The 56,763-nt window shown below is 70.1% G+C and carries 51 protein-coding genes, 2 tRNA genes and 1 riboswitch (1 of these 54 only partly in view); of the genes, 34 read left to right on the top strand and 19 right to left on the bottom strand.

What is annotated here, in order from left to right:
- From QMK30_RS10805 to nudC, 3 genes are all read left to right on the top strand, one after another.
- A partial coding sequence (locus tag QMK30_RS10805; protein WP_283517167.1) for a PD-(D/E)XK nuclease family protein occupies nt 1-786 on the top strand: 786 nt, incomplete at its 5' end.
- A gap of 10 nt (nt 787-796) precedes the next feature.
- A complete protein-coding gene (locus QMK30_RS10810) occupies nt 797-2,197 on the top strand; it encodes a dipeptidase (RefSeq protein WP_283517168.1) in 1,401 nt (466 codons plus the stop codon).
- 112 nt (nt 2,198-2,309) lie between these two features.
- On the top strand, nt 2,310-3,263 hold the full coding sequence (gene nudC, locus QMK30_RS10815; protein ID WP_283517170.1) for an NAD(+) diphosphatase: 954 nt from the start codon (nt 2,310-2,312) through the stop codon (nt 3,261-3,263).
- 138 nt (nt 3,264-3,401) lie between these two features.
- On the opposite strand, the gene QMK30_RS10820 is transcribed toward nudC, so the two are convergent.
- On the bottom strand, nt 3,402-3,656 hold the full coding sequence (locus tag QMK30_RS10820) for a glutaredoxin domain-containing protein (protein ID WP_283517171.1): 255 nt from the start codon (nt 3,654-3,656) through the stop codon (nt 3,402-3,404).
- Nucleotides 3,657-3,829: 173 nt separating this feature from the next.
- On the opposite strand from QMK30_RS10820, the gene QMK30_RS10825 reads away from it, so the two are divergent.
- The 5 genes from QMK30_RS10825 (at nt 3,830) to QMK30_RS10845 (ending at nt 7,738) form a co-directional block, all read left to right on the top strand.
- Nucleotides 3,830-6,031: an ATP-dependent DNA helicase UvrD2 gene (locus tag QMK30_RS10825; protein ID WP_283517174.1), complete on the top strand. Its 2,202-nt coding sequence runs from the start codon at nt 3,830-3,832 to the stop codon at nt 6,029-6,031.
- Nucleotides 6,032-6,210: 179 nt separating this feature from the next.
- On the top strand, nt 6,211-6,525 hold the full coding sequence (locus tag QMK30_RS10830; RefSeq protein WP_283517175.1) for a hypothetical protein: 315 nt from the start codon (nt 6,211-6,213) through the stop codon (nt 6,523-6,525).
- A gap of 158 nt (nt 6,526-6,683) precedes the next feature.
- The gene (locus QMK30_RS10835; protein ID WP_283517177.1) at nt 6,684-7,052 is read left to right on the top strand and encodes a WhiB family transcriptional regulator; all 369 of its coding nucleotides are present in this window, start codon (nt 6,684-6,686) and stop codon (nt 7,050-7,052) included.
- Nucleotides 7,049-7,408: a putative WhiB-interacting protein gene (locus tag QMK30_RS10840; RefSeq protein WP_283517178.1), complete on the top strand. Its 360-nt coding sequence runs from the start codon at nt 7,049-7,051 to the stop codon at nt 7,406-7,408. Before QMK30_RS10835 ends, QMK30_RS10840 begins: the two co-directional genes overlap by 4 nt.
- A 129-nt stretch (nt 7,409-7,537) precedes the next feature.
- Nucleotides 7,538-7,738 (top strand): hypothetical protein, encoded by a 201-nt coding sequence (locus QMK30_RS10845; RefSeq protein WP_283517180.1) that lies wholly within the window; start codon nt 7,538-7,540, stop codon nt 7,736-7,738.
- Nucleotides 7,739-7,784: 46 nt separating this feature from the next.
- On the opposite strand, the gene QMK30_RS10850 is transcribed toward QMK30_RS10845, so the two are convergent.
- Complete coding sequence (locus QMK30_RS10850) at nt 7,785-9,212, bottom strand: ABC1 kinase family protein (RefSeq protein WP_283517182.1); 1,428 nt, start codon at nt 9,210-9,212, stop codon at nt 7,785-7,787.
- 65 nt (nt 9,213-9,277) lie between these two features.
- Nucleotides 9,278-10,423 carry a ThiF family adenylyltransferase gene (locus QMK30_RS10855; RefSeq protein ID WP_283517184.1) on the bottom strand — a complete coding sequence of 382 codons (1,146 nt, stop codon included), beginning with the start codon at nt 10,421-10,423 and terminating at the stop codon, nt 9,278-9,280.
- Between the two features lie 328 nt (nt 10,424-10,751).
- On the opposite strand from QMK30_RS10855, the gene QMK30_RS10860 reads away from it, so the two are divergent.
- From QMK30_RS10860 to QMK30_RS10875, 4 genes are all read left to right on the top strand, one after another.
- The gene (locus tag QMK30_RS10860; protein WP_283517186.1) at nt 10,752-11,375 is read left to right on the top strand and encodes a M48 metallopeptidase family protein; all 624 of its coding nucleotides are present in this window, start codon (nt 10,752-10,754) and stop codon (nt 11,373-11,375) included.
- A 108-nt stretch (nt 11,376-11,483) separates the two neighbouring features.
- A complete protein-coding gene (locus tag QMK30_RS10865) occupies nt 11,484-13,040 on the top strand; it encodes a TerD family protein (RefSeq protein ID WP_283517188.1) in 1,557 nt (518 codons plus the stop codon).
- A gap of 11 nt (nt 13,041-13,051) precedes the next feature.
- Nucleotides 13,052-13,732, top strand: coding sequence for an AIM24 family protein (locus QMK30_RS10870; RefSeq protein ID WP_283517190.1), 681 nt, complete (start codon nt 13,052-13,054; stop codon nt 13,730-13,732).
- Between the two features lie 19 nt (nt 13,733-13,751).
- Complete coding sequence (locus QMK30_RS10875) at nt 13,752-14,507, top strand: AIM24 family protein (RefSeq protein ID WP_283517191.1); 756 nt, start codon at nt 13,752-13,754, stop codon at nt 14,505-14,507.
- Nucleotides 14,508-14,787: 280 nt separating this feature from the next.
- Here QMK30_RS10875 and QMK30_RS10880 read toward each other — a convergent pair whose 3' ends face one another.
- Both QMK30_RS10880 and QMK30_RS10885 read right to left on the bottom strand, forming a co-directional pair.
- Nucleotides 14,788-15,333 carry an NUDIX hydrolase gene (locus QMK30_RS10880; protein WP_283517192.1) on the bottom strand — a complete coding sequence of 182 codons (546 nt, stop codon included), beginning with the start codon at nt 15,331-15,333 and terminating at the stop codon, nt 14,788-14,790.
- A complete protein-coding gene (locus QMK30_RS10885) occupies nt 15,330-16,799 on the bottom strand; it encodes a zinc-dependent metalloprotease (protein WP_283517193.1) in 1,470 nt (489 codons plus the stop codon). Before QMK30_RS10885 ends, QMK30_RS10880 begins: the two co-directional genes overlap by 4 nt.
- Nucleotides 16,800-16,992: 193 nt before the next feature.
- Between QMK30_RS10885 and QMK30_RS10890 the strand changes: the two genes are divergently transcribed.
- The 3 genes from QMK30_RS10890 to QMK30_RS10900 all read left to right on the top strand — a co-directional run bounded on the left by QMK30_RS10890 (nt 16,993) and on the right by QMK30_RS10900 (nt 20,285).
- On the top strand, nt 16,993-18,102 hold the full coding sequence (locus tag QMK30_RS10890; RefSeq protein ID WP_283517194.1) for an SDR family oxidoreductase: 1,110 nt from the start codon (nt 16,993-16,995) through the stop codon (nt 18,100-18,102).
- A gap of 171 nt (nt 18,103-18,273) precedes the next feature.
- Nucleotides 18,274-18,741 carry a molybdenum cofactor biosynthesis protein MoaE gene (locus QMK30_RS10895; RefSeq protein ID WP_283517195.1) on the top strand — a complete coding sequence of 156 codons (468 nt, stop codon included), beginning with the start codon at nt 18,274-18,276 and terminating at the stop codon, nt 18,739-18,741.
- 455 nt (nt 18,742-19,196) lie between these two features.
- Nucleotides 19,197-20,285: a YlbL family protein gene (locus tag QMK30_RS10900; RefSeq protein ID WP_283517197.1), complete on the top strand. Its 1,089-nt coding sequence runs from the start codon at nt 19,197-19,199 to the stop codon at nt 20,283-20,285.
- 48 nt (nt 20,286-20,333) lie between these two features.
- Here the strand turns inward: QMK30_RS10900 and QMK30_RS10905 are convergent, their stop codons facing one another.
- On the bottom strand, nt 20,334-20,906 hold the full coding sequence (locus tag QMK30_RS10905; protein WP_283517199.1) for a PPA1309 family protein: 573 nt from the start codon (nt 20,904-20,906) through the stop codon (nt 20,334-20,336).
- A 127-nt stretch (nt 20,907-21,033) separates the two neighbouring features.
- Here QMK30_RS10905 and QMK30_RS10910 point away from each other — a divergent pair, with 127 nt between their 5' ends.
- The 4 genes from QMK30_RS10910 (at nt 21,034) to QMK30_RS10925 (ending at nt 26,549) form a co-directional block, all read left to right on the top strand.
- On the top strand, nt 21,034-23,958 hold the full coding sequence (locus QMK30_RS10910) for a UPF0182 family membrane protein (RefSeq protein WP_283517457.1): 2,925 nt from the start codon (nt 21,034-21,036) through the stop codon (nt 23,956-23,958).
- 42 nt (nt 23,959-24,000) lie between these two features.
- Nucleotides 24,001-24,074 (top strand) — tRNA-Met (locus tag QMK30_RS10915).
- Between the two features lie 225 nt (nt 24,075-24,299).
- Complete coding sequence (locus tag QMK30_RS10920) at nt 24,300-26,339, top strand: tetratricopeptide repeat protein (RefSeq protein ID WP_283517201.1); 2,040 nt, start codon at nt 24,300-24,302, stop codon at nt 26,337-26,339.
- A 136-nt stretch (nt 26,340-26,475) separates the two neighbouring features.
- A tRNA-Met gene (locus QMK30_RS10925) sits at nt 26,476-26,549 on the top strand.
- A gap of 150 nt (nt 26,550-26,699) precedes the next feature.
- Here QMK30_RS10925 and QMK30_RS10930 read toward each other — a convergent pair.
- Entirely contained in the window at nt 26,700-27,116 is a 417-nt protein-coding gene (locus QMK30_RS10930) for a Fur family transcriptional regulator (RefSeq protein WP_283517203.1), read from the bottom strand.
- A 125-nt stretch (nt 27,117-27,241) separates the two neighbouring features.
- On the opposite strand from QMK30_RS10930, the gene QMK30_RS10935 reads away from it, so the two are divergent.
- Entirely contained in the window at nt 27,242-28,711 is a 1,470-nt protein-coding gene (locus QMK30_RS10935) for a catalase (protein WP_283517205.1), read from the top strand.
- Between the two features lie 222 nt (nt 28,712-28,933).
- Here the strand turns inward: QMK30_RS10935 and QMK30_RS10940 are convergent, their stop codons facing one another.
- Nucleotides 28,934-29,338 carry a CBS domain-containing protein gene (locus tag QMK30_RS10940; RefSeq protein ID WP_283517206.1) on the bottom strand — a complete coding sequence of 135 codons (405 nt, stop codon included), beginning with the start codon at nt 29,336-29,338 and terminating at the stop codon, nt 28,934-28,936.
- A gap of 224 nt (nt 29,339-29,562) precedes the next feature.
- Nucleotides 29,563-30,357 carry a histidinol-phosphatase gene (gene hisN, locus QMK30_RS10945; protein ID WP_283517209.1) on the bottom strand — a complete coding sequence of 265 codons (795 nt, stop codon included), beginning with the start codon at nt 30,355-30,357 and terminating at the stop codon, nt 29,563-29,565.
- 167 nt (nt 30,358-30,524) lie between these two features.
- On the opposite strand from hisN, the gene QMK30_RS10950 reads away from it, so the two are divergent.
- Nucleotides 30,525-31,223: a TetR/AcrR family transcriptional regulator gene (locus QMK30_RS10950; RefSeq protein ID WP_283517210.1), complete on the top strand. Its 699-nt coding sequence runs from the start codon at nt 30,525-30,527 to the stop codon at nt 31,221-31,223.
- Here QMK30_RS10950 and QMK30_RS10955 read toward each other — a convergent pair.
- The 4 genes from QMK30_RS10955 to QMK30_RS10970 all read right to left on the bottom strand — a co-directional run bounded on the left by QMK30_RS10955 (nt 31,189) and on the right by QMK30_RS10970 (nt 34,733).
- Complete coding sequence (locus tag QMK30_RS10955; protein ID WP_283517458.1) at nt 31,189-31,512, bottom strand: DMT family transporter; 324 nt, start codon at nt 31,510-31,512, stop codon at nt 31,189-31,191. The two genes, QMK30_RS10950 and QMK30_RS10955, sit on opposite strands and share 35 nt — an antisense overlap.
- A gap of 99 nt (nt 31,513-31,611) precedes the next feature.
- The gene (gene rsgA / locus QMK30_RS10960; RefSeq protein ID WP_283517212.1) at nt 31,612-32,622 is read right to left on the bottom strand and encodes a ribosome small subunit-dependent GTPase A; all 1,011 of its coding nucleotides are present in this window, start codon (nt 32,620-32,622) and stop codon (nt 31,612-31,614) included.
- A 4-nt stretch (nt 32,623-32,626) separates the two neighbouring features.
- A complete protein-coding gene (gene aroA / locus QMK30_RS10965; RefSeq protein ID WP_283517214.1) occupies nt 32,627-33,943 on the bottom strand; it encodes a 3-phosphoshikimate 1-carboxyvinyltransferase in 1,317 nt (438 codons plus the stop codon).
- 76 nt (nt 33,944-34,019) lie between these two features.
- A complete protein-coding gene (locus QMK30_RS10970) occupies nt 34,020-34,733 on the bottom strand; it encodes a M50 family metallopeptidase (RefSeq protein WP_283517215.1) in 714 nt (237 codons plus the stop codon).
- A gap of 331 nt (nt 34,734-35,064) precedes the next feature.
- Between QMK30_RS10970 and QMK30_RS10975 the strand changes: the two genes are divergently transcribed.
- The 8 genes from QMK30_RS10975 (at nt 35,065) to def (ending at nt 42,856) form a co-directional block, all read left to right on the top strand.
- Nucleotides 35,065-35,880 (top strand): SOS response-associated peptidase, encoded by an 816-nt coding sequence (locus tag QMK30_RS10975; RefSeq protein ID WP_283517216.1) that lies wholly within the window; start codon nt 35,065-35,067, stop codon nt 35,878-35,880.
- A 60-nt stretch (nt 35,881-35,940) separates the two neighbouring features.
- Entirely contained in the window at nt 35,941-36,564 is a 624-nt protein-coding gene (locus QMK30_RS10980) for an alpha/beta hydrolase family protein (protein ID WP_283517217.1), read from the top strand.
- Nucleotides 36,565-36,795: 231 nt separating this feature from the next.
- A complete protein-coding gene (locus QMK30_RS10985) occupies nt 36,796-37,467 on the top strand; it encodes a sigma-70 family RNA polymerase sigma factor (RefSeq protein WP_283517460.1) in 672 nt (223 codons plus the stop codon).
- Nucleotides 37,464-37,787, top strand: coding sequence for a mycothiol system anti-sigma-R factor (gene rsrA / locus QMK30_RS10990; RefSeq protein WP_283517218.1), 324 nt, complete (start codon nt 37,464-37,466; stop codon nt 37,785-37,787). The genes QMK30_RS10985 and rsrA overlap by 4 nt, the downstream gene beginning before the upstream one ends.
- 375 nt (nt 37,788-38,162) lie before the next feature.
- Nucleotides 38,163-39,728, top strand: a complete 1,566-nt coding sequence (locus QMK30_RS10995; RefSeq protein WP_349362059.1) for an HD-GYP domain-containing protein — start codon at nt 38,163-38,165, stop codon at nt 39,726-39,728.
- Nucleotides 39,725-41,056: an HD-GYP domain-containing protein gene (locus QMK30_RS11000; protein ID WP_502963116.1), complete on the top strand. Its 1,332-nt coding sequence runs from the start codon at nt 39,725-39,727 to the stop codon at nt 41,054-41,056. The genes QMK30_RS10995 and QMK30_RS11000 overlap by 4 nt, the downstream gene beginning before the upstream one ends.
- A gap of 106 nt (nt 41,057-41,162) precedes the next feature.
- Nucleotides 41,163-42,143 (top strand): tetratricopeptide repeat protein, encoded by a 981-nt coding sequence (locus QMK30_RS11005; protein WP_283517219.1) that lies wholly within the window; start codon nt 41,163-41,165, stop codon nt 42,141-42,143.
- 83 nt (nt 42,144-42,226) lie between these two features.
- The gene (def, locus tag QMK30_RS11010; protein WP_283517220.1) at nt 42,227-42,856 is read left to right on the top strand and encodes a peptide deformylase; all 630 of its coding nucleotides are present in this window, start codon (nt 42,227-42,229) and stop codon (nt 42,854-42,856) included.
- Between the two features lie 78 nt (nt 42,857-42,934).
- Here the strand turns inward: def and QMK30_RS11015 are convergent, their stop codons facing one another.
- Entirely contained in the window at nt 42,935-43,903 is a 969-nt protein-coding gene (locus tag QMK30_RS11015) for a helix-turn-helix domain-containing protein (protein WP_283517222.1), read from the bottom strand.
- A gap of 92 nt (nt 43,904-43,995) precedes the next feature.
- On the opposite strand from QMK30_RS11015, the gene QMK30_RS11020 reads away from it, so the two are divergent.
- Entirely contained in the window at nt 43,996-44,226 is a 231-nt protein-coding gene (locus QMK30_RS11020) for a hypothetical protein (protein ID WP_283517224.1), read from the top strand.
- Nucleotides 44,227-44,320: 94 nt separating this feature from the next.
- Here QMK30_RS11020 and QMK30_RS11025 read toward each other — a convergent pair whose 3' ends face one another.
- From QMK30_RS11025 to QMK30_RS11045, 5 genes are all read right to left on the bottom strand, one after another.
- Complete coding sequence (locus QMK30_RS11025; RefSeq protein ID WP_283517226.1) at nt 44,321-45,352, bottom strand: ribonucleotide-diphosphate reductase subunit beta; 1,032 nt, start codon at nt 45,350-45,352, stop codon at nt 44,321-44,323.
- Complete coding sequence (locus tag QMK30_RS11030; RefSeq protein ID WP_283517227.1) at nt 45,352-47,736, bottom strand: ribonucleoside-diphosphate reductase subunit alpha; 2,385 nt, start codon at nt 47,734-47,736, stop codon at nt 45,352-45,354. The genes QMK30_RS11025 and QMK30_RS11030 overlap by 1 nt, the downstream gene beginning before the upstream one ends.
- Nucleotides 47,737-47,879: 143 nt before the next feature.
- Nucleotides 47,880-48,002: riboswitch (cobalamin riboswitch) on the bottom strand.
- 134 nt (nt 48,003-48,136) lie between these two features.
- The gene (locus QMK30_RS11035) at nt 48,137-48,340 is read right to left on the bottom strand and encodes a YbdD/YjiX family protein (RefSeq protein ID WP_283517228.1); all 204 of its coding nucleotides are present in this window, start codon (nt 48,338-48,340) and stop codon (nt 48,137-48,139) included.
- Entirely contained in the window at nt 48,337-50,553 is a 2,217-nt protein-coding gene (locus QMK30_RS11040; RefSeq protein ID WP_283517229.1) for a carbon starvation CstA family protein, read from the bottom strand. The genes QMK30_RS11035 and QMK30_RS11040 overlap by 4 nt, the downstream gene beginning before the upstream one ends.
- A 407-nt stretch (nt 50,554-50,960) precedes the next feature.
- Nucleotides 50,961-51,725 (bottom strand): GntR family transcriptional regulator, encoded by a 765-nt coding sequence (locus QMK30_RS11045; RefSeq protein ID WP_283517230.1) that lies wholly within the window; start codon nt 51,723-51,725, stop codon nt 50,961-50,963.
- Nucleotides 51,726-52,009: 284 nt separating this feature from the next.
- Here QMK30_RS11045 and QMK30_RS11050 point away from each other — a divergent pair, with 284 nt between their 5' ends.
- The 4 genes from QMK30_RS11050 to QMK30_RS11065 form a co-directional block, all read left to right on the top strand.
- Nucleotides 52,010-53,290 (top strand): extracellular solute-binding protein, encoded by a 1,281-nt coding sequence (locus QMK30_RS11050; RefSeq protein WP_283517231.1) that lies wholly within the window; start codon nt 52,010-52,012, stop codon nt 53,288-53,290.
- 77 nt (nt 53,291-53,367) lie between these two features.
- Nucleotides 53,368-54,375: a carbohydrate ABC transporter permease gene (locus tag QMK30_RS11055; protein ID WP_283517232.1), complete on the top strand. Its 1,008-nt coding sequence runs from the start codon at nt 53,368-53,370 to the stop codon at nt 54,373-54,375.
- Nucleotides 54,372-55,262, top strand: coding sequence for a carbohydrate ABC transporter permease (locus QMK30_RS11060; RefSeq protein ID WP_502963117.1), 891 nt, complete (start codon nt 54,372-54,374; stop codon nt 55,260-55,262). Before QMK30_RS11055 ends, QMK30_RS11060 begins: the two co-directional genes overlap by 4 nt.
- Nucleotides 55,263-55,269: 7 nt before the next feature.
- On the top strand, nt 55,270-56,763 hold the 5' portion of the coding sequence (locus QMK30_RS11065; RefSeq protein ID WP_283517233.1) for a glycoside hydrolase family 3 protein. Its footprint extends 36 nt past the window's final position; only the first 1,494 of its 1,530 coding nucleotides appear in the window; its start codon is at nt 55,270-55,272; its stop codon lies off the right edge, out of view.

The raw sequence follows: 56,763 nt of genomic DNA on the forward strand, positions 1-56,763 counted from the left end.
GGGCCCCACCCCGCCGACCCGGACGAAGCCGCACACCTGCCGGCCCAGTCGGCCCGCCGGGCGGAAGGAGCCGCCCGGCTCACCCCCGAAGAGGGCCGCGCCGTCGCCTCCTGGGACCGCGACCTCGACGCCCTCGCCGGCGAGCTCCGCCGCGCCCGCGCCACCACCCGTGACGTTCACGTGCCGCCCGCCCTGTCCGCCTCCCAGCTCGTGCGGCTCGCCGCCGACCCCGACGGCTTCGCCCAGGAACTGGCCCGCCCCATGCCACGCCCCCCGCAGCCCGCGGCCCGCCGGGGTACCCGCTTCCACGCCTGGGTGGAGGCCCGCTTCGAAGAGCTGCCCCTGCCCATGCTCGGCCCCGACGAGCTGCCCGGCGGCGACGGGAGCGAGGCGGAGGTCGCGGACGAGCGCGACCTGGCCGCCCTCAAGGAGGCGTTCGAGCACACGGCGTACGCCCACCGCACCCCGCACCGCATCGAGGCCCCCTTCCACCTCACCCTCGCGGGCCGGGTCATCAGGGGCCGCATAGACGCCGTGTACCGCGACGACGACACCGGCGCGTACGAGATCGTCGACTGGAAGACCAGCCGCACCCGCAGCGCCGACCCCCTTCAGCTCGCCCTCTACCGGCTCGCCTGGGCCGAGCAGTACGACCTCCCGCTCGACTCCGTGAGCGCCGCCTTCCTCTACGTGCGCAGCGGCGAAGTCGTCCGACCAGCCCGGCTGCCGGGCCGGGTCGAGCTCGAACGGATCCTGCTGGACGAGCCGGGTCCGGCGGCCGGTTAGGCTCGGCATCATGAGCGAGACCCCGGACAGCGTCGTCCGTACGTACATCGAAAAGCACCGCGCGGCCTTCCTCGGCGACCTCGCCGACTGGCTGCGCATCCCGTCCGTGTCGGCGCAGCCCGACCACGACGCGGACGTACGGCGCAGCGCCGACTGGCTGTCCGTGAAGCTCAAGGAGACCGGCTTCCCGGTTACCGAGATCTGGCCCACGGACGGCGCCCCCGCGGTCTTCGCCGAGTGGCCGAGCGGCGACCCGGCCGCCCCCACCGTGCTCGTCTACGGACACCACGACGTGCAGCCCGCCGCCCGCGAGGACGGCTGGCACACCGACCCCTTCGAGCCGGAGATCATCGAAGGCCGGATGTACGGACGCGGCGCCGCCGACGACAAGGGGCAGGTGTTCTTCCACACCCTGGGCGTACGGGCCCACCTCGCCGCCACCGGCCGCACCGCCCCCGCCGTGAACCTCAAGCTCCTGATCGAGGGCGAGGAGGAGTCCGGCTCCCCGCACTTCCGCGCCCTCGTCGAGCAGCGCGCCGAGCGCCTCACCGCCGACGCGGTGATCGTCTCCGACACCGGCATGTGGTCGGCGGAGACCCCCACCGTCTGCACCGGCATGCGCGGCGTCGCCGACTGCGAGATCGAGCTGTACGGCCCCGAGCAGGACATCCACTCCGGTTCCTTCGGCGGCGCCGTCCCCAACCCGGCCACCGTCGCCGCCCGCCTCGTCGCGGCTCTCCACGACGCCGACGAGCGCGTCACCATCCCCGGCTTTTACGACGGCGTGACGGAGCTCACCGACCGGGAGCGCGAGCTGTTCGCCGCGCTCCCCTTCGACGAGGCCCAGTGGCTCCGTACGGCCAAGTCCCGGGCCTCGCTCGGCGAGGCCGGCTACTCCACCCTGGAGCGCGTCTGGGCCCGCCCGACCGCCGAGCTGAACGGCATCGGCGGTGGCTATCAGGGCCCCGGCGGGAAGACGATCGTCCCGTCGTCCGCCCAGCTGAAGCTGTCTTTCCGGCTGGTCGCGGGCCAGGACCCGAACAAGATCGAGCAGTCCGTACGGGACTGGATCGCCTCCCGCGTCCCGGCCGGCATCCGCCACGAGATCACCTTCGGCGCCGCCACCCGGCCGTGCCTGACGCCGCTGGACCACCCCGCCCTGCAGTCCGTCGTACGGGCCATGGGCCGCGCCTTCGGCCAGGAGATCCTGTTCACCCGGGAGGGCGGCTCGGGCCCCGCCGCCGACCTCCAGGACGTACTCGGTGCACCCGTGCTCTTCCTGGGTATCTCCGTACCGTCCGACGGCTGGCACGCGCCCAACGAGAAGGTCGAGCTCGACCTTCTTCTCAAGGGCGTCGAGACCACCGCGCACCTGTGGGCCGACCTCGCGGCGAACTGGCGCCCCTCCTGAAGCCGGGAAGCCCTCTACCCGTGCGGTCTCGTGCCGATGGAGTGGTGAAGCCGCGCATCGACCAGCCTGCCTGCCGAACCACCCAATCCATCCGGGGGAGTTGGAAACACCTGTGAGCACTTCGAACGACCAGACGGGCCCGACCGGGGAGCGGTCGATCGGCCTCGCCGCCCCGAGCGGTCTCGACCGCGCCGCACACCACCGCCTCGACGAGGCCTGGCTGGCCGCGGCCTGGAGCCATCCCACGACCCGCGTCTTCGTCGTCTCCGGCGGTCAGGTCCTGATCGACGACACACCGGACGGGCACACCGAGCTGGTCATGACCCCGGCCTTCGAAGCGCCGGTCACCGAGACGCACCGCTATTTCCTGGGTACGGACGAGGGGGGTGTCAGCTACTTCGCCCTGCAGAAGGACACTCTGCCGGGGCGCATGGACCAGTCCGCGCGCCCCGCGGGCCTGCGCGAGGCCGGGCTGCTGCTGTCCCCCCGCGACGCGGCCCTGATGGTCCACGCCGTCGCCCTGGAGAACTGGCAGCGCCTGCACCGCTTCTGTTCACGCTGTGGCGAGCGCACGGTCATCGCGGCGGCGGGCCACATCCGCCGCTGCCAGGCCTGCGGCGCGGAGCACTACCCGCGCACCGACCCCGCTGTGATCATGCTCGTCACCGATGAGCACGACCGCGCGCTCCTCGGTCGTCAGGTGCACTGGCCGGAAGGCCGGTTCTCGACCCTCGCGGGCTTCGTCGAGCCCGGCGAGTCGATCGAGCAGTCCGTGGCCCGTGAGGTCTTCGAGGAGGCGGGCGTCACGGTCGGCCGGGTCGAGTACATCGCCAGCCAGCCGTGGCCGTTCCCGTCCAGCCTGATGCTGGGCTTCATGGCCCGCGCGACGTCCTCGGAGATCACCGTGGACGGCGAGGAGATCCAGGAGGCGCGCTGGTTCTCCCGGGACGACCTGCGGACCGCGATCGAGTCCGGGGAACTCCTGCCCCTGCTCGGTATCTCGATTGCCGCCCGCCTGGTCGAGATCTGGTACGGCAAGCCCCTGCCGAAGCCGCTCAACGGGTAGCCGCACGCAGGCCCGTACGCGGGACTCGCACGAAGGGCTCGTGCACAGGGCGTCGGCGCATGCGAAACGCCCCCCGCGATGTGCGTCGCGGGGGGCGCCCTTCGTGCGTACGGCTATGGGTATGGGTATCAGGGGTCGTCAGACGCCCAGCGCCTGCTTGACCTGCGCGAGGCTCGGGTTGCTCATGACCGACTCCGCTCCGGAGGTGGGAACCACGAGGACCGTCGGGACGGTCTGGTTTCCACCGTTCGCCTTCTCGACGAAGGCCGCGGACTCCGGGTCGTGCTCGATGTTGATCTCGTTGTACGCGATGCCCTCGCGGTCCATCTGGCTCTTCAGCCGACGGCAGTAGCCGCACCACGTGGTGCTGTACATCGTCACAGTGCCCGGCATGTCTTTGGCGCTCCTCTGGTTCGCTGGGGGATCCGTGCTCCCAGTGACTCGAACGTACGCGACCCGGTCACCATTCCCGTATGGCTACGACTACCGCGTGATTAGTACGACCACTGCTCGTCCCCTGTGGACAACTGCCGCGTCCACCTCTCGCGACCTGGCAGCATGGCGGGGTGACAGCAGCAACGCACTCCTCCCTTTTCCCGCAGGCCCCCGAGTCGGCGGACGCGGTGCTCGAAGGACTCGACCCCGAGCAGCGCGCGGTCGCGACGGCCCTGCACGGCCCGGTGTGCGTGCTGGCCGGAGCCGGTACGGGCAAGACCCGCGCGATCACCCACCGCATCGCGTACGGCGTGCGCGCCGGAATCATCCAGCCCAACAGTGTGCTGGCCGTCACCTTTACCAACCGCGCCGCCGGCGAGATGCGCGGGCGGCTGCGCCAGCTCGGCGCGGGCGGTGTCCAGGCCCGGACATTCCACTCCGCCGCGCTGCGCCAGCTCCAGTACTTCTGGCCGAAAGCAGTCGGCGGCGACATGCCGCGGCTGGTCGAGCGCAAGGTCCAACTGGTCGCCGAGGCCGCCGCGCGCTGCCGCATCCGGCTCGACCGCAACGAGCTGCGGGACGTGACGGGCGAGATCGAGTGGGCCAAGGTCACCCAGACCGTCCCCAGCGACTATCCCGCCGCGGTAGCCAAGTCCAGCCGCGACGCCCCCAGGAACCCGGCCGAGATCTCCCAGATCTACGGACTGTACGAGCAGCTCAAGCGCGACCGGAGCATGATCGACTTCGAGGATGTGCTGCTGCTGACCGTCGGCATCCTCCAGGACCGGCAGGACATCGCCGACCATGTGCGCAGTCAGTACCAGCACTTCGTGGTGGACGAGTACCAGGACGTGAGTCCGCTCCAGCAGCGGCTGCTGGAGCTGTGGCTCGGCGACCGCGACAGCCTGTGCGTCGTCGGCGACGCCAGCCAGACGATCTACTCTTTCACCGGCGCCACCCCCGACCACCTGCTGAACTTCCGCACCCACCACCCGAACGCCACCGTGGTGAAGCTGGTCCGCGACTACCGCTCGACCCCGCAGGTCGTCCACCTGGCCAACGGCCTGCTGAACCAGGCCCGCGGCCGGGCCGCCGAGCACCGTCTGGAGCTCATCTCCCAGCGCGAGGCGGGCCCCAACCCGGTCTACCCGGAGTACGCGGACGAGCCCGCCGAGGCCGAGGGCACCGCCCGCCGCATCCGTGACCTCGTCAACGCGGGCGTCCCGGCCGGCGAGATCGCCGTGCTCTACCGCATCAACGCCCAGTCGGAGGTGTACGAGCAGGCTCTGGCCGACGCGGGTGTGCCGTACCAGCTGCGGGGCGCGGAGCGGTTCTTCGAGCGCCAGGAGGTTAGGGAGGCGGGCATCGCGCTGCGCGGCGCGGCGCGCGCCGGTGGCAACGACTCGCTGCTCGACGACGCCGACGACCTGCCCTCCCAGGTCCGGGCGGTGCTGAGCACCAAGGGCTGGACGACCGAACCCCCGGCGGGCTCCGGCGCCGTCCGGGACCGCTGGGAGTCGCTGGCCGCCCTGGTGCGGCTCGCGGAGGACTACACCAAGGCCAAGCAGACCGCGACCCTCTCCGACCTCGTCACGGAGCTCGACGAGCGCGCGGCAGCCCAGCACGCACCCACCATCCAGGGCGTCACCCTGGCCTCGCTGCACTCGGCGAAGGGCCTGGAGTGGGACGCCGTGTTCCTGGTCGGCCTCACCGAGGGCATGATGCCGATCACCTACGCGAAGACCGACGAGCAGGTCGAGGAGGAACGACGGCTGCTGTACGTCGGTGTCACGCGTGCCAGGGTGCACCTGAGCTTGTCCTGGGCGCTGTCCCGCTCGCCCGGCGGCCGGGCCTCCCGCCGCCCGAGCAGGTTCCTGAGCGGCCTGCGCCCCGGCTCCGGGGCTCCGGCCGGCCGCGGCGCGGGGGGCGCCGGAGGCGTCGAGCACGGTGCCGCAGCAGGCAGCACGGGCACCGGCGCCGGTGCCAAGCGGAGGCGGCGGGGGCAGGTCAGGTGCCGGGTGTGTGCGAAGACACTCACCGAGGCCGGCGAGGTGAAGCTGATGCGCTGCGAGGACTGCCCGTCGGACATCGACGAGGCGCTGCATGAGCGGCTCCGCGACTGGCGCGCGGGCCAGGCCGAGGAGCTGGGGCAGCCCGCCTTCTGTGTCTTCACCGACAAGACGCTGATGGCGATCGCCGAGGCGGTGCCGGGCGACGACGGAGCACTGGCCATGATCTCCGGAGTCGGCGCCCGGAAACTGGAGCGGTTCGGAGCCGATGTGCTGGCTCTCTGCGCAGGTCAGGAGCTTGGAGGAGCACACGAGGAGGATTGATCAAAATTCGTCGAGAAAATAGTTTGCGCATGCCCCAGGAATCCCCATAGGTTCTTAACCACGGAAACAAGGGCTTCTCCGAAGCCCTGTGCCCGTGCTGTACTTATCCACACACATGGGATCCGGCTCCGGCCGAGGTCCCCGAGACGCCGAGGGAGGCGAGCCCAGTGACCAGCTTCATGACTTCCACCAAAGTGACCGATCACTCGGTCGTCGCCACCTGCCCGCTCGGCTCCTCGCTCCGTGGTACGGGTCTGTCCGGCATTGCTGCCTTCAGCCCCGCGGTCCTCAGCCCGGCCGTTCTGGTCCTGGCTGATCTCCCCGTCCGGGAGCGCAATGAGCGACCGACCGAGGCACCGGAAGCAGCAGTAGCAGTCGCGCAGGCGCATGCCTATGCCTCTGCGGCGGCCGGTGCCGGATTCAAGAAGCAGACGACGCAGCACCACACGATGTGGGCCTTCCGTGGGCCTGAACCCTGGAGTGATCCAGCCTGATTCACCATCAGGCAGGCGCCTTCAGGGCCGCGGAACCCCACCCGGGATCCGCGGCCCTTTTGTTTTGCCCGAACGGGCGAGACGAAGCGAAGGGGCCCCGGGACAGCAGACGCCATCCGGCCAACAGGCCGGAACAACCAGACGAGGAAAAAACCACCGTGCAACTCGAAGCGCACGCCCCGTCCGTACCGCCTTCCCAAACGATCTCCCCGCCCGGTCTCACGGAGGACCCCGCCTTGACTCCCCTCACTGCGCTCACCGCGCTCGACGACGCCATCGAGAACCTCGGCGTACCAGTCCCCTGCCGTTCCTTCGACCCGGAGGTCTTCTTCGCCGAGTCCCCGGCCGACGTCGAGTACGCCAAGTCGCTCTGCCGCACCTGCCCGCTGGTCGAGGCCTGCCTCGCCGGTGCCAAGGAGCGCCGCGAGCCCTGGGGTGTCTGGGGTGGCGAGCTCTTCGTCCAGGGCGTCGTGGTCGCCCGCAAGCGTCCGCGTGGCCGTCCGCGCAAGAACCCGGTCGCAGCATGACCAACATTTCTTGGGGGACTGCGCTGAAGCCCCTGAACCGCACCGGCACCATCGACCGACCCCATACGCACGATCCCAAGAAGCAGGCCCCGATGACCTCTCTCACCAGCGAGCCCTTCGGGTCCGCGACCCCCGCCGTCACCACCATTGGCGCGAACGACTCAAGCCAGAACAGGACCCGCGAAATGCAACTCATCCCAGAAGCCCTGGCTCGTGCTCATATGCACGAACTGCTGCGTGAAGCCGAGGCGGAACGCCGGGCCGTGCGCCTGGTCGCCGCCCAGCGGATGCAGCGCCGTGCCGAGCGCACCGCACTGCGCGCCCGCCGCGCTCTGGCCATGGCGGTCATGCAGTAGAAGCCCGGCACCGAAAGCAGCCAGCAGGCACCAGCAGCAATCAGCTCTTTGTGGGGGCCGGTCCGAACGGACCGGCCCCCACGGTGCGTTGTCCCCGCAACCGCCCCGGGACGGGGATATCGTCACGGGGTGGACCAGCAGACCTCTCGCCCCGCAGCACAGCCTGGTGCCGAGCACCTGGTGTGCTCCCGCTGCGGCGCGGTCTCCCAGGGCATCCCACCGACCTGGACCTGCTCCGTGGAGAACGGCAGCCGTCACTACTTCTGCGACGACTGCTCGCGCGCCAACCTCAGAGCCATCGAGGGGCGGCTCGATTCGCCCTGGTGGTGACCATCGCCCCTAGCACCTGTCCGGCCCCGATCCGCCGGACAGGCCCCTAGGTCCCGGCCGCCGCCACCCCGTCTTCCTCACCCTCCGCGCTCTCGGCACCCACTTCAGTGCCTCCGCTGTCCTCCGGTCGGGGGAGGAACCCGGGCAGCCACTCCTCCAGCTCGTCCCGCAGCCGCACCGTCGCACCCAGCTGGCAGAGCACCCCGATCGTGCTCAAAGTCACCCGGTGTATCAGCAGGTAGGCGGGCGGCAGATTGAGCTGCTTGCCCAACTGGTGTGCGGGGGAGCGGATATCGGCCACCCGCGCCGCCTGACTGCGCATCCATCCCCGGCTGAATGTGAACTCCGAGGCCTGCGCCGGCTCGATGATCGGCAGCAGATAGTCCAGCACCGCATCCGGGTCGAGATCGATCGACTCCTTGACGAACCCCTCCTCGCGCAGCAGCTCATACACCGCCTCGGCCTCGCCGTCGATCGTCATGCGCAGTGACTTGCCGACCGTGTCGGGCAGTCCGCCGGGCAGCCGGTCCACGGTCCCGAAGTCCAGCACCCCGAGCCGCCATTTCTCGGCCTCGCCCTCCTCGCCGTCGTCGTCCTCCACGGGCAGCAGACGGAAGTTGCCCGGATGCGGGTCCGCGTGCAGCAGTCCGGTGCGGGCCGGACCGGAGAAGAGGAAGCGGGCCAGCAACTGCCCGGCCCTGTCGCGCTGCTCGGTCGTACCGTCTGTGATCACGTCGGCCAGCGGAATGCCGTCGATCCACTCGGTCACCAGCACCTGGTCGCTCTGGTGCACCACATCGGGCACCACCACGTCCGGGTCGGTCGCGAACTCCAGGGCGTGTTCCCGCTGGGCCTGCGCCTCCAGCTCGTAGTCCAGCTCTTCCGACACCCGGTCACGCAGCTCGGAGATCAGCGGCTTGATGTCCATGCCCGGGATCATCGGACCCAGCAGCCAGGCGAAACGGCTCAGTTGATTCAGGTCGGAGAGCAAGGCCTCGCCGGCTCCCGGATACTGCACCTTGACCGCGACCTCACGCCCGTCGTGCCACACCGCCCGGTGCACCTGGCCGATCGAGGCGGCGGCCGACGGCTTGTTCTCGAATTCCTGGAACAGATCGAGCCAGTCCTCTCCGAGCCGCTCGGCCAGCACCGCGTGGACGGTGCGGGTCGGCATCGGCGGGGCGGCTTCCTGGAGCTTGGTCAGCGCTGCCCGGTAGGGGCCGGCGACCTCCTCGGGCAGTGCGGACTCGAAGACGGACAGCGCCTGCCCGAACTTCATGGCACCGCCCTTGAGCTCACCGAGCACCTTGAACAGCTGGTCGGCCGTACGCTGCTGGAGCTCACGCCCCACGATCTCGGCGGATCTGCCGCCGATCCGCTTGCCGAGCCCCCAGGTGGCCCGGCCCGCGAAGCCCAGCGGCAGTGCTGCCAGCTTGGCGGTACGGGTGACCGCCTTCCGGGGAAGATCAGACATGCGCCCCTCCAAAACCCAGACACCCGCGCCGTGTGTGCCTTGCGGCGTTGCCTGCACGGTCGCGGTTATCCGGCCATTGTGTCCTGTCGCTCGGCGGCCCCCGAGGTGTACTCCCCCTCAGTGTGCCCACTCGCACCGCAGGAACAGTCGGAGTGCGGCAACATCCGCTCCCGTCTCCAGTCCAGCAACGGCAGCGCGGCCTCCCACCGCACCCCCGTGGTCGCCGGCAGTTCACCGTCCAGGAAGGACAGGGCGTGGGCCGCGGCCAGCCCCGCCACCGAGGTCGCCAGGGCGATGTCGCACGCCGGTACGGGCCCGGGGCGTCCGGAGCCCCACTGCGCCAGCATCCGGAGCCATCCGGGATCGCGCTCCGCCCGCCCCAGCGCCATGCAGCCCGCGCACGCACTCCCGCCCGGCAGCACGAGCGGCCCCACCACGCCTGTCCCCTCGACCACCCCCGCATACAGGTGGGGAGTCCCCGAACGCAGCCAGGGCTCGGCGGCGACCGGATCGGGGGCGTATGCCGCGGAGCCGTCCCTCGGAGCGACGATCACGAGCGAGAGCCCCGGCTCGCCCCCGGCGCTGGACCCGCCGGACTCCGTCGCCCGCGGCGGCCGGTCGGGCGCCGACCGGCGCACCAGTTGCCGGGCAGCCACGTCCCGCCGGTCGCCGACGGACTGGGCAGGCAGCCCGCCCGGCGCCACGTCCCACGGCTCAACACACCCGCCGTCCAGCACCTCGACACGCCCGACACCCCCGGCGGCCAGTACCGAGGCGATCGTCGCGCCGACCCGCCCGGCGCCCCTCACCTGAACCCGTATGGCCCGCCGCGCCGCCAGCCGCTGCGCTCCACCGCCCGGCGCCGGATGGATCACCGAGAGCGATGCCAGATCGGGACGGAGCCGGTCGCGCACCTCGGTGCGCGACCGCAGCGCGTCCGCCCCGGGGCCACCGCCCGTGGCGTCGTCGATCAGCCCCGCCGCCGACAGCCGCGCCACCAGCTCGTCCACCCGCCCGTCCGGCAGGCCCATCGCCCGGGCCTCCTCGCGCAGCAGCGGGAGGCCCCGTGTCCCGTCCAGCAGCGCGAGGAAACTCCCCGTCGCCGTGTCCACCGGCCCCACTGTCACCGCGTGCGCGGATGTCATCCCGAATTGCACGGTCTGCCGGTCCCGCCATGCGCGCCGCAGCGCGGGCTTCACCACCGGATGCATATCTGCCGCCCCCCGTCGGTCTTCCAAGATCGATTACGCGAATCCCCCCACGAGCTGTCGCCCGAGCCACGAGAGCCGTCAGCAGATCCACCAGGAGATCCACCAGAGATCCCCTACGAGATCGGTCCCGAGCCCGTCCCCAGTCCGTCACTGGATCCGTCGCGAGATCCGTTCTCGGATCCAGAATGCACGGGGCGGTCGAACCGTGCGGAAAGTTGTCCACAGGCCCGGGATGTTTGTCGTTCAAATGGTGCACTTCAGGGAGCGGATCGCGTTCGACTCATCCTGAGGCGGGACTTCCGCCGCTGACAGCGGGTAACGTCGGGGCGTGTCCGCCGACCCGTCCCCTCGCTTCGCGGGGGAGACCCCACTGCAGAGCGCCGGTAGTCCGCAGCGCGGCGCGCCGAATCAGCCACCCACCGGCTTGCGGCCGAGCGCGGTCGAGGTGCGCAGGAGCGCGAGACGTAGCAGAACGGTCTCCGCGTACCGGGAGGGCGATCGCACGATCGTGCTCATTCCCGCCCGGATGTCGGAGGCGGAAGAGCAACGTTGGGTGACGGTCATGCTCGACAAACTCGCTGCCCAGGAGAACAAACGCGTGTTCGGGGACGCCGAACTCGCCGAGCGCGCGCAGCGCTTGTCGGGCCTGTACTTCGACGGCAGGGCGCTTCCCAGCTCCGTACGCTGGGTGACCAATCAGAACACCCGATGGGGATCGTGCACCCCGGCAGAGGGCAGCATCCGGCTCTCGCACCGCCTGCAGGGCATGCCGGAGTACGTCGTCGACTATGTGCTCGTCCATGAGCTGGCCCACCTGCTCGTACCGGGCCACGGCCCGCGCTTCTGGCGGCTCCTGGAGGCGTATCCGCGTACCGAGCGGGCCCGTGGATATCTTGAAGGGGTGGTGGCCGCCGACCGGTTGCCGCACTTGCCGGGCGCACGCGGTGAGTGACACCCGGTGATTCTGTACCGAGTGTGTACCGGCTTGGCCGGATGTCGGCGTTTGCGGTTAGCCTGACGCGACGCATTTACATTCGGGACTGGGGGACGGTCGTTACGCATGGCCAGGGAATTCCAAAGCGGCCACAAGGCCAAGATCAGTGACCTCACAGCGGGAACGGATCTGTACGTAGGTGTGCAGATCGCTGGGCCCGGACTGACCTTCGACATCAGCTGCTTCGGCCTCGACGTCAACGAGCAGCTCTCGGACGACCGGTACTTCATCTTCTTCAACCAGCCGAAGTCGCCCGAGGAATCCATCCAGCAGCTCGGCCCGCAGTCCGGTGACACCGAGTCCTTCCGCGTCACTCTCGACCGCATTCCGGCGAACATCCACAAGCTCTCCTTCACCGCCACGATCGACGGCGCGGGTCAGATGTCGCAGGTCGGGCCGGGGTATATCCGGATCGTCGCGGGCGGCGAAGAGGTCGTCAGGTACGCCTTCACCGGCTCGCAGTTCAGCACCGAGCGTGCGGTGATGCTGGGCGACTTCTACCTCAAGGACGTCTGGCGGTTCGCCGCTGTCGGCCAGGGATTCGACGGCGGGCTCGACGCCCTCCTGAAGAACTTCGGCGGCGAGGTGGCCGAGGAAGAGCCGGCCGCGCAGCCACCGGCCGGGGCTCCGTCCTTCGCCCCGCCGCCCCAGGCACAGCAGCCCGCACCGTCCTTCGGCGCGCCCCCGGCACGGGCCCCCGCTCCTGCCCAGGCGCAGAGCTTCGCCCCGCCGCAGGCTCCGGCACCCGCCGCCCCGCAGATGCATTCCGCGCCGATGCACCCGCAAGGTGGCGCCGTGCCGCCGGCCGCTCCGGACGGACAGCCGCCCCAGCAGCCGCAGTTCGGCCAGATCCCGGGCCAGGCCCAGCCGCCGGGCGCGCCAGCCCCCTACGGCCAGAGCGCGCCCCTCGGACAGCCGCAAGGCGCGCCCCAGGGCGTGCCCCAAGGTGTCCCGCAGGGCGGAGCCGGTCTCGCGGCCGCCCTCCAGCCGTACCGCGAGGCACCCACGGGCCAGCGCTGGACCCCGCAGAACCAGCAGCTCATCCGGGTCGAGCTCGGCATGGGCGGTACACCGATCCTGGCCCGCCAGGGCAGCATGGTGATGTACCAGGGCAAGGTCGACTTCAGCCACAAGGGCGCGGGCTTCGCGGGCCGGCTCGCCGGTAACGCGACCGGCCAGGAAATGCAGCTGATGCGCTGCTCCGGCCGCGGCCAGGTCTTCCTCGCCGAAGAGGGCGCGAATCTGCACCCCATCGAGCTCCAGGGCGACGGTATCTGCGTCTCCGCGGAGAACGTCCTCGCCTTCGACGAGTCGCTGCAGTACGAGATCCGACGCATCGAGGGTCACGGCCTTCCCGGCGGAGCCCTGTTCACCATGCAGTTCCAGGGCTCGGGCACGGTCGTCGTCAAGACGCACGGCGTTCCGGTGGTCCTGCCCGTCACACCGACCACCTTCGCCGACGCCAACGCCGTCGTCGCGTGGTCCTCCGCGTCCCAGGTGATCCTCTCCAGCCAGGTGCGCCTGCGCCGCAACGCCTATCCCGGCCACAGCGGAGAGACCATCAATCTCCAGTTCCGGGGCGCCCCCGGAAACTTCATCGTCGTCCAGCCCTACGAGGTCTGAGGGAGCCCGTCATGAACCAGCAACTCGCGGGCTTCGCCCCGACACCGATCGCGGCCCGGATGGAAAATCACGGTCGTGCGATGCTCAAGGTCGCCATGGCCGGCGGCCAGGACCTTTACGCGCGCACCGGCTCCATGGTGGCGTACGAGGGCTTCATCCAGTACGAGCCGAACCCGCCCGGCGTACGCCAGGCCGCCTCCCAGTGGGTCTCCGGCGAAGGCGCGCCGATCATGAAGTGCGCCGGTGACGGCCTGCTCTACCTCGCCGACTACGGCGCGGACGTCGTTGTGATCAACCTCAACAACGACTCGCTGTCGGTCAACGGCACCAACCTGCTGGCCTTCGACGCCCACCTCCAGTGGGGCGTGGAGCGGGTCAAGGGCCTGGCCAAGTTCGCCGGACAGGGCCTGTGGAACGTTCAGATCGCGGGCACCGGCTGGGTCGCGGTGACCTCGCGCGGTACCCCGATCGTCGTGGACTGCGGCAGTGGTGAGGACGAGACCTATGTCGACCCGGACGCCCTCGTCGCCTGGTCGCCGAACCTCAAGGTGAAGGGGAAGCGCAGCTTCAAGGCCTCCTCCCTGATCGGCCGAGGGAGCGGTGAGGCGTACCAGATGGCCTTCTCCGGCCAGGGCATGGTCGTCGTACAGCCGAGTGAGGACAGCACCGACCGCCTACGGGTCCGGGGCTGAGGGGGAGCGGGAACACACCATGCAGAGTCCACTTTTCAGCCACACGGAACAGCAGTCCCAGGACCGGTACACCGTGCAGAATCCGCAGCTTCTGCGGGTCTCGCTCACCGGTCAGGACGATGTCCTCGCTCGCAAGGGCTCCATGGTCGCGTACCAGGGGCTGATGGATTTCGACGGCGAGTACCAGTCGAACAACCAGCGCCAGGCCCGCGTCCGCACGGGTGAGGGCCTCGACCTGATGCGCTGCTCGGGTCAGGGCACCGTCTACTTCGCCAACCTCGCGCAGTACGTCCACGTGGTGGACGTCGACCGCGACGGCATGACGGTGGACAGCAGCTATGTCCTCGCCCTGGACTCGGCGCTGCACACCGAAGTCATCGCCGTGGACAGTCAGTACGGCATCTCGGGCTCGGGCAAGTACCAGCTCAACATCTCCGGGCAGGGCAAGGTCGCGCTGATGACCTCAGGCCAGCCCCTGATGCTGCAGGTCACGCCCGACAAGTACGTCAACGCCGACGCCGACGCGATCGTCGCCTGGTCCAGCTCGCTGCGGGTGCAGATGCAGGCCCAGACGCACTCCTCGGGTATCCGGCGCAGGCGCGGCAACACCGGCGAGGGCTGGGAGCTCAGCTTCCTCGGGCAGGGCTTCGCGCTCGTGCAGCCCAGCGAGGTGATGCCGCCGCAGAACGCGCAGATCGGCGAGGGCGTCGCGGCGCAGTTCGGCGTGGGCCAGCAGGGCGCGCACAGTCAGAACCAGAACAACGCCTGGAACTGACAGCACGGCAGATCATCGTGAGCCGACGTGAGTAAGGGGCGACCTCCAGGGAGGTCGCCCCTTACGACCTCGGGGGCGATGGCGCGCGGGCTCCCGACGCCCTGCGCCTCCGACTCCGCCTCCGACTTCGGCGTTGTCGTCGGTCGACGACGCTCCGCGTCGCCTCCCTCCTCCGCCTTGGACGCGAAGCCGCAGGACGCCGCTCGCTGATCCACGCTCCATTGCTCCCGAGGTCGTTACTCACGTCGGCTCACGTACGCACGGTCTGCTCAAGATCCGTTCACGACGTCGGCCGGAGCGCCGCGAGCGTGCTCTTCACCAGGCGTACGACCGAGTCATCGGCCACGCCGGCCACCTCGTCGTAGGTGAACCAGCGCAGGTCCAGCGACTCCTCGCTGACCGCCTCCACCGCGCCATCGGGCGCCAGTGCGGCGTACTGCACATCCAGATGCCAGTTGCAGGGCGCCGGAATCGGGTGCCGGTCCAGCCGCACCGGGCCCACCGGCAGCAGCGTCAGTCCGGCGATCCCCGACTCCTCGGTGGCCTCCCGCAGCGCGGCTTCGGCGAGGGCCGGGTCGCCCGGCTCGCAGTGCCCGCCCATCTGGAGCCACATCCGCAGCTTCCTGTGCAGCGTCAGCAGGACCCGCCCGCGCGACGGGTCGACGACCAGCGCGCTCGCCGTGACGTGCCCGGCCCCGCAGGTCTTCCACATCCCGTCCGGATGCGCCGCCAAGTGCTCCAGATAGGCCTGGCGCAGCTGCTCCTGACCCTGCTGCCGGTCCTCGTAGCCCGTCAGCACGAGGACCGCGTCGTCGTACAGGCTCACTTGTCGGTGTCGCCCTCTTCTTCGGCCGCTCCGGCTGCGCCGCCCGGCTTGGCATCGCCAGGCTCGGCGTCGCCCGTGGCGGCTTCGCCGTCCTTCTTCAAGGTCGGCTTTCCGCCTGCCGCATCGCCGAGCATCTTGTCGAGCTCGGAGAAGTCCAGCTGCTCGCGGTGCACGAACCCGTCCGGGTCGTCCAGGTCGTCTCCCGTCGGCAGCATGTCCGGGTGCTCCCACAGTGCGTCGCGACCGTCGAGGCCGCGCGCGTCGGTGAGCGAGGCCCACAGCCGCGAGGCGTCCCGCAGCCGGCGCGGCCGCAGCTGAAGGCCGATGAGCGTCGCGAAGGTCTGCTCGGCGGGACCACCGGAGGCCCGGCGCCTGCGCAGCGTCTCGCGCAGCGCGTCCGCCGAGGTGAGCCGGGGCTTGGCGGCCTCGTGCACCACCGCGTCCACCCAACCCTCCACCAGCGCCAGGGCCGTCTCCAGACGGGCCAGCGCCGCCTTCTGCGCCGGGGTGTCCTCCGGCTGGAACATGCCCTGCTGGAGCGCCTCCTGCAGCTGCTCGGGGTGCTCCGGGTCCAGCCGGCCGACGACGTCCTCCAGCTTCGAGGTGTCGACCGTGATCCCGCGTGCGTACCCCTCGACCGCGCCGAACAGATGAGAGCGCAGCCACGGCACATGCGCGAAGAGACGCTGGTGGGCGGCCTCGCGCAGGGCGAGATACAGCCGCACCTCGTCCTTGCCGACGCCAAGGTCCTTGCCGAAGGCCTCGATGTTCACCGGGAGCAGCGCGGCCTTGCCCGCCGGGCCGAGCGGCAGCCCGATGTCGGTCGACCCGACCACCTCGCCCGCCAGCACACCCACGGCCTGCCCGATCTGCTGGCCGAACATCGCCCCGCCCATGGAGCGCATCATCCCGAGCAGCGGGCCGGCCATGGCCTGCATCTCCTCGGGCAGTACGTCGCCCATCGCGGCGCCGACGCGCTCGGCGACCGGGTCCACCAGCTGCTTCCACGCGGGCAGGGTCGCCTCGACCCACTCGGCGCGGCTCCACGCCACCGACGTGCTCGCGCCGGACGGCAGGGACGTCACACCGTCCAGCCACAGGTCGGCCAGCCGCACGGCCTCCTCGACCGCGGACCGCTCGCCGGGGCTCACGCTGGCGTCCTTGGTGCCGTCGGCGGTGCCCTGCGCGACGGTCTGGCGTGCGATGTCCTTGGCCATGTCCCAGTTCACGGGACCGCCCTCGTAGCTGAGCATCTGGCCCAGCTGCTGGAACGCCGCACCGAGATCATTCGGGTTGAGCGAGCCGAACATCGCCGCGAACGGATTTTCGCCGCCCGCGCCGCCTGTCAGCGAGCCGAATGGATCCGCTGGATTCCGGCCACCCTCGCCACTGCCCTCGCTGCCCTTCTTCTTGCCATCGTCGCCGTCCTCCGGCGGAAGGCCGAATCCGAATGGGGAGTCACTCACGGGTTTCCTCGGCTCATTGGGCCGCCGGCTCCGGCCGACGGCGACTGCCCGACATCACCACCCAGCGTAGACACCAGAGCCAGTGATGTGGGCTCGATGCTCCGCCGACGCATGGCCTGCGGCAGGATGGACGCCACCTGGTACGTACGCGCTACCGCGTGTACGTACTGAAGACAACCGCTGGAGACGCCCCGTGAGTTCCCCAGATCGTCAGGTTCGCGCAGCGCGAAACCGCTCAACCCCGGCTGCCCGCGGTCCCGTGGTCGCGGTCACGGGTGCCGCTTCGGGCATCGGTGCGCTGCTCACCCGGCGGCTGGCCGCGTCGGAAGAGATCAAGCAGGTCATCGCCATCGACGAGCGCCGGGGCGAGGTGACCGAGGCGCAGTGGCACATCCTGGATGTGCGCGACCCGGCCATCGCGGAGAAACTGCGCGGCGCCGATGTCGTCGTGCACCTCGCGCTCGATCTCGACCTGGAATCCGACCCGGCCGCCCGTACGGCGTACAACGTGCGGGGGACCCAGACCGTCCTCACCGCAGCGGCGGCCGCCGGTGTCCACCGGGTCGTGCTGTGCACGTCCGCGATGGTCTACGGCGCCCTGCCCGACAATGACGTCCCGCTTTCCGAGGACGCCGAACTGCGCGCCACCGCGGAGGCCACCGGTGTGGGCGATCTCCTGGAGATCGAACGCCTCGGCCGCCGCGCGCCCCGTGCGCACCCCGGTCTGAACGTCACGGTGGTGCGGCCCGCCGTCCTGGTGGGCGGCACCGACACCGCGCTCACCCGCTACTTCGAGTCGCCCCGCCTGCTCGTCGTCGCGAAATCCCGCCCCACCTGGCAGTTCTGCCACGTCGACGACCTGGTCAGCGCCCTGGAGTACGCCGCTCTGGAGAAGGTCGAGGGCGAGCTGGCTGTCGGCTGCGACGGCTGGCTGGAGCAGGAGGAGGTCGAGGAGCTGAGCGGCATCCGCCGCATGGAGCTGCCGTCCGCGGTCGCCCTGGGCGCCGCGGCCCGGCTGCACCGGATCGGCCTCACGCCCTCTCCCGCGGGCGATCTGGCGTACACGATGTACCCCTGGGTGGTGAGCGTCAGCAGGCTCCACGAAGCGGGCTGGCGGCCCCGGTGGACCAATGAGGAGGTCCTCACCGAGCTGCTGGCGGAGGTCGCGGGACGGCACACCGTCGCGGGCCGCCGACTCGGCCGCAAGGACGCCACCGCGGCCGGCGCGGCCGGTGCCACGGTCGCGCTGCTGGGCACGGCGGCCCTGGTGCGCCGCGCCCGCAAGGCACGGCGCCGCATCTAGGGCCCGCCGGCCGCGCCCTGGACACGGCAAGCGGTATCCAGCGGTATCCAGGGCCCCGCAGCCGTGTCCGGGTTCCTCCTGCGGCCTGTAGGACCCTCCATACGGGGGACCCGTACCGCAGGTCGAAAGCGCTATTCCGCATTGTCGGCGCGGTACGGCACGATGGGCGCCATGGCAGGCACCACAGGTACTCAGTCCCACCCGGGCGAGCAGGCGGCCCAGGACCCCATCCGGCTGCTGGCGGTTCGCGACACCCCGCTGTCCGTCGACGAGATCTTCAGGGCGGTGGGGGACGAGGCCGCAGGCGGCACGGCGCTCTTCGTCGGCACCGTGCGCAACCACGACTCCGGCGCCGACGTCGACAAGCTCGGCTATTCCTGTCATCCCACGGCCGAGGCGGAAATGCGCCGGGTGGCCGAGAAGGTCGTCGCGGACTTCCCGGTGAGGGCGCTGGCCGCCGTCCACCGTGTGGGCGATCTGGCGGTGGGGGATCTCGCGGTGGTCGTCGCGGTGTCCTGCCCGCACCGTGGTGAGGCCTTCGACGCCTGCCGGCAGCTGATCGACGACCTCAAGCACGAGGTGCCGATCTGGAAACACCAGACTTTCTCGGACGGTACGGACGAGTGGGTCGGCGCGTAACGCCGTCGTCCGAGGCGGCGGTCGGGCGACGCCGGGGCGGGTGAAGGCCCGCTGAAACCCTGTGACCACCCATCCGCCCCGATTTGCGTAACTCGACCCCTGCCGTGAGCGTTGGAGCAGCGGATGGTTAATCTGCTGATCGGTCGGTTTTCGCTGATCGGTCGGTTGCGGTCGCTCTTGGGGTCGGGAGGTCGGGATGGCAGCACTCGCGTGGTTGCTGATTCCGCTTTTCGCTGCCGTCGGTGCTGCGATATGGGGCAGTTGGGCAGCGCGTAATCGTACGACCGGCGATATCTCCGAGCTCGCCGGTTACACCCGGTTCCGTGAGGCGATGGAGAGATCCCACTCCGGTTCCGACGCACTCTGACGCGGCTCCCGCCGTCTGCCCGAGCCCGGTGCCCCGTACGGACCGGCCCCAGCGGTGTACTGACAGACCCGTCCCGTACTGTCGTTCCATGCCACGCCGCACTGCGACGATGCTCGCCTCCACGCTCATCCTGATCGCGCTCCTGTGCGTGGGGGTATTCATCAAAGTCCCCTACTCGGAGATGTCGCCCGGCCCCACGGTGAACACGCTCGGAGACGTCGGAGGCGAGCCCGTCCTGCAGATCTCCGGGCGCAAGACATATGAGACGACCGGCCATCTCAATATGACGACGGTCAGGGTCACCGGCGCCGACTACAAAATGAATCTCGTCGAGGCGGTCTACGGCTGGCTGGCGCACGACAGTGTCGTGGTGCCGCACAACACGCTCTATCCGGACGGCAAGACCGAAGAGCAGTCCACTCAGGAGAACGCCGAGGAATTCAGCCAGTCCCAGGAGAGCGCCAAAACGGCGGCCCTGCGGGAACTGAGCATCCCGGTGCAGACCCGCGTGGTCGTCGCCACCGTCCTGAAGGACACCCCGGCCGAGGGCAAGCTGCACGCGGGCGATGTCATCAAGTCGGTGGACGGCACGGCCGTCAAGGATCCCAAGGACGTGGCCGGGCTCGTCACCCAGCACAAGCCCGGCGAGAAGGTCGTCTTCACGATCGTCCCGGCCAAGGAGGCCGCCGCCGCCGAGAAGGCCGGCAAGCAGCCCGAGGGCAGCGAGGACATCACCATCACCACGGAGAAGGCACCCGGCGAAGACCGCGCGATCGTCGGCATCAAGGCCGGTCCCGACCACGCGTTCCCGTTCACCATCGACATCAAGTTGGCGGACGTGGGCGGCCCGAGCGCGGGCCTGATGTTTTCCCTCGGCATTGTCGACAAGCTCACGCCCAAGGATCTGACCGGCGGAAAGTTCGTGGCGGGCACCGGCACGATCGACGAGACGGGCAAGGTCGGCCCGATCGGCGGCATCGAGATGAAGACCGTCGGCGCACGACAGGCCGGCGCCGAATTCTTCCTGACGCCCGACGAGAACTGCGCCTCGGCCGCCGCGGACATCCCCGAGGGCCTCACGCTGGTGAGGGTCAAGACGATCGACGACGCGAAGAAGTCGCTGGAGAAGATCGGCAGGGGGAACACGGCCGGCCTGCCGCAGTGCACGACGGGCTGATCGGCCGTGTCCCCCGATGGAGCAGGGAGCGCAGGAGAGCCGGCGGAGTTACGCCTCGAAGGTGGCGGCCAGGGCCTCGGCGAGACCCGGGACCAGGGTGGAGCCGGTGAGGACCTCGGTCGCGGAGTCCTTCTCGCGCAGCCGCAGCGCCGACTCGCGTGCCCCGTCACGCAGCACGGCGACGGTCATCCGGACCTCCTGGCGGTCGGGGTGCTCGGCGACCCACTTGGCCAGTTGGGACTCGTTCAGCCCCTTCGGCACGGCGGTCTCCGCGGACGGCGGCAGCATCAGCCGCTCCACCGTCAGCGCGCAGCCGACCACCGCGTCGGGCCAGGCGACCGTGCCGAGGAACTCGTCGAGGGGGGTCGTCGCGGGAATCTCGTCCTGCTCGACAGGGGTGAGGGTGGCCGTCGACTCGCTGTCGTCGAGGCCGAGCTGGGCCGCGAGGCCCGGCTCCTGGGCGCGCAGCCGGGCCGTGTCGACCAGAGCGAAGAGCCTGGCCGGCTGGTCCCAGCCGAGTCCGGCGGAGTAGTCGTCGATTTCGAGTACGGCGCGGGTGAGGGGGCTCGCGGCCATCGGAGTACCGGAGGCGGAGGGGGAAACATTGGACATGCCCAACATCCTGCCTCCTTCGGCCCCCAAAGCGGGAACTGAGTAAAGCTTCAGTAAGTTGCATAAGGGGGCTCTACGATCGCGGAGCCCTAATACCACAACAGCGAACTTCGAGGTGCGCACCTTGGCTTTCCAGATGCCGGACCGCGGCGGAGGCCCGACAGGGCCACGGATGAGAGTCGGCCGGCCGTCCAGGCGTGTCCGGACCCTGCTCATGACACTGGGCGTACTGGCCGTCCTGGCCATGGCCTTTGTCATGTTCGCCGGGTTCTGGACGGACTGGCTCTGGTACCGCTCCGTCAAATATTCGTCCGTCTTCACCACCACCCTGTGGACGAAGGTCGGGCTGTTCGCCGTCTTCGGCCTGCTGATGGCCGCGGCCGTGGGTGTGAACGTCTGGCTCGCGCACCGGCTCCGGCCGCCGCTGAGCGCGATGTCGCTGGAGCAGCAGAACCTCGACCGCTACCGGATGGGCATCGCCCCGTACAAGAAGTGGGTGCTCCTGGGGATCACCGCACTGGTCGGGCTGATCGCCGGAGCCTCCGCCTCGGGGCAGTGGCGCACCTGGCTCATGTGGGTGAACGGGGTTCCCTTCGGTCAGAAGGACCCGCAGTTCAAGATGGACGTGGCGTTCTACGCGTTCGACCTTCCCTGGTACCGCTTCCTGCTGGGCTTCGGCTTCGCGGCCGCGGTCCTCTCGCTGATCGCCGCCGCCCTGGTGCACTACCTGTACGGCGGCCTGCGGATCACCAGTCCCGGCGCGCGTGCGACGGCCGCGGCCACCGGCCATCTGTCGGTGCTGCTCGGCATCTTCGTCTCGCTCAAGGCCGTGGCGTACTGGCTCGACCGGTACGGCCTGGCGGTGAAGTCCAGTGACTTCAAGGCCACCGGCAACTGGGCGGGGCTGCGTTATGTCGACGCGAACGCCTACCTCCCGGCGAAGACGATCCTCTTCTGCATCGCCGCGATCTGTGCCCTGCTGTTCTTCGCGACGCTGTGGCGCCGCACCTGGCAGCTGCCGGTCATCGGCTTCGGCCTGATGGTGCTCTCGGCGATCCTCATCGGCGGGCTCTACCCGGCGATCGTGCAGAAGTTCCAGGTCCAGCCGAACGAGCAGGCCAAGGAAGCGCCGTACATCAAGAAGAACATCGACGCGACGCGCAAGGCGTACGACATCGATGACGCCCAGGTCGACGACTATCGCGGCGTGGGCGAGGGCCAGGACAACGCCAAGCTGCGTGACGACGCCGATTCGGCGGCCAGCTACCGGCTGATCGACCCGAACGTCGTGCCGCCGACCTTCGACCAGCTCCAGCAGGAGCGCAAGTACTACCAGTTCCCCTCGACGCTGGACGTGGACCGCTACAACGGTCAGGACACCGTCGTCGGTCTGCGCGAGCTCGACCTCAGGGGCATCGACAAGCGCAACTGGATCAACGACCACTTTACCTACACCCACGGCTACGGCATGGTCGCGGCCAAGGGCACGGCCGTGAAGCCGGACACCGAGGGCGCACCGGACTTCACCGAGTCCGGCCTGCCCTCCAAGGGTTCGCTCCCCAAGTACGAGCAGCGGATCTACTACGGCGAGAAGACCGATCAGTACTCGATCGTCGGTGGCCCGCAGAAGGAGCTCGACTACGAGAAGAACGGCGAGCCCACCACGACCACCAGCTACAAGGGCAAGAGCGGGGTCAGCCTGTCGAACCCGCTGAACCGCGCCGCGTACGCGGTGGCCTTCAGTGAGCCGCAGATGCTCTACTCGGGCGCCATCGGTGAGGGCTCGCGGATTCTGTACAACCGCACGCCCAAGGAGCGCGTCGAGGCGGTCGCACCCTGGCTGTCCATCGACGGCGACGCCTATCCGGCGGTGGTCGGCAATCGCATCCAGTGGATCGTCGACGCGTACACCACCACCAACGGCTACCCCTACGCGTCGCGTACGACGCTGGGGGACACCACGGCGGACTCGCTCTCGCAGACGGACGACCAGCGTGCGGTGGTCGCCCAGCAGAACCAGGTCAACTACATCCGCAACTCGGTGAAGGCCACCGTCGACGCGTACGACGGCACGGTCAAGCTGTACCAGTGGGACACCGAGGACCCGGTGCTCAAGACCTGGATGAAGGCATTCCCCGGGACGGTGCAGCCCAAGGGCGACATCGAAGCGGGTCTGATGTCCCATCTGCGTTACCCGCAGGACCTGTTCAAGGTCCAGCGGGAGCTGCTCACCCGCTACCACGTCACCAGCCCGTCGCAGTTCTACAGCGGCAGTGACGCGTGGCAGGTGCCGGACGACCCGACGACCGGCGACAAGAGCTCGGTCCCGCCCTACTACCTGAGTCTGAAGATGCCCACGGTCAAGGGCGCGGAGGTCGATCCGGACGCGAAACAGAAGTTCTCGCTGACGACGACCTTCACGCCCAACGGACGTCCCAATCTGGGGGCGTTCATGGCGGTCGACGCCGACGCCTCCAGCAAGGACTACGGGACCATAAGACTGCTGAGAGTCACGGGCGACGTGCCGGGTCCGCAACAGGTGCAGAACCGGCTCAACAGCAATAGCGAGGTCGCCGAGTTCGTCAGGAACATGAAGGGCGCCAACTCGGACATCGAGTACGGCAACCTGCTGACGATCCCGCTCAACGACGGCTTCCTGTATGTCGAACCGGTCTACGCCCAGGGCAACAACGCCTATCCGCTCCTGAAGAAGGTCGCCGTCTCGTACGGCAAGGAGACCGTCTTCAAGAACAACCTGGCGGAAGCGCTCACGGCGGTCTTCGGCGAGGAGGGCGCGCCACCGCCGCCGGCGGCGGACGACGGCGATCCCAGCAAGCCGAAGCCACCGGCCGGTGACGGGACGCTGCAGCAGGCCATCGAGGACGCTCAGAAGGCGTACACCGATGGTGAGGAGGCCCTGAAGAAGCAGGACTGGGTCGCCTACGGCAAGGCGCAGGAGAACCTTCAGGACGCGCTTCAGCGCGCAGCCGACGCTGAGGCGAAGGCCAAGCCGGCCGGAGGCGCCAAGCCGGACGGGAAGGGCGACCCGAAGGGCGACTGAGCTGGGAGCATCCCGCGTCGTGCTAGTCTTTGGACACAACGACGCGGGGTGGAGCAGCTCGGTAGCTCGCTGGGCTCATAACCCAGAGGTCGCAGGTTCAAATCCTGTCCCCGCTACTGAAGTAGAAGACGAGGGCCCGGATCTCGAAAGAGATCCGGGCCCTCGTTGTGTGTCATCCGTGTCCGTCCTGTAACCAGGTGTCTATACGAACCACCGTTCTGGTGGGTGGAGTTGGCGCCAAAGCGTTTGGAGAGTCTCTCTGTGGGCATGTCGACAAAACGCTGAAGTGACCTCACTGGCTGCGGTATACCAGGTGTACGCGGGTTGCGGGTGGTGCGACGATGGTTTTTATGGGGGACAGGGCAACTCTGTTGGAGACAGGGCGGTTTGTGCAGCGACATCATGAGAACGCTGTGGACGCCGCGGACACCGCCGAGTCCGAGGCGCGGTACCGGCAAGCCGCCGAGCGCGGCGACACCGATTCCCTGAGCGTGCTCGGATCCCTGCTGCTGCGCCGCGGCGACCTCGACGCGGCCGAGCCCCACCTGCGGGCCGCGACCGCCGACGGCGATCGCGCCGCCGCCAACAATCTGGGCGTTCTCCTCCACCAGCGCGGGTACGCCGACGAGGCGGCCGGCTGGTGGCGCATCGCCGCCGTGGCGGGCTCCGCGGCCGCCGCGCACGCCCTCGGCCGTCACTACCGCGAGCGTGGCGACGAGCCTGCAGCCGAGTACTGGCTGCGCCAGTCCGCCGAGCAGGGCCACGCGCTGGGGGCGTACGCCCTTGCCGACCTCCTTGAGCACCGCAGCGACGTCGGCGCCGAGCGCTGGCTGCGCGCAGCCGCCGAGCAGGGCCACCGCGAGGCGGCGTACCGCCTCGCCCGCACCCTCGACCGCCGGGCCGTCGCGGAGGCGCACGCCGTGACATCGGCCTCCGGCGCCCCGCGGGACTCCGGCGTGCGCGGAGGGCGCCGCGGGGGCCGCCAGACCGGCGGCGCGGGCGCGGGGGCGGGCAACGGAGTCAACACCGGTACGGGAAACGGCACCAGCACCGGCCGTACCACGACCAACACGGGCACCACCCACACACGCCCCGGTACAGGCGTCGGCCGCACCACCGCCACCGGCATCGGCCGCATCACCCGCACTGGGCGTGACACCGCCGAGGTCGGCGCCGCCGTCGAGGCCGAGCAGTGGTATCGCCAGGCCGCCGCCCGCGGGCACCGCCGCGCCGCCCTGCACCTCGGCGCGATCCTGGAGGAGCGCGGCGAGCTCAGGGAGGCCGGCCGCTGGTACCTGACCTCCGCCAAGGACGGCGAGGCCCGCGCCGCCTGCGCCCTGGGCTTCCTGCTGCGCGACGCCGGCGACGACGGGAGCGCCGCCGTCTGGTGGCTGCGCGCCGCCCAGGACGGCGACGGCAACGCTGCCAACGCGCTGGGCGCCCTGCACGCCGCCCGCGGCGAGCAGCAGACCGCCGAGCGCTGGTACCGCGCCGCGCTGGACGCCGGGGACGTCAACGGCGCGTACAACCTGGGTCTGCTGTGCGCCGCCCAGAACCGCACCGCGCAGGCCGACCAGTGGTACCGCCGCGCCGCCTACGCGGGCCACCGTGAGGCCGCCAACGCGCTCGCCATCCTGCTGCTCCAGGGCGGCGACGCGGCCGGAGCCGAGCCTTGGTTCTCCAAGGCGGCCGAGGCGGGCAGCGTCGACGCCGCGTTCAACCTCGGCATCCTCCACGCGGGCCGCGACGACGACAGCGCGGCCTTCGTCTGGTATGAGCGCGCCGCCGCCGCCGGGCACACGGAGGCCGCGCTCCAGGTCGGCATCGCCCTGCTCAGGGACGGCGAGGAGCAGGACGCCGAGCGGCATCTGCGGTGCGCCGCGGGCAGCGGCAGCGCGGAGGCCGCCTTCCGCCTCGCCACGCTGCTCGACTCCCGCCAGCCCCCCGCGGGGCCGCCCGAGCTCGGTGAGGTGCTGGACGAGAAGACGGAGTGCGAGGAGTGGTACGAGCGCGCCGCCGAGCAGGGCCACCGCCGCGCCCAGGTGCGGGTCGGCATGCTCGCGGCCCGGCGCGGCGACCTGGAGGCCGCCGCGCGCTGGTACCGCGAGGCCGCCGAGGCGGGCAGCCGCAACGGCGCGTTCAACCTGGGACTGCTGCTCGCCCGCGAGGGAAGCGAGCCGGAGGCCGCCCTGTGGTGGTCCCGCGCAGCCAAGGCCGGGCACGGCCGCGCCGCGCTGCGGCTCGCGCTGCTCGCAGCCCGCCGCGGCGAGCTCGACGAGGGCCAGCGGTGGTGCGCGCGGGCGGTGGAGCTCGGCCCCGCCGAGGTGACCGAGCGGGCCGCGCGACTGCGCGAGGCGCTGCACCAGGAGCTCACGGCGTAGGAGCGCCTCGGACGATCAGGAGGCGGCCGGGAACAGCCGGGAACCGCCAGGTCGCAGCCCTGCCGGGGCCCTGTCGGGGCCGGTGCGAAAGGGATTTGCACTGGCCGACACCGCGACGTACAGTCAGGTTTACCGACGCGGGGTGGAGCAGCTCGGTAGCTCGCTGGGCTCATAACCCAGAGGTCGCAGGTTCAAATCCTGTCCCCGCTACTGAAGAAGAAAACGAAGGCCCGGGACTCGCAAGAGTCCCGGGCCTTCGTCGTACGCCGTGGTCGCACCGGCGGCATCGCCGACCGGCCCGACGAACCGTCGTCGGGCCGACTTGCTGTCCGGTGTGTCAGGTATCCGGTGTCTCAGGGATCAGGCCGAGGCGCAGTTCGGGCAGACGCCGCGGTACGTCATCTCGACGTCCGAGATCGTGAAGCCGAACCGCTCGGCGTCCGGCAGGTCCGCGAGCGGATTGCCCGACGGGTGTACGTCGCGGATGGCGCCGCACCGCGCGCACACCAGGTGCTGGTGCGGGTGGTGGGCGTTCGGGTCGTAGCGCTTGGCCCGGCGGTCCGTCGAGACTTCGAGCACCTCGCCCAGGGAAACCATCTCGCCCAGCGTGTTGTACACCGTTGCCCGGGAGATCTCGGGCAGCTTGGCCACGGCGCGTGCGTGCACCTCGTCGGCCGTCAGGTGGACGTGGTCCCCGTCCAGGACTTCGGCCACGACACGCCGCTGCGCGGTCATGCGCCAGCCGCGTCCGCGCAGGCGTTCCAACAGGTCACTCATGGGGACCAGCCTAACAGTGGAGGGACCAGGTCCCGAACGGGTGTGACTTTGGATAGTTGCTTGACTTAGACAGAGTCCATCGTAGGATCGGGTTAGGCAAACGCCAAGGGACAGGACTTGCAGGTATGACGCAGGAGGCGCACGTGACGCAGGGACCGCTTACGACGGAGGCCGGTGCGCCGGTCGCCGACAACCAGAACAGTGAGACCGCGGGCGTCGGCGGTCCGGTTCTGGTTCAGGACCAGGCGCTGCTCGAGAAGCTCGCCCACTTCAACCGTGAGCGCATCCCGGAGCGCATCGTGCACGCGCGCGGCGCCGGTGCGTACGGCACCTTCACGCTGACCCGCGACGTCTCGCAGTGGACGCGTGCGAAGTTCCTCTCCGAGGTCGGCAAGCAGACCGAGACGTTCCTGCGCTTCTCGACCGTCGCGGGCAACCTCGGCTCTGCGGACGCGGTGCGTGACCCGCGCGGCTTCGCGCTGAAGTTCTACACCGAAGAGGGCAACTACGACCTCGTCGGCAACAACACCCCCGTGTTCTTCATCAAGGACGCCATCAAGTTCCCCGACTTCATCCACACCCAGAAGCGCGACCCGTACACCGGCTCGCAGGAGGCGGACAACGTCTGGGACTTCTGGGGTCTGTCGCCCGAGTCGACGCACCAGGTGACCTGGCTCTTCGGTGACCGCGGCATCCCCGCGACGCTGCGCCACATGAACGGGTACGGCTCGCACACGTACCAGTGGAACAACGAGGCCGGCGAGGCCTTCTGGGTCAAGTACCACTTCAAGACCGACCAGGGCATCAAGAACCTCACCACCGAGGACGCCAACCAGCTCTCCGGCATGGATCCGGACAGCCACCAGCGCGACCTGCGCGAGTCCATCGAGCGCGGCGATTTCCCGTCCTGGACGGTGCAGGTGCAGATCATGCCGGCGGCCGACGCGGCGAGCTACCGCTTCAACCCGTTCGACCTGACCAAGGTCTGGCCGCACGCGGACTACCCGCCGGTCGAGATCGGCAAGCTGGAGCTCAACCGCAACCCGGAGAACATCTTCGCCGAGGTCGAGCAGTCGATCTTCAGCCCCGCGCACTTCGTGCCGGGCATCGGCCCGTCCCCGGACAAGATGCTCCAGGGCCGTCTCTTCGCGTACGGCGACGCCCACCGCTACCGCGTCGGCATCAACGCCGACCACCTCCCGGTGAACCGTCCGCACGCCACCGAGGCGCGCACCAACAGCCGCGACGGCTTCCTTTACGACGGCCGCCACGCGGGCGCCAAGAACTACGAGCCCAACAGCTTCGGTGGTCCGTTCCAGACGGACAAGCCGATGTGGCAGCCCACCCCGGTCGCCGGCGCCACCGGCAACCACGAGGCCCCCAGCCACGCCGAGGACAACGACTTCGTCCAGGCGGGCAACCTCTACCGGATGCTGTCGGAGGACGAGAAGGGCCGTCTGATCGACAACCTCGCGGGCTTCATCTCCAAGGTGTCGCGCGACGACATCGCGGAGCGCGCGGTCAACAACTTCCGTCAGGCCGACGGCGACTTCGGTAAGCGCCTGGACACCGCGGTCCAGGCCCTGCGCGGCTAGGGGGGTGTCCTGAAGATCTTGAAATCACGCCCGTATTACACCATTTCGACGGGATTGGCATTTACTGGCAATCCGGGGTGATCCGGGCGGCCGGAGCAAGATCTTTATCGGCCTTCTGGCTGGTCGGATCGCTTGTCGTGGGAAGAGGGCCGGGTTCCCCCAGGGGAGCCCGGCCCTTCTGTGCCGTGTGAGGCCGTGGCGCTTCGGGGTTGCCCGGTCGCCTCAGCCCGCGAGCACGGTCGTCGGGTGGCTGCGGGCCGGTGACCAGCAGCGGATGATGTCGCGGACGGATACGACGCCGACCGGGCCGTTGCCGTCGAGGACGACGAGATGGCGGAAGCCGCCGTGCGTCATGGCCTCCGCGGCCTTTTCGAGGGTCCAGGACGGCGCGGCGAAGACGACATCGGTGGTGGTGTGCGTGCCGGCGGTCTCGAAGTCGGGGTTCTGGCCGGTCCCGATCGCGATGAGGATGTCACGTTCGGTCAGGATGCCGAGTCCACCGGCGTCGGTGTCGAAGACGACGGCCGCCCCGACATGGCGCTCCGCCATCAGCCGGGCGGCCTGGCGGAGTGTGTGGGTGGGGCCGATGGTGAGGACCATCGTGCTCATGGCGTCACGGACGAGCATGGGCGGAGCCACCTCCTTGGTGAACGGCCTACGAGAAGCAATTCACAAGTTCACAAGTGGGGGGACTCCCAGAGTGACAGCCGCAAGCTGGGTCAACAAGGGGGCGCGGGGGGACGGGCGGCCGAGAAGATGCTCCCGTGCGCCGGTTTCGCCGGGCCCTCGCCCACGCGGCACGGTCATTTCGCCGTCGTGCCGCGCCGTCCCGCTGCCGTACCGCCTTCGAATCAGCCGCGCAGATAGCCCAGCATCTCCGAATGCAGCAGCCCGTTGGACGCCGCCGCATTGCCGCCGTGCGGTCCCGTCACCCCGTCGAGGCTGGTGAAGACCCCGCCGGCCTCCTGAACGATGATCGTCGTCGCCGCCATGTCCCAGAGCGACAGTTCGGGCTCAGCGCAGATGTCCACCGCACCCTCGGCGACCATCATGTACGGCCAGAAGTCGCCGTACCCGCGGGTACGCCAGCAGTCACGGGTCAGATCCAGGAAGCCGTCGAGCCGCCCCTGCTCCTCCCAGCCGCTGAGCGAGGAGTACGCGAACGACGCGCTCGCGATCTCGTCGACCTTGGAGACACGCAGCCGGGTCGCGGAGGTGAGACTGCGGCCGGTGTACGCGCCGCCGCCCTTCGCCGCCCACCAGCGCCGGCCCAGCGCGGGCGCGGACACCACGCCCATCACGGGCTGGAAGCCGTTCTCGCCCGCCTCCATGAGCGCGATCAGCGTCGCCCAGACCGGCACGCCGCGCACATAGTTCTTGGTGCCGTCGATCGGGTCGATGACCCAGCGCCGCGGGCCGGTGCCCTGCAGCCCGTACTCCTCGCCCAGCACCGCGTCCCGCGGCCTGCCGCGGTGGAGGTGGCTGCGGATGAGCTCCTCGGCGGCCTTGTCGGCCTCGGTCACCGGCGTCATGTCCGGTTTGGTCTCGACCTTCAGATCCAGAGCCTTGAAGCGCTCCATCGTCGTGGCGTCGGCGGCGTCCGCGAGGACATGGGCAAAGCGCAGATCATCGTGATAGTCGGGCATGACCGAACAGTATCGACCGCCCTCCGCGCGAACCACAGCGTCCCGTGGCCGAGCCTCGTCGTCCCGTTGCCGGGCTCTTGACAGTGCCCGGCAGCGAGTCAACTCTGACACTGGAGCAAGCCGTGCGATCCGTACGGCCCGGGACCCCCGACCCGGGAGGCGATGCGATGCCCACAGCGCGAGATGCCTTACTTGACGCGGCCTTCATCGCGCTCGCCGACCGGCCCTGGTCCGGGGTGCGCATGGTCGATGTGGCCTCCTCTGCCGGGGTGTCCCGGCAGACCCTCTACAACGAGTTCGGCAGCAAGGACGGCCTGGCCCGCGCGCTGGTGCTGCGGGAGGCCGACGCGTATCTGGCGGGCGTGGAGCGGGCGCTGGCCGAGCGGTCGGGCGATCTCCGGGACCGGCTGCTGTCCGTCGCCGAGTGGACCGCGGGGGCGGCCCGCGCCAATCCGCTCGTACGCGCCCTCCTCACCGGCTGCTGGGGCGAGCGGCTGCCCGCACCCCACCCGGCCGGCCTCGGGGCGGGCACCCGCGGACCGCCGTCGCCCGGGCCCGCCCAGCGGCGTGCCGACATAGGCACGCCCGCGCCCGCAGAGCTGATCGCGGCGGTGCGGGACAAGACGGTGGCGGCGGAGGAGCGGGGGCGTTCGGACCGGAAGGATCCGAGGCCTTCGGGGGATTCGAGGGCCGCGAAGGATGAGGCCGGGGAACTCGCGTACCGCTGCGAGCTGACCGTGCGGCTCGCACTCTCGTACGTCGTCGCTCCCGCGAGCTCCCGGGAGGAGTTCGGGCGGCTGATCGGGGCCGCCCTCGCGGGCGGCGCCGGGGTCAGTGGGCCGAGCCCGAGAGCTGCAGGCCGATGACCCCGATGACCACCAGGGAGATCGAGACGAGCTTGAGCGTGGAGACCACGTCGCCGAGGAAGACCATGCCGTAGATCGCGGTGCCCGCCGCGCCGATGCCCGTCCACACGGCGTACGCGGGACCCACGTCGAGCTTCCTCAGCGCGAGCGTGAGGAGGCCGAAACTGCCCAGCGCGAACGCGCAGAAGGCAACTGTCGGCCAGAGCCTCGTGAAGCCGTGCGAGAGCTTCAGGCACACCGCGAAACCCGTTTCGAGGAGTCCCGCCACCACTACCAGCAGCCACGCCATGGTCTGTGCCTCCCGCATCGGTGACTGCTTCGTCGCTCGTGGTGCGAGTATGCACTTACCAGCGGCGGTGGGCGGCAAACGTGCCGGACACCCTCCGGATCAGTCGCCTTCCCGCCGTTCCCGCGTGGCGAGCAGCCGCCGCAGCGAGTCGAGACGGATCGGGTCGGCGTGCCCGTCGGCCACCCACCGGTCCAGCGCGCACTCCGGCTCGTCGTGGGTGCACCCGCGCGGACAGTCGGCCGTGCCCGGCTCCAGGTCGGGGAAGGCCAGGATGACGCGCGACGGGTCCACATGATGCAGCCCGAAGGAACGCACGCCCGGAGTGTCGATCACCCAGCCGTGGCCGCCCGACAGGGGCAACGCGAGCACCGAAGTGGTGGTGTGCCGGCCGCGGCCGGTGACCGCGTTGACATGACCGGTCGTACGCCACTGATCCTCCGGCACCAGCGCGTTGACCAGGGTCGTCTTTCCGACACCCGAGTGCCCGACGAAGGCCGTGACGTGGTCGTCCAGATGCTTGCGGACCAGCTCGGTCGCCGCGCCGCTCTGCAACTCCTCGCGGCTGGTCACCAGATACGGGATGCCGAGCGGGCGGTAGGTGTCGAGCAGCTGCTCCGCGGAGGCCAGGTCCGACTTGGTCAGCACCAGGAGCGGGGAGAGCCCGGCGTCGTACGCCGCGACCAGACAGCGGTCGATCATGCGCGGGCGCGGTTCGGGGTCCGCGAGCGCGGTGACGATCGCCAGCTGATCGGCGTTGGCGACGACCACACGCTCGTACGGATCGTCGTCGTCGGCGGTACGGCGCAGCACCGAGACGCGCGGCTTGACCCGGATGATGCGGGCCAGGGTGTCCTTGTCGCCCGATAGGTCGCCGACGATACCGACGCGGTCACCCACCACCACGGACTTGCGGCCCAGCTCGCGGGCCTTCATCGCGATCACGGTGCGATGCTCGACGAGGCAGGTGACGCGGCCCCGGTCGACCGTCAGGACGAAGCCCTCGACGGCGTCCTCGTGCGCGGGACGGGTGTGCGTGCGCGGCCGGTTGCCCTTGCGGTTGGGGCGGATCCGGATGTCGTCCTCGTCGGGGTTCTTCCCGTAGCGACGCATGTCCTCAGGCCCCGAGCATTCCGGTCCACATCTGCGGAAAGTCCGGCAGCGTCTTGGCGGTCGTGCCGACGTTCTCGATCTGTACGTCCTTCACGGCGAGGCCGATGATCGCGCCCGCGGTCGCCATCCGGTGGTCGTCGTAGGTGTGGAAGATCCCGCCGTGCAGCCGGCGCGGCCTGATGCGCAGGCCGTCCTCGGTCTCGGTGACATCGCCGCCGAGCCCGTTGATCTCCTTGGTGAGAGCGGCGAGCCGGTCGGTCTCGTGCAGCCGAAGATGCGCGACGCCGCGCAGTACGGACTCGGAGTCGGCCAGGGCCGCGACCGCCGCGATGCCGGGGGTGAGCTCGCCGACGTCACCCAGATCGACGTCGATGCCCCGGACGGTCCCGGTGCCGGTGAAGGTCAGCCCCAGCTCGGTCAGCTCGTACGAGCCACCCATCGCGGTGAAGATCTCGCGCAGCGCGTCGCCCGGCTGGGTGGTGTGCTCGGGCCAGTCCGGGATGGTCACGCGACCGCCGGTGATCAGGGCGGCGGCGAGGAACGGCTGGGCGTTGGACAGGTCGGGCTCGACGGTGAGGTCGCGGCCGAGCATGGCGCTGGGGGCGACCCGCCAGACGTTCGGCTCGCCGCCGGACTCCGGGCTGTCCACCTGGGCGCCGACCGCGCGCAGCATGTCGACGGTCATCAGGATGTGCGGCAGGGAGGGAAGGCTGGCGCCGGTGTGACGCACCTCCACGCCCTGGTTGAAGCGCGGGGCGGAGAGCAGCAGCGCGCTGACGAACTGCGAGGAGGAGGACGCGTCGATGGACACCGGGCCACCGTCGAGCGCGCCGGCGCCGTGCACGGTCAGCGGGAGCGCGCCGCGGCCGTCGTCGTCGATGCGGGCACCGAGGGTGCGCAGCGCTTCGATGACGGCGCCGAGCGGGCGCTCGTACGACCTGGGGTCGCCGTCGAAGCGGATGGGGCCGTCGGCGAGCGCCGCGACGGGGGGCAGGAAGCGCATCACCGTGCCGGCGTTGCCGACATCGACCGTGGCCGGGCCGTGCAGGCCCGCCGGGATGACCCGCCAGGCCTCGCCGGAGCCGTCGGGGCCGATGCCCTCCTCGATGCCGACGCCGGTGGCGCGCAGCGCCTCGGCCATCAGCAGAGTGTCGCGGGAGCGCAGCGGGCGGCGCAGCCAGCCCGGCTCGGCGGCGAGGGCGGCCAGGACCAGACCACGGTTGGTGACCGATTTCGAGCCGGGCACGGTGACGGTCGCGTCGACGGCTTCGCCCGCGCGCGGCGCGGGCCAGAGGGCGGGGTGCACGGGGCTTTCGGTCATGGCCCCTACTTTAATGGCTCCCGGCGGACCCAGATCTTGATCAAATATGCTGAAACCGGGGCGTAACCGGGGCGTGCTAGAGGCCGAGAAGCCAACGGCCGCCGCCGAGGAGCGCGCAGATCGACACGACGTGGAAGAGAAGCAGCCACATCAGGGGCGGGACATGCGTCAGCCGCGACAGCTGATCGGCGTCCGAATCGGGGGCTCCGCCGTGGCGCCGCTTGGACTGGAGCTCGAAGGCGGGTCGTACGCCCCCGAGGAGCAGGAACCAGACCGAGGCGTACGCGAAGGCGGCCTGCACCTCCGGGGTCGTCAGCCAGGAGATCAGCAGGAACGCGGCGCCCGTGACGATCACGGTGAGCGCGCCGTACGCGTTGCGGACCATCACCAGCATGGCGATGAGCAGGGCGGTCGCGACCCACAGGAAGAGCGTGATGTGGTTCGCGGCGAGCAGCCAGGCTCCGCCCAGGCCGAGCAGCGACGGCGCGGTGTAGCCGGCGGCGGCGGTGAGGATCATCCCGATGCCGGTCGGCTTGCCGCGGCTGACGGTGAGCCCGGAGGTGTCCGAGTGCAACCGGATCCCGTCGAGGCTGCGCCCGGTCAGCAGAGCGACAAGACCGTGACCGCCCTCATGGGCGATGGTGACGGCGTTGCGGGTCAGCCGCCAGAGGGGGCGCGGGGTGACGGCGACGAGCGCGACCAGCGCGGTCACGATCACGAGCCACTGGTCAGGGTCGGGCTGGGTGCCGAAGACGCGGTTCCACAGGTCGCCGAGATTGGTGCTGTCCATGATGCGGGCGGCTCCTTGGGGCTTGGCGGTCTTGCCTGTCCGGGCGGCTCGGCCGGTCCGGGGCTGTCGGCTCGGCCGGCCCCGCGGTCGGGGCAGTCTGGCACCTCGGTGCGGATGGTCGGTAAGACGCCGGATTCTCGCGCATCGTTCCTGACGGAGCATGGGTGGGGCGCATGTCATACGTCCGCGATCGTTTCCGGCCGACCGGTCACCCGGCGCGGGGCGGCTCCACGCGGGGCCGTCCTCTGCCCGGAGCTCGCTCCCGGTGGGTGGGGTTTGGCAGCATGGGTGGTGCGTGGAAGTGGAGTGGCGGTCGGGAGGGGGCGGAAGCATGTGTGGACGGTTTGCGGCGAGTCGGGGGCCCGAGGATCTTGTCGGGCTCTTCGGGGTGGAGATGTGGGAGCCCACCGAGGCGCTCGCGTCCGACTGGAACGTGGCTCCCACCAAAGAGGTCCAGGTGGTGCTGGAGCGGCCGGTCAAGGCGTCGGACGAGCAGCGTCCGGTGCGGCAGCTGCGGAAGCTGAAGTGGGGGCTCGTGCCGTCCTGGGCGAAGTCGCCCGAAGGCGGCGCGCGGATGATCAACGCGCGAGCCGAGACAGTGCACGAGAAGCCGTCGTTCCGACGGCCGTTCGCCGCGCGGCGCTGCATCGTTCCCGCCGACGGGTACTACGAGTGGGTCACCGGCACGCAGGAGCGCGAGCTGGAGGTGGAGGGGAAGAAGAAGCGGGCCCGGAAGCAGCCGTACTTTGTGACGCCCGCGGACGGGTCGGTGATGGCCATGGCGGGGCTGTACGAGTTCTGGCGGGACCGGACCCTGCCCGACGACCATCCGCAGGCCTGGTGGGCGACCTGCTCGGTGATCACCACGGAGGCGGAGACGTCCCCGCTGGGGGTGGCGCCGGCCGAGGGCCCGGGGTCGCTGGCCGACATCCATCCCCGGATGCCGCTGATGCTGCTGCCGGACCGGTGGGACGCGTGGCTGGACCCCGCGAGGACGGACGCGGAGGACGTACGGGCGCTGCTGGCGCCGCCGCCGGGCGGGCTGATGCGGGCGTACCCGGTGGGGACGGCCGTGAGCAACGTACGCAACAACGGGCCGGAGCTGCTCGACGAGCTGGCCGGGCCGGAAGTGGGCACGTTGTTCTGAGAGGCGCGGCACAGAGGTGCGGGCCGCGCGCGGCAGGATGTCCGTGTGACAGCGAGTGAGATGGTTCAGACCTCAGCGGGCGACGCCCGCATCACCTGGGTGGCCGCCGAGCAGGCACGGCTCGTGCTGGCCGTCAGCCATGGCGCCGGCGGAGGGATCGAGGCCCGGGACCTTGTCGCCCTGGCGGGTGCGCTGCCCGACCACGGCGTGACGGTGGCTCTGGTGGAGCAGCCCTGGCGGGTGGCCGGCAAGCGGGTGGCTCCCGCGCCCAAGACCCTGGACGCCGGGTGGCGAGGGGTGTGGCCGGCGCTGGAGAAGGCCGGGCTGCCGGTCGTCGCGGGCGGGCGCAGCGCGGGGGCGCGCGTCGCCTGTCGGACGGCGCGCGAGCTGGGGGCGTGCGCCGTGCTGGCGCTCAGCTTTCCGCTGCACCCTCCGGGCAGGCCGGAGAAGTCCCGGGCGGCCGAGCTCCTGGGCGCCGGGGTACCCACGTTGGTCGTACAGGGCGGGAACGATCCTTTCGGGAAGCCGGCCGAGTTCCCGGAGGGCGACCACCGGCTCCTGGAGGTGCCGTACGGGGATCACGGATTCGCCGTACCGAAGAAGGCCGAGGGGGGTCAGGAGCGGGCCCTGGAGGTGCTGACCGAAGGTGTGGTGAGCTGGATCGACGGGCTTCGGGAATGTTGACCCGGGGCCCGCTGTTGTTCGGTTCGTCGACATACGCAGCACTTACGTGGAGAGGAAGTCCGTCGCATGGGTTCGACCATCTGCCCTAGCCGCTCGCACGCCGCTGACCTGGAGTGGACGGTGCTGACCGCGGCCAAGACCGTCCCTCTTCGGGCGGCGGACGGGACGGATCGTCGTCTATCCTCCGATTCGAGTGGGTCCGCATTCGGGCTCGCCACGGCGTTGGAGGAGGTGGGTCCGGTCACTGGGACCGACACAGGGACCGACGACGGCCAGGCGGCTGAGGACAGCGCGCAGGAGAGCACCACCGAGCGCAACGCGCGCTTCGAGCGGGACGCTCTGGGTTTCCTCGACCAGATGTACTCGGCCGCCCTGCGTATGACACGTAATCCGGCCGACGCGGAGGACCTGGTGCAGGAGACGTACGCGAAGGCGTACGGGTCCTTCCACCAGTTCCGTGAGGGCACGAATCTGAAGGCGTGGCTGTACCGCATTCTGACGAACACCTTCATCAACGCGTACCGCAAGAAGCAGCGGGAGCCGCAGCGCAGTGGCGCCGAGGAGATCGAGGACTGGCAGCTCGCGCGCGCCGAGTCGCACATGTCGACGGGCCTGCGTTCCGCGGAGTCCCAGGCGCTCGACCACCTGCCCGACTCGGACGTCAAGTCCGCGCTGCAGGCGATCCCCGAGGAGTTCCGCATCGCGGTCTATCTCGCGGACGTAGAGGGCTTTGCGTACAAGGAGATCGCGGACATCATGGGAACACCCATCGGTACGGTGATGTCCCGGCTGCACCGGGGCCGCCGTCAACTGCGCGGCATGCTTGAGGACTACGCGCGTGACCGCGGGCTGGTCCCGGCGGGCGCCGGGGACTCGCACGATCGGAAAGGCTCGGGCTCATGAGCTGCGGAGAGCCGCACGAGACTGATTGCTCCGAGGTCCTGGACCATCTCTATGAGTTCCTCGACCACGAGATGCCCGACAGTGACTGCACCAAGTTCGAGGTGCACTTCGAGGAGTGCTCCCCGTGCTTGGAGAAGTACGGCCTGGAGCAGGCCGTGAAGAAGCTGGTGAAGCGCTGCTGCGGCAGTGACGACGTACCCTCCGACCTGCGGTCGAAGGTCCTGGGGCGGATCGATCTGATCCGCTCCGGCCAGGCGGTGCCCGAGCAGGACGTGACGCTCACGAACGCCGCGGACCAGCCGGTCGCCAAGGAGGCGTAGGGCTCGCTCCCCGGGGTGCCCGACGGGTGCCGCGCATGCCTCCCGTACATCCCTTTACGACCTCGGGGGCAATAGCGCGCGGGCTCCCGGCGTCCTGTGACTCCGCCTCCGGCGTTGTCGTCGGTCGACGACGCTCCGCGTCGCCTCCCTCCTCCGCCTCGCCTGCGAAGCCGCATGACGCCGCTCGCTGATCCACGCTCCCTTGCCCCCGAGGTCGTTAGCTCCTCCTGGCCCCTCGGGGCGAGAAGTCGGCCGGTTGTCACTCAATGGTGCTAATCGGCCGCTTCCTTCTCTCCGGCCCCCCTCAACTCGCTAGCCTGACGCACGGATTGGCGGGCGCGGCGGGTCGAGCTGCGGGACACAGGAGCGAGGCTGGTGATAGCCCTTTCACGGGTGGCGCGCGCGTACATTCTGGGGGCGCTGCTCGCGGCGGCCTGCTGCGCGCTCCCCGCGCTGCGCCCGGACGCCGGTACGCCGTGGACCGCCGTCGCCCTGCTCTCCGCCCTGTACGCCGCGGGTGAGCTGCTGGGCCGCCGGCCCTTCATCGGCGGCGCGGTACGCATCGGCGCGGGCTCCTTCTTCCCCGTCCTGCTGGCCGCCGTCCTGCTGCTGCCGCCCCCGGCCGCCGCGCTCGTCGCCGTGCCCGGCGCCCTCGTCGGTCATGTCGAGCGGAGACCGCGTGCCGTGCGCCGCGCCTGGCGGGCGGCCCAGCTCGCGCTCGCGGCCCGGGCCGCGGCCGAGGTCTACACCCTCCTCGACGGCCGGGCCTCGCTCGGCGGAGCCGGCAGCGGGCCGGGCGGGGCCCTCGCCCCTGATTTCCCGTACGCCCTGCTGCCCGCCGGCGCGGCCGTCCTCGTCTTCTGCCTGGCCCTGACGGCCCTCGACGGCGGCATCCTCGCCACCGCCGAACCGCTGCCCGTACGCACCGCCTGGCGCGGCCTGCTGCTGCGTTCGCTGGCCCCGCACTGTGTGCAGGGCCTCGCCGGGCTGATGATGGCCGTCCTGTGGCGCAGCCCGTACGGGCCGCTCGCCGCGCTCCTCGTCCTGCTGCCCATGTACATCTCCTGCTGGGTCTTCGCGCAGTACCACCGCGAGCGCGCCGCCCACCAGGCCACCATCCGCGCCCTCGTGCAGGCCGTCGACATCAAGGACGAGTACACGCGCGGGCACAGCGAGCGGGTCGGCCAGGCGTCCGTGATGATCGCCCGCGAGCTGGCCATGGACGAGGAACGCATCGAGGTCCTGCGCTTCGCCGGGATCCTGCACGACGTCGGCAAGCTCGGCGTCCCGACCCGCCTCCTGCGCAAGGACGGGCCGCTGACCCCCCAGGAGCGCCGCATCATCGAACTGCACCCCGAGTACGGGCACGAAATGGTCCGCGGCATCGGCTTCCTCGGGGAGGCGCGGTCCGCGATCCTGCACCACCACGAGCGGCTCGACGGGAGCGGCTACCCGTACGGGCTCAGCGGTCGTCAGATCCCCGAGTTCGCCCGGGTCGTAGCCGTCGCCGACGCTTTCGACGCGATGACGTCGACCCGCTCCTACCGAAGGGCCCGGCCGCTCGGCAGGGCGGTGGAGGAACTCGACAGATGCGCCGGGACGCACTTCGACCCGGAGATGGTGGCCGCGCTGATCCGGGCGCTCGACCGGCACGGCTGGCACCACTCGGTCACGGCGGACGAGCGCGACCCGGCGGACGAGCGCGACCCGGCGGACGAACGCGGCCCGGCACACGCCCCGTCGGCCGCCACCGACGCACCGGGGACGCCCGGCACACCGGGTGCGGCCCGCCCGCCCGACCTCGGAGGAAACGTCCCGCCTCCGCGCCCCGGAGCCCCGGCGACACATGCGGGCGGGCCCGGCGACGCCCCCGCCACGGCCCCCGCCACGGCCCCCGTCGCCGCCCCCGGTCCTCCCGCGTCCCCGGAGCACGGCGCGTGAGCAGGGGCGCGCCACGCGCGCGTGACGCGAAGCGGGAGCAGCAGAAGCCGCCGTTCGCCGTGGCACTCGTGTACGCCGCCGCCACCGCGCTCACCGTGTGCGCCTTCGGTGACACCCTCTGGCACGGCATCACCCAGCCAGGCGTCGCCCTCGCCTTCGGGGTCCTCATCGCTGTCGGCGAACTCGCCCGCTGGGGCGCCGGCCGAGGCCCCTCGCCGCTGCCCGGCGAACGCGACCCCGCGCCGCTCGGCACCGCCGGAGCCCTCGCCTACGCCCTGCTCGGGCAGAACGCCGGGCACGCCACCAGCCACGGCGTCCTCCAGGTCGTCGCCGTCGTCGTCGCGGCCGCCCTCGCAGGCGCCGTGCCGCACGTCGCCAACGGCCACGGGCCCGCCATCGACCACGTCGCCCGCCGCGTCCTCACCGTCGCCTTCGCGGCGGTCTGCTTCCAGCCGCTCTACAACTCCGGCACGCTGGGGCGCTGGGTCGGCCACGGACCGTACTTCGCCCTCTTCCTGCTGCTCGTGCTCGTCCTCACCGCCCTGTGCGACGCCGTGATCGCCGCCACCATGGCCCGCGCGCGCACCGGCTATCCGTACGGCTCCCTGCTCCGCGACGAGCTGCGCGCCCTGATCGGCATCGGTTCCGCCGTCTGCGCCACCGGCGCCGTGATGGCGCTCGCGGTCGCCGTGGCCGGACTGTGGGCGCTGCCCGTCTTCTGCGTACCGCTGCTGCTCACCCAGCTGTCCTTCCGGCGCTACGCCGAGGTCCGTACGACGTACCGCCAGACCATCACCTCGCTGGCCCGCGCCACCGAGATCGCCGGATACACCCCACCCGGCCACGCCCACCGGGTCGCCCAGCTCAGCCGCGCCGTCGGCCGCGAGCTGGGCCTGTCCGAGCCCGAGCTGACCGTCCTGGAGTACGCGGCCCTGATGCACGACATCGGCCAGCTCTCGCTCCTCGACCCGGTCCCCGCCGGCGCCACCGCCCGCCTTTCGCCCGCCGAGCAGCGCAGGATCGCCCTCCTCGGCGGAGCGGTCGTACGGCAGACCGGGGTGCGGGCCGAGGTCGCCGTGGTCGTGGAGCGGCAGGCCGACCCCTACCGTGAGCAGCCGCTTTCCGCCCGGATCGTGCGCGCCGTCAACGCATACGACGATCTCTCGGGGGAAAGCGGGCCGGGGGAGAACGGCAGCCGTCTCGGCGGCAGGCTGAACGCCCTGGAGCACCTTCGCCTCGGTACCGGCCACGACTACCAGAGCGAGGTCGTGGAATCCCTCGCACGTGTCCTGTCCCGCGGCGGTCTGACCCCGTCCTCACCTGGGTAACCCATGGGTAATGAGCGGCCCTCCGACGGGGCATGGTTGGATGCGAAGAAGAGCAAGAAATGGGTGTCCGGGGGCACGGGCCTTCAGCGACCGGCAGGCGGGAATCGTGAGGATCTTCGGGAAGGTACGGCATCGACCCTCCGCTTCGTGGCGGCAGGCCACCGACCGCGCGTTCACGCTGATCGGCGACGGTCGGTACGAGGACGCGGGGGCGCTGCTGACGCGCGCGGCCGACCTCGAACCCTGGCTGTCCGAGTCATGGTTCAACCTGGCACTGCTGCACAAGTTCCGGCACGACTGGGAGCAGGCGCGGTCGGCCGGACTGCGCGCCGTCGCCCTCCTCGACCGGGAGACCGGCGCCCCCGACTGGTGGAACGTCGGGATCGCGGCCACCGCCCTGCAGGACTGGCCGCTGGCGCGCCGCGCCTGGCAGGCGTACGGGCTGAAGGTGCCCGGGGGGCCCACCGAGAGCGGCGAGCCCGTGGGCATGGAGCTCGGCAGCGCAGCGGTCCGGCTCTCGCCCGAGGGCGAGGCCGAGGTGGTATGGGGCCGCAGGCTCGACCCGGCGCGCATCGAGGTGCTGTCGATCCCGCTGCCGTCGTCCGGGCGGCGCTGGGGCGAGGTCGTCCTGCACGACGGCGTACCGCACGGCGCGCGGGTCACCTCCGCGGGGCCCTCCTTCCCCGTATTCGACGAGATCGAGCTGTGGGCGCCCTCGCCGGTCCCCACCTGGGTGGTTCTCCTGGAGGCCGCAACCGAGGCGGACCGGGACGCCCTGGAGCGGCTGGCGGCCGACGCGGGGTTCGCCGCCGAGGACTGGTCCTCGTCCGTACGGCTGCTGTGCCGGGCCTGTTCCGAATCGCAGATGCCCAGCGACGAGGGCGACGGCGAGCACCTTGACCCGCACGATCACAGCGAGCCCGGCCACCCCGGGCCGCTCGGCCACCGCACGGCGGGCGAGCTGTGGGTGCCGGAGCGCGAGTGCGGTCTGGCGGCGCCGGACGGGCTGGTCCGCGGGCTGCTCGACGGGTGGGTCGCGGACAGACCCGACAGCCGTGAGTGGCGGGACCTCGAAGAGGTCTGCTGAAGTCTGGCCGTAGGCTGTACGCGCAGCGGATTCGGGTATGCGGATTCGGGTATTTCTGGGTTTGAGGAAGGCGTACGGCGGACATGTCGCAGCAGGAGACGGACCAGCAGGTCGACGACGGGTTCGTCGTGGACACCGAAGAGACGGCAGAGCGCGAGGAGGCGTACCGCGAGCGCGGTACCGCCCGCCCCATCACCGTCGTCGGGAACCCGGTCCTCCACAAGGAGTGCAAGGACGTCACCGAGTTCGACGACAAGCTCGCCGCGCTGATCGACGACATGTTCGCCAGCCAGCGGGCGGCCGAGGGCGTCGGCCTGGCCGCCAACCAGATCGGCGTCGACCTCAAGGTCTTCGTGTACGACTGCCCGGACGACGACGGCGACCGGCACGTCGGCGTGGTCGTCAACCCGGTCCTCGAAGAGCTCCCGCAGGACCAGCGCCGGCTCGAAGAGGCCAACGAGGGCTGCCTGTCCGTCCCCACCGCCTACGCCGAGCTGGCCCGCCCCGACTATGCGGTGGTGCACGGCCAGGACGCCCAGGGCAACGCGATCAAGGTGCGCGGCACCGGTTACTTCGCCCGCTGCCTCCAGCATGAGACGGACCACCTCTACGGCTACCTGTACATCGACCGGCTGTCGAAGCGGGACCGCAAGGACGCGCTGCGGCAGATGGAAGAGGGCACGGCGCGCTACCCGATCGTCGAGAACGCCTGACGCGTGACGTGACCGATGAGGGCCCCGTGTCACCGGTCGCACCGGTGGTGGCGGGGCCCTTCGTGTACGTACGGGAGCTCAGGCGGCCCGTACGGGCCCCCGGAAGGTACGCCGGTACGCGTTCGGGGTCGTCCCCAGCGAACGCATGAACTGGTGGCGCAGCGCGGCGGCGTTGCCGAAGCCCGTGCGGCCCGCGATGGCGTCCACCGTGTCGTCAGTGGCCTCCAGCAGCTCCTGGGCCCGCAGCACCCGCTGGCGCAGCAGCCAGCGGTACGGCGTGGTCCCGGTCTCCTGGAGGAAGCGCCGCGCGAAGGTCCTGGGGGACATGTGGGCGCGCTCGGCCAACCGCTCGACGGTCATCTCCACGTCGAGGTGCCGCTCCATCCAGGCCAGCACCTCACCCACCGTGTCGCACCGCGCGTGCGTCAGCGGACGCTCGATGTACTGCGCCTGCCCGCCGTCGCGGTGCGGCGGCACCACCATGCGGCGGGCGACGGTGTTGGCGACCTCCGGGCCGTGCTCCCGGCGCAGGAGATGGAGGCAGGCGTCAATGCCCGCCGCCGTGCCCGCCGAGGTGATGACGGCCCCGTCGTCGATGTACAGCACATCGGGCTCGACCCGGGCCAGCGGATGGCGCCGGGCCAGCTCGGCGGTGTGCCGCCAGTGGGTGGTGCAGCGGCGCCCGTCCAGCAGCCCGGCAGCCCCGAGCACGAACGCGCCCGAGCACACACTGAGCACCCGCGCCCCCCGGTCGACGGCCCGGCGCAGCGCGTCGAGCATCGGCTCGGGGTAGACACCGGCCTCGCAGTGCTGGTCGGCCGGGATGGCGATGAGATCGGCGCTGTCCAGCCGGTCGAGGCCGTGCGGCACGGAAATGGTGAAGGCGCCGGAACGGGTGGACAGCGGTCCCGGTTCCGCGGCGCACACCGCGAAATCGTAGACCGGAAGCCCTTGATCGCTCCGGTCGATTCCGAACACCTCGCACACCACGCCCAGTTCGAACGGGTTGGCTCCGTCGATCAGCGCCACGGCCACGTTTTTCAGCATGCCTCCAGTGTGCCCCCGTCGTGGCAGTAATGCGAGGTTCTATGGCAGTCCTGCCACTGACTTTTTTCTGCGGGGAGGACCACAGTGGAGGCATGGAAACAGTCCTGAGCTACCTCGTGGTCCTCGCAATCTTCGTGCTCCTGACCTTTCCGCCCTTCGTTGGTCATGCGCGGGACCGTCGCATCGACCGTCAGCTCCGCCGGGCGGAAGGCCCCACCCGCGACCGGGCGCCGACGGCCCTGCGGACCGTCCCCGGGTCCGCTTCCCGGTCGCCGGCCGACTGGGAACTGGCGGGAGGCTCCGCCGCTCGTGACGCCGAGTGACGGGCGTGAAACGCACCCAGGGCTGCCTTCGGTTCACACCGGGGGCAGCCCTGAAGCATGTGGAGCGTATGAAGGCCCAGTGGACCCAGAGGGTCTAGAAGTCGTCGTCGAAGCCGACCGAGCCCTCGACCGCGGTCTGGTACGCCGACGGGCGGCGCTCGAAGAAGTTCGTCAGCTCCTGCACACCTTGCAGCTCCATGAAGGAGAACGGGTTCTCCGAGCCGTACACCGGGGCCAGGCCCAGGCGCTGGAGGCGCTGGTCGGCGACGCACTGGAGGTACTCGCGCATCGACTCGGTGTTCATGCCCGGCAGACCCTCGCCGCACAAATCCTGGCCGAACTGGAGCTCCGCCTCGACGGCCTCCTTGATCATGTCGGTGATCTGCCGGCCCAGCTCGTCGTCGAAGAGGTCCGGCTCCTCCTTGCGCACGGTGTCGACGAACGCGAACGCGGCATCCATGTGGCAGGTCTCGTCCCGGAACACCCAGTTGGTGCCGGTCGCCAGACCATGCAGCAGACCCCGTGACCGGAACCAGTACACGTACGCGAAGGCGCCGTAGAAGAACAGCCCCTCGATGCAGGCCGCGAAGCAGATCAGGTTGAGCAGGAAGCGACGGCGGTCCGACTTCGACTCCAGCCGGTCGATCTTCTCGACCGAGTCCATCCACTTGAAGCAGAACTGCGCCTTCTCGCGGATGGAGGGGATCTCCTCGACCGCGTCGAAAGCGGCGGCCCGGTCGTCCGGGTCGGGCAGATAGGTGTCCAGGAGCGTCAGATAGAACTGAACGTGCACGGCCTCCTCGAAGAGCTGACGGCTCAAGTACAGCCGCGCCTCGGGGGAGTTGATGTGCTTGTAGAGCGTCAGCACCAGGTTGTTGGAGACGATCGAGTCGCCCGTCGCGAAGAACGCGACCAGCCGGCCGATCATGTGCTGCTCACCCGGGGAGAGCTTCGCGAGGTCGCTGACGTCCGAGTGGAGGTCGACCTCCTCGACCGACCAGGTGTTCTTGATCGCGTCGCGGTAGCGCTCGTAGAAGTCCGGGTAGCGCATGGGGCGCAGGGTCAGTTCGAAGCCCGGGTCGAGAAGGTTCTTGGTCTTGGTCTCGGTCTCGGTCTCGGTGGACATTACTGGCAGGCCTCGCAGGACTCGGGGTTTTCCAGGGAGCAGGCGATGGCGTCCTCGTCGGGAGCCGTCGCGGTGGTCACTTGCTGAACGGGGATGGGGGCGGCGACGGTCGCGCCGGCGCCGGCTGCCCGCGCGATGCGCGTCGCCGGGCGCGAGCGCAGGTAGTACGTCGTCTTCAGCCCCTTCTTCCAGGCGTACGCGTACATCGAGCTGAGCTTCCCGATGGTCGGCGTCTCCAGGAAGAGATTCAGCGACTGGCTCTGGTCGAGGTACGGCGTACGGGCCGCTGCCATGTCGATCAGACCGCGCTGCGGGATCTCCCACGCCGTGCGGTACAGCTCGCGCACGTCCGCCGGGATCCAGCTGAAGCCCTGCACCGATCCGCTGGACTCGCGCAGCGCCTCGCGGGACTGCGCGTCCCAGACACCGAGCTTCTTGAGCTCCTCCACCAAGTAGGCGTTGACCTGAAGGAATTCACCGCTGAGCGTCTCGCGCTTGAAGAGGTTGGAGACCTGCGGCTCGATGCACTCGTACACACCCGCGATCGAAGCGATGGTCGCGGTCGGCGCGATCGCCAGGAGCAGCGAGTTGCGCATGCCGCTCTTGGCGATACGGGCGCGCAGCGCGTCCCAGCGCTCCGGCCAGGTGACCTCGACGCCGTAGTGGTCGGGGTGCAGGACACCGCGCGCGGTGCGGGTCTTTTCCCAGGCGGGCAGCGGGCCGTTGCGCTCGGCCAGCTCGCAGGACGCCTCATACGCCGCGAGCATGATCCGCTCGGCGATGCGAGTGGAGAGCGCCTGCGCCTCGGGGGAGCCGAACGGCAGCTTCAGCTTGAAGAAGACGTCCTGCAGACCCATCGCGCCCAGGCCCACCGGGCGCCACTTGGCGTTGGAGCGGCCGGCCTGCTCGGTCGGGTAGAAGTTGATGTCGACGACCCGGTCGAGGAAGGTCACCGCGGTACGGACGGTCTCGTCCAGCCGCTCCCAGTCCATCTCGCCCGTGGCCAGCACGAACGAACCGAGGTTCACCGAGCCGAGGTTGCACACGGCGGTCTCGCCGTCGTCCGTCACCTCCAGGATCTCGGTGCACAGGTTCGACGAGTGCACGACGGAACCCGGCTCTGCGGTCTGGTTGGCCGTACGGTTCGACGCGTCCTTGAAGGTCATCCAGCCGTTGCCGGTCTGCGCGAGGGTGCGCATCATCCGGCCGTACAACTGCCGCGCGGGGATCGTGGTGCGGGCCAGGCCGTCCGCCTCGGCCTTGCGGTACGCCGCGTCGAACGCGTCACCCCACAGGTCGACCAGCTCGGGCACGTCGACCGGTGAGAACAGCGACCAGTCGGTGTCCGCGTCCACCCGGCGCATGAACTCGTCGGGGATCCAGTGCGCGAGGTTCAGGTTGTGGGTACGCCGCGCTTCCTCGCCCGTGTTGTCGCGCAGTTCCAGGAACTCCTCGATGTCCGCGTGCCACGTCTCCAGGTAGACGCAGGCCGCGCCCTTGCGCCGGCCGCCCTGGTTCACGGCGGCGACCGAGGAGTCGAGGGTGCGCAGGAACGGGACGATGCCGTTGGAGTGCCCATTGGTGCCGCGGATCAGCGAGCCTCGGGCGCGGATGCGCGAGTACGAGAGGCCGATGCCACCCGCGTGCTTCGAGAGGCGGGCGACCTCGTGGTAGCGGCCGTAGATCGAGTCGAGCTCGTCCAGCGGGGAGTCGAGCAGGTAGCAGGAGGACATCTGCGGGTGGCGCGTGCCGGAGTTGAAGAGCGTCGGCGAGGACGGCAGGTAGTCCAGGCGGCTCATCAGCCGGTACAGCGCGGCGACCTCGTCCAGGGCGCGGACCGAGTCGTTCTCGGCGAGGCCGGACGCCACCCGGAGCATGAAGTGCTGGGGGGTCTCGATCACCTGACGGGTGATCGGGTGACGCAGCAGGTAGCGGCTGTAGACGGTCCGCAGGCCGAAGTAGCCGAAGCGGTCGTCGGCCGTCTTGTCGATCAGCGCGTCGAGCCGCGGAGCGTGCAGGGCCACGAAATTGGCCGCGCGGTCCGCGATCAGGCCCTCGCGGTGCCCCACGCCGACCGAGTCGGAGAAGGTGTGGACGCCCTGCGTCGCCGCCTCGTCCCGGATCGTGCGGGTCAGCAGCCGGGCCGCGAGGCGGGAGTAGGCCGGGTCCTCGGAGATCAGGCCGGCGGCGGCGTCGGTGGCGAGAGCACGCAACTCAGCCGCGTCAGAACCGGCGTTCCGGCCGCGCAGCGCGGCCGCGGCGACTCTGCCGGGGTCGGTGTCGGGCAGATCGGCGGTGAGATCCGTCAGGGTTCGCAGCAACTCTGTGCCGGGTCCCTCGGTCGTCACCGTGGCAGAAGCCGGATCGACTGGCGCGATGGTCACGGGGTGCTCTCCCTCGCTCGGCTCGGGGCCGGCGGGGGGACAGGGGGCGCATGGGCACACGTCACCCCTGGAAAGGGCGGCACACCGCATTGCGTCCACCGGCCCAACCGCGAGGCCCGGACGTATCGGCATCCGGATCGGTCGAACCGGATGCACCGTCGGCAGGTCTCGGACTCCTGGGTGCGCAAAGGCGCACCTATCACACCGTTGCGGGACAGTTCCGGATTCGCACCGGATTTCCCTGCGGCGACAGCGAGCACGAGCATACATGTGGGGGCCGGGGGATGCTGCACCCCCCAGATGTTGTGTCGCGGGTGTCGCGGCTTCGGTTCTGTGTACGACAACGGGCCGCCGCATCCGGGAGGATGCGACGGCCCGTGCGATCACTGGGCGGCGGGCCTCAGCAACAGCGGAAGCCCTCCCGGGGATCCGCCTCGCGTGCGTCCGTACGGCTGTGTTCGAACTCCCGTCGGCTCATGACGGGGGCCTGCGGATCGCAGGATCGGGTGTGCTCCGCATACCGGCCGTAGGCGGATTCACCGGTCAATTCGCGGACGTACCAGCGGATCCGGCCCGCCACGCGACGTACGTCCGACAGGGTCATTCCCGGCTCCCCGTTCCGACGCTGGCGGCGTCGTCCTTGCGCATGCCGCCCTCGGGGCCGAGGCCGGCCGCCACGAGCTCGGCCTTCTCCTCCTTGGTCGCGAGGAGCGAGGCGGGCGCGACGAGGCGGGACTCGACGTACGGGGTCTCGCTGAGCTTGACGCTCGCGGGGTCGCGGATCGCCTTGACGCACACCCGCACCGCCTCGACGAGCACCACGATGATGAGGATGGCGAAGAACGCGGACAGTACGCCGTCGACCGTGGAGTTGGTGACGACCGTGTGCATGTCGTCGACGGTCTTGGCGGGAGCGATCGCCTCGCCCGCCTCGATGCCCGCCCGGTACTTGTCGCGCTGGGCGAAGAAGCCCACCTTGGGATCGGCGGAGAAGATCTTCTGCCAGCTGGCGGTCAGGGTGACCGCGACGTCCCACACGAGCGGCACGGCGGTGACCCAGGCCCACTTGAGCCGCCCGGACTTGACGAGCAGCGTGGTGCAGACGGCGAGGGCGACGGCGGCGAGCAGCTGGTTGGCGATGCCGAACAGCGGGAAGAGCTGGTTGATGCCGCCCAGCGGGTCGTGCACGCCGACCCACAGGAAGTAGCCCCAGCCGCCCACGACGACCGCGCTGGCGAACCAGACGCCCGGCTTCCAACTGACCTGGTGGAACGGCTTGTAGACGTTGCCGAGCATGTCCTGGAGCATGAAGCGCCCGACGCGGGTGCCCGCGTCCACCGTGGTGAGGATGAACAGCGCCTCGAACATGATGGCGAAGTGATACCAGAACGCCTTCATTCCGGCGCCGCCCACCACCGCGGAGAAGATCTCCGACATGCCGAGCGCGAAGGTCGGCGCGCCGCCGGTGCGCGAGAGCAGGCTCTGTTCCTCGACGTCCTTGGCGGCCTGGGCCAGTGACTGCGGGTCGATGGCGAAGCCGAGGTTGGTCACCGCTTCGGAGGCGGCCTGGACGTTGTCACCGATCACACCGGCGGGCGAGTTGATCGCGAAGAACAGGCCGGGGTCGATGATGGAGGCGCAGATCATCGCCATGACCGCGACGAACGACTCGGTCAGCATGGCGCCGTAACCGATCACCCGGATCTGCGTCTCCTTCTGGATCATCTTCGGGGTGGTGCCCGAGGAGACCAGGGAGTGGAAGCCGGAGAGCGCGCCGCAGGCGATGGTGATGAAGACGAAGGGGAACATCGAACCGGCGAAGACGGGACCGTCGCCGCGGCTCGCGAAGTCGGTGACCGCGGGCATCTTCAGCGTCGGCAGGGCGATGAAGACGCCGATGGCGAGCAGGCCGATCGTGCCGACCTTCATGAAGGTCGACAGATAGTCGCGCGGGGCGAGCAGCAGCCACACCGGCAGGATCGAGGCCAGGAAGCCGTACGCGATCATCCACATGACCAGCGTGCCGGGCTCAAGGGTGAAGGTGTCGGCCCACGAGGACTCCGCGACCCAGCCGCCCGCGACGATCGCGAGCAGCAGCAGGGAGACTCCGATGACGGAGACCTCACTGACCCGGCCGGGACGCAGCACGCGCAGGTAGACGCCCATGAAGAGGGCGATCGGGATCGTCATGGCGATGGAGAAGACGCCCCACGGCGAGTGCGCGAGCGCGTTCACGATGACCAGGGCGAGCACCGCGAGCAGGATGATCATGATGGCGAAGACCGCGACCAGGGCGGCGGCGCCGCCGACCACGCCGATCTCGTCCCGGGCGATCTGGCCGAGCGAACGGCCGTCGCGACGCGTGGAGAAGAACAGCGTCACCATGTCCTGGACGGCGCCGGCCACGATGACGCCGACGATGATCCAGATGGTTCCGGGGAGATAGCCCATCTGGGCGGCGAGCACCGGCCCGACCAGCGGCCCAGCGCCCGCGATGGCCGCGAAGTGGTGACCGAAGAGGACCCGGCGGTCGGTGGGGTGGAAGTCGACGCCGTTGTTGAGCCGCTCGGCGGGGGTGGCCCGGTTCTTGTCGACCTTCAGGACCCGGTTGGCGATGAAGCGCGAGTAGAAGCGGTACCCGATGGCGTACGAGCCCAGGGCCGCCGCCAGCATCCAGGCCGCGGACACCTCCTCGCCGCGCGAGAGGGCGAGCACGCCCCAGGCGACCGCGCCCACCAGGGCGACGAGCGCCCAGACGGCGATTGCTCTGGGAGTCATTGAACGCTGTGCGGTGGTGGGTGGTGCCGACTCTGTCATGAGTGTCTCGTCCCCTCGCTGATCACCTGCGTCTCGTGGACGACGCGCTGGAAATCTAGGGGACTGTTTCACCAGGCGTCACCCCCTGTCCGCATATCGGTACGACAACAACTCGAAGGGCCGAGGGGGGTGCCCGTATGGACACAGCTGTAACAGCCGTGCCACAGGAGCGTTCCGGGAGCCCGGTTCGTACAACTTCGAGCAGGAGTGCGCTGTCGGTTCATCCAGCGGCGGGGCACGGATGCCTACCGCACAGCGCGCACTTCGGGGCGACGCTCGGCAAGTGACGCGGGCCCGGGGTGCGGAGCGTACTGCGCGTCCTCGGGGCGCGATCCGGTGCGGGCGGCCCTACGGCCGCAGGGGGTGACGCCCTGTTCGTCGGCCGGGCGTCGACCCTGTCGGGCCGCTCAGCCGGTGGGGCGCTTCAGCCTGGCGACGAACTTGTAGCGGTCGCCGCGGTACACCGAGCGGACCCACTCCACCGGCTCGCCGGCCCCGTCGATCGAGTGCCGGGAGAGCATCAGCATCGGCAGACCGACGTCCGTGCCGAGCAGTCCGGCCTCGCGCGGGGTGGCCAGTGACGTCTCGATGGTCTCCTCGGCCTCGGCGAGCCGTACGTCGTAGACCTCGGCCAACGCCGTGTAGAGAGAGGTGTACTTGACGAGCGAACGACGCAGCGCGGGGAAGCGCTTGGCCGACAGATGCGTCGTCTCGATGGCCATCGGCTCACCGCTGGCCAGCCGCAGCCGCTCGATGCGCAGGACGCGTCCGCCGGTGGTGATGTCGAGCAGCCCGGCGAGGGTGTCGTCGGCGGTGACGTATCCGATGTCGAGCAATTGGGAGGTGGGCTCCAGGCCTTGGGCCCGCATGTCCTCGGTGTACGAGGTGAGCTGGAGGGCCTGGGAGACCTTCGGCTTGGCGACGAAGGTGCCCTTGCCCTGGATGCGCTCCAGACGGCCCTCGACGACCAGCTCCTGGAGGGCCTGGCGCACGGTCGTGCGCGAGGTGTCGAACTCGGCCGCGAGCGTGCGCTCGGGCGGTACGGGGGTACCGGGAGGCAGAGTCTCGGTCATGTCCAGCAAGTGACGCTTGAGCCGGTAGTACTTGGGCACGCGTGCGGTACGGCCGGCCGTCGTGCCCTCCGTCTTCGTGCTGCCCCCGTCGGTACCCATGGCCCGCCTTTCCGACTGCTGCGCTGTTGCCGTCACCGGCTCCTCCGTCTGTCGCGGCTCACATGGTGGCACGGTCCGGTCACGAGACGTCGCCCTCCCTCATGTGTCGGTCCGGTAACGGACGCGACAGCCCTTCTTATACACCCTTGACACCCCTAAAGGTCTAGGCCAAGCTCCCGGTACTGGTCTAAACCATTCAGGACCAGGTCCCAGCCCCAGGTAGTTCTCGTCGTATTTGTTCGCGGTGGGCGGGGGGGTTGCAGGCATCCCTGAGGAGGGTTGGCGTGAAGCGCAAGCTCATCGCGGCGATAGGCGTCGCGGGCATGTTGGTCAGTGTTGCGGCGTGTGGCGATTCGGACAGCACGGGCGGTGGCGACAAGGCGAAGCCCAAGGAGCTGACGGTCTGGCTCACGGTCGACGCACAGAACAACTGGCCCGAGTTGGTCAAGGCGGCCGACGACACGATCGTCAAGAAGTATCCGGGCATCAAGATCAAGCACGAGTACTACGGCTGGCCGGACAAGAACGCCAAGCTCGACGCCGTACTCGCCACGGACAAGGCTCCGGACGTGGTCGAGATGGGCAATTCCGAGATGGTCGGCTACATGGCCACCGGCGCGTTCGCCGAGATCGACCCGGCGAAGTTCGACAAGTCGGGCGACTGGCTGGACGGCCTCAAGCTGTCCGTCACCTACGAGGGCAAGACCTACGGCGTGCCGTACTACGCCGGTGGCCGTGTGGGCACCTGGCGCAAGGACGTCGCCGCCGAAGCGGGCGTCAAGGCCGTGCCGAAGACGTACAAGGAGCTCACCTCCGCCCTGGACAAGATCCAGAAGAAGCAGGGTGACAAGTACAGCGCCTGGTACCAGCCTTCGCCCGACTGGTACGCGGCCATGTCGTTCGTCTACGACGCCGGCGGCTCCATCGCCAAGCAGGACGGCGACCAGTGGAAGTCCAGCCTGTCCTCGCCCGAGTCCGTCAAGGGACTCAACGAGTACAAGAAGGTCCTCGACTCGTACATGCACGCCGACAAGACCAAGGACGAGTCCGACCGTCCGGTCGTCTTCGGCCAGGGCAAAGCGGCCACGATGTTCGCCGCTGCCTGGGAGGGCGGTACCGCCGCAGCCCCGGAGAACGACAAGGTCGGCAAGCTGGCCGACAAGATCGAGTCCTTCGTGATGCCCGGCCCGTCCGGCAAGAACCTCCCGGTCTTCCTCGGCGGTTCCGACCTTGCCGTCCCGGTCAAGTCCGACGCCCAGGCCGTCGCGGGTGAGTGGATCAACGCGTTCACCGGCGCCAAGGGCCAGAAGGGCCTCGTCGCCAAGGGCAACCTGCCCAACAACAAGACGGACCTGGAGCCGCTGAAGTCGGACCCGGCGACGGCCGTCCCGGCCACCGCCGCGGCGTCCAGCTGGTTCGTGCCCACCGCTCCGGGCTGGGGTCAGGTCGAGAAGGCCAAGCTCCTCCAGACCATGCTCCAGGAGATCGGTACCGGCAAGAAGTCGGTCGAGGCCGCCGCGAAGGCCGCCGACGCCAAGATCGACAAGGTCATCAACACCAAGTGACCTCGAGTCGGCAGGGCCCCGCCGAACCGGGGGGGCCCTGCCGACCGTAGCTGGAGAGGGACCCTGAGGAGCGCGCGATGAGTGCCGCAGAGACAACCACCGCCAAGGTGCCGCCGACGCGGCAATCGCCACCGCCACCGACGGAGTCCGGGGCACGGCCCCCCGGGGCCGGGGGGCCGGTCAGGAAGAAGACCTCCGACAGAGCCGCGGTGCCCTGGGCGTTGCTCGCTCCCTGTCTGCTGATCATCGTGCTCGTCATGGGCTATCCGCTGGTGCGGCTGGTCACGCTCTCCTTCCAGAGCTTCGGCAAGTCGGAGCTCTGGGGCTTCAAGGAGGCCGAGTGGGTCGGCTTCAAGAACTTCGCCGCCATCCTCGGCGACAGCGAGTTCTGGTCGGTCGTCGTACGGACCATCGTCTTCACGGCCGGCGCCGTCATCTTCACCATGGTGATCGGCATGGCCATCGCCCTGCTTCTGCAGCGGGTGTCCGGCTGGGTGAAGGCGCTCATCAGCATCGCCCTGGTGGCGAGCTGGGGCATGCCCATCATCGTGGCCACCGCGATCTTCAAGTGGATCTTCGACACCGACTACGGCGTACTCAACTGGCTGCTGAGCAAGCTGCCCGGCGTGGACATGGTCGGCCACAACTGGTTCGCCGGCGGGCCGCAGGGCCTCACCGTGATCATGCTGCTTGTGGTGTGGGGCGCGGTGCCGTTCGTCGTGATCACGCTGAGCGCCGGACTCACCCAGGTCCCCAAGGAGATGGAAGAGGCCGCGCGCCTCGACGGAGCAGGTGCCTGGGGCGTCTTCCGCTGGGTCACCCTGCCGATCCTCAAGCCCATCATCGTCATGCTGACGACGCTCTCGGTGATCTGGGACATGGGCGTCTTCCCGCAGGTCTTCGTGATGCGCGGCGGCAACCCCGAAGCCGAGTTCCAACTGCTCACCACGTACTCGTACCAGAAGGCGTTCGTCGTCAACGACTACTCCGGCGGCTCCGCGATCGCCCTGGTCACCGTGGTGCTGCTGCTCGGCGTCGTCGCCGTCTACATGCGCCAGATGCTCAAGATCGGAGAGGTGGAGTGACCTCGACCACCGCGGCTCCCGCCGTCGTTCCCCGTCCCAAGGGCCGTCTCAGGGGCAAGCCCCGCAAGGGCAGGAAGGGCAAGGCCGGCTGGAACGCGCTGGGCCTGCTGGTCTTCGTCGTCGTGGGCTTCCCGGTCTACTGGATGCTCAATACGGCGTTCAAGCCGGCCAAGGACGCGATCGATCCCGATCCGCAGTTCTTCCCCAGCCCGTTCACGCTGGAGAACTTCCGACGGGCGTTCGACGTCTCGGACTTCTGGGGGCCGGTCGGGCGCAGCCTCCTCGTCTCCTCCGTCGTGGTCGTCATCGGCATCATCGTCGGCATGCTCGCCGCGCTGGCCATCTCCCGGTTCGCCTTCCGCGGCCGCAAGATTGTGATCGTCGGCATCCTCGCGGTCCAGATGGTGCCGCTGGTCGCCATGATCATCCCGGTCTTCCTGCTGCTGAACGAGCTCGGTCAGTACGACAAGATCACCGGCCTGATCATCACGTACCTGACCTTCATCCTGCCGTTCACGGTCTGGACGCTGCGCGGTTTCATCGTGAACATTCCCAAGGAGCTGGAGGAGGCGGCCATGGTCGACGGCTGCACCCGCACCGGTGCCTTCGTCCGCGTGGTCTTCCCGCTGCTCGCGCCGGGCATGGTGGCCACTTCCGTCTACGGGTTCATCCAGGCGTGGAACGAGTACCTGTACGCGCTGATGCTGATGAGCCAGCAGAACCAGACCGCCACCGTCTGGCTCGGCAACTTCACCACCAAGCACGGCACCGAGTACGCCCCGATGATGGCCGGTGCCACGATGATGGCCGTCCCCATCGTGATTCTTTTCCTCCTCGTCCAGCGCAAGATGGCCGCGGGTCTGACGGCCGGCGCAGTGAAGGGATGACGCTGCCATGACGACACTGGTAAGCCCTACGAGCACGCTGACCCGCGATGCCCTGGCGGTCCTCCAGCCCGGCTTCGTGGGCGCCACCGCCCCCGACTGGCTGCTGCGCCGGGTCGGCGAAGGCCTGTCCTCGGTCGGCCTGTTCGGCCGCAACATCACCTCGCCACGACAACTGGCCGCACTCACCGCGCAGTTGCGGGCCGAGCGCGACGATATCCTGGTCGCGATCGACGAGGAGGGCGGTGACGTCACCCGCTTGGAGGTGCAGAGCGGCTCGTCCTTCCCCGGCAACCTGGCGCTCGGCGCCGTCGACGACACCGACCTGACCCGGGCCGTCGCCCGCGAGCTGGGCCGCAGGCTGGCCGAGTGCGGGGTCAACCTCAACTGGTCGCCGTCCGCCGACGTCAACTCCAACCCGGGCAACCCGGTCATCGGCGTACGCTCCTTCGGCGCCGACACACAACTGGTGGCGCGCCACACGGCGGCATACATCGAGGGCCTGCAGTCCTCGGGTGTCGCCGCGTGCACCAAGCACTTCCCCGGGCACGGCGACACCGCCGTCGACTCGCACCACGCGCTGCCCCGCATCGACGTGGACCTGGACATCCTGCACGCCCGTGAACTGGTGCCGTTCCGGGCCGCCATCGCGGCGGGCTCCAAGTCCGTGATGAGCGCCCACATCCTGCTCTCCGCGCTCGACCGGGACCGCCCGGCGACGCTGAGCCCCCAGGTCCTCACGGGCCTGCTGCGCGACGAGCTGGGCTACCAGGGCCTGATCATCACCGACGGCATGGAGATGCGGGCCATCTCCGGTACGTACGGCATCGAGCACGGCAGTGTCCTGGCGATCGCCGCGGGCGCCGACGCGATCTGCGTGGGCGGCGGCCTGGCCGACGACGAGATCGTGGTGCGGCTGCGCGACGCGCTGGTCGCCGCCGTGCACAGCGGCGAACTGCCCGAGGAGCGGCTGGCCGACGCGGCCGAGCGGGTGCGTTCGCTGGCCCGCTGGACACAGCACAGCCGGGGAATCGCGGAGCGGGGTCCGGACGCGGGTTCGCTCGCGGGGGACGCCTTCGCGCCGGGTTCCGCCGCGGGCATCGGCCTGGTCGCGGCCCGCCGCGCGCTGCGGGTCACCCGGAGCGACGAGCGGTTCACCCCGGTCGGGGAGGCGCCGTACGTCGCCGCCTTCACGCCCGAGGCGAACATCGCCGTCGGTGACGAGACGCCGTGGGGCCTGGCCGCCGAGCTGGCGCGGCTGCTGCCGGGTACCGAGACGGGTACGTACGGCAGCGAGAGCGAGGCCGGGAGCGTGCTGCGGGCGGCGGGGGACCGCAGGGTCGTGGCCGTGGTGCGCGACGTGCACCGGCATGCCTGGATGGCCGGGGCGCTCGACGCACTGCTGGCCGTGCGGCCCGACACGGTCGTGGTCGAGATGGGGGTTCCCGAGGCGCCGCCGCGCGGTGCGCTGTACATCGCCACGCACGGCGCGGCGCGGGTCTGC

It is taken from the genome of Streptomyces sp. H27-C3, from assembly GCF_030063415.1.
Classification (GTDB): Bacteria; Actinomycetota; Actinomycetes; order Streptomycetales; family Streptomycetaceae; genus Streptomyces.

Excerpts from the sequence above, each read along its gene's own strand:
- QMK30_RS11040 (WP_283517229.1), bottom strand. The coding sequence starts at position 50,553 with ATGACAGAGTCGGCACCACCCACCACCGCACAGCGTTCAATGACTCCC.
- rsgA (WP_283517212.1), bottom strand. The coding sequence starts at position 32,622 with ATGCGTCGCTACGGGAAGAACCCCGACGAGGACGACATCCGGATCCGC.
- aroA (WP_283517214.1), bottom strand. The coding sequence starts at position 33,943 with ATGACCGAAAGCCCCGTGCACCCCGCCCTCTGGCCCGCGCCGCGCGCG.
- QMK30_RS10820 (WP_283517171.1), bottom strand. The coding sequence starts at position 3,656 with ATGCCGGGCACTGTGACGATGTACAGCACCACGTGGTGCGGCTACTGC.
- QMK30_RS10975 (WP_283517216.1), top strand. The coding sequence starts at position 35,065 with ATGTGTGGACGGTTTGCGGCGAGTCGGGGGCCCGAGGATCTTGTCGGG.
- hisN (WP_283517209.1), bottom strand. The coding sequence starts at position 30,357 with ATGCCCGACTATCACGATGATCTGCGCTTTGCCCATGTCCTCGCGGAC.
- QMK30_RS10840 (WP_283517178.1), top strand. The coding sequence starts at position 7,049 with ATGACCAACATTTCTTGGGGGACTGCGCTGAAGCCCCTGAACCGCACC.
- QMK30_RS10970 (WP_283517215.1), bottom strand. The coding sequence starts at position 34,733 with ATGGACAGCACCAATCTCGGCGACCTGTGGAACCGCGTCTTCGGCACC.
- QMK30_RS11035 (WP_283517228.1), bottom strand. The coding sequence starts at position 48,340 with ATGACCCTGTCGGACGTACGTCGCGTGGCGGGCCGGATCCGCTGGTAC.
- QMK30_RS10850 (WP_283517182.1), bottom strand. The coding sequence starts at position 9,212 with ATGTCTGATCTTCCCCGGAAGGCGGTCACCCGTACCGCCAAGCTGGCA.
- QMK30_RS10955 (WP_283517458.1), bottom strand. The coding sequence starts at position 31,512 with ATGGCGTGGCTGCTGGTAGTGGTGGCGGGACTCCTCGAAACGGGTTTC.
- QMK30_RS10935 (WP_283517205.1), top strand. The coding sequence starts at position 27,242 with ATGACGCAGGAGGCGCACGTGACGCAGGGACCGCTTACGACGGAGGCC.
- QMK30_RS10905 (WP_283517199.1), bottom strand. The coding sequence starts at position 20,906 with ATGTTGGGCATGTCCAATGTTTCCCCCTCCGCCTCCGGTACTCCGATG.
- QMK30_RS10855 (WP_283517184.1), bottom strand. The coding sequence starts at position 10,423 with ATGCATCCGGTGGTGAAGCCCGCGCTGCGGCGCGCATGGCGGGACCGG.
- QMK30_RS10910 (WP_283517457.1), top strand. The coding sequence starts at position 21,034 with ATGCCGGACCGCGGCGGAGGCCCGACAGGGCCACGGATGAGAGTCGGC.
- QMK30_RS10810 (WP_283517168.1), top strand. The coding sequence starts at position 797 with ATGAGCGAGACCCCGGACAGCGTCGTCCGTACGTACATCGAAAAGCAC.
- QMK30_RS11025 (WP_283517226.1), bottom strand. The coding sequence starts at position 45,352 with ATGTCCACCGAGACCGAGACCGAGACCAAGACCAAGAACCTTCTCGAC.
- QMK30_RS10865 (WP_283517188.1), top strand. The coding sequence starts at position 11,484 with ATGGCCAGGGAATTCCAAAGCGGCCACAAGGCCAAGATCAGTGACCTC.
- QMK30_RS10900 (WP_283517197.1), top strand. The coding sequence starts at position 19,197 with ATGCCACGCCGCACTGCGACGATGCTCGCCTCCACGCTCATCCTGATC.
- QMK30_RS11055 (WP_283517232.1), top strand. The coding sequence starts at position 53,368 with ATGAGTGCCGCAGAGACAACCACCGCCAAGGTGCCGCCGACGCGGCAA.
- QMK30_RS10980 (WP_283517217.1), top strand. The coding sequence starts at position 35,941 with ATGGTTCAGACCTCAGCGGGCGACGCCCGCATCACCTGGGTGGCCGCC.
- def (WP_283517220.1), top strand. The coding sequence starts at position 42,227 with ATGTCGCAGCAGGAGACGGACCAGCAGGTCGACGACGGGTTCGTCGTG.
- QMK30_RS10895 (WP_283517195.1), top strand. The coding sequence starts at position 18,274 with ATGGCAGGCACCACAGGTACTCAGTCCCACCCGGGCGAGCAGGCGGCC.
- QMK30_RS11020 (WP_283517224.1), top strand. The coding sequence starts at position 43,996 with ATGGAAACAGTCCTGAGCTACCTCGTGGTCCTCGCAATCTTCGTGCTC.
- QMK30_RS10920 (WP_283517201.1), top strand. The coding sequence starts at position 24,300 with ATGGTTTTTATGGGGGACAGGGCAACTCTGTTGGAGACAGGGCGGTTT.
- QMK30_RS10830 (WP_283517175.1), top strand. The coding sequence starts at position 6,211 with ATGACTTCCACCAAAGTGACCGATCACTCGGTCGTCGCCACCTGCCCG.
- rsrA (WP_283517218.1), top strand. The coding sequence starts at position 37,464 with ATGAGCTGCGGAGAGCCGCACGAGACTGATTGCTCCGAGGTCCTGGAC.
- QMK30_RS10950 (WP_283517210.1), top strand. The coding sequence starts at position 30,525 with ATGCCCACAGCGCGAGATGCCTTACTTGACGCGGCCTTCATCGCGCTC.
- QMK30_RS11015 (WP_283517222.1), bottom strand. The coding sequence starts at position 43,903 with ATGCTGAAAAACGTGGCCGTGGCGCTGATCGACGGAGCCAACCCGTTC.
- QMK30_RS11045 (WP_283517230.1), bottom strand. The coding sequence starts at position 51,725 with ATGGGTACCGACGGGGGCAGCACGAAGACGGAGGGCACGACGGCCGGC.
- QMK30_RS10930 (WP_283517203.1), bottom strand. The coding sequence starts at position 27,116 with ATGAGTGACCTGTTGGAACGCCTGCGCGGACGCGGCTGGCGCATGACC.
- QMK30_RS10875 (WP_283517191.1), top strand. The coding sequence starts at position 13,752 with ATGCAGAGTCCACTTTTCAGCCACACGGAACAGCAGTCCCAGGACCGG.
- QMK30_RS10870 (WP_283517190.1), top strand. The coding sequence starts at position 13,052 with ATGAACCAGCAACTCGCGGGCTTCGCCCCGACACCGATCGCGGCCCGG.
- QMK30_RS10940 (WP_283517206.1), bottom strand. The coding sequence starts at position 29,338 with ATGCTCGTCCGTGACGCCATGAGCACGATGGTCCTCACCATCGGCCCC.